The sequence below is a fragment of the Frankia sp. AgB1.9 genome, assembly GCF_016786355.1.
In the GTDB taxonomy this organism is placed as follows: Bacteria; Actinomycetota; Actinomycetes; order Frankiales; family Frankiaceae; genus Pseudofrankia.
Map to the genome: position 1 here is coordinate 1 of NZ_JADWYX010000030.1, position 57242 is coordinate 57242.

Below are 57242 nucleotides of genomic sequence, written 5' to 3' on the forward strand. Positions count from 1 at the left end.
CCCATTTTTCACCCCCCCCCCCCCCCCACCCCCCATTTCTGCCGGGCTCGGGGGCTCGGAGATGTGTATACGAGCCTGGGGGGCGGGGGGCGGCCCAAGCGTCCTTCCGGACGACCCACCCTCCAGGCCGGCCGGCTTGTGGCGTAGGCCCAGGGCGTTGAGGAACAGCCGGGTGAGCTGCTCGACGCCCTCCTCGAAGTCCGTGTCGAACAGGCCCTGGACGAGCCACATCTCGGCGAACCGGGTGACCATCGCGCCGAGCGCCGAGGCGGCGACCGTCGGGTTGAGGGTGGGGTCGACCCGGCCGCGCTGCTGGAGCTGGGCGATCGAGTTCGAGATCCGGTCCCGGTCGCGCTGCTGATGCTCGAACCGGATGGTGTTCAGCAGCGCGTCATAGCGGGAGACCTGCTCGATCACGCCGATGATCCGGGCTTCCTGCCGGTAGCTCTCCAGGAAACGGCGGTTGCCGGCGTGGATCCTGTCCTGTGGGGACGCGATCGAGGCAGGGTCGAAGATGATCGTGCTCAGCGGCGCGTGCAACAGGTCCGAGAGGGCCATGGCGACCTCGCGGAAGATCTGCTCCTTCGAGTCGAAGTAGTGGTAGAAGGAGCCGTGGGAGAGGCCCGCGCGCTCGGCGATGTCCGAGATCCGCGCCTCCAGGAAGCCGTCCTCCTCGAAGACAGCCTTCGCAGCCTCCAGCAGCCGGGCCCTGGTCGCCGCGCCCTTGCGTGAGCGGGGCCCGTTGGGCTTGTCCCGGTCGACCGGCACCACCGTCGCCAATGCCTGCTCCTGTTCACCGGAGATCGAGGTGACGTTGGGTGACGGCTCACCCGATGCCCCTCGCGCCACGAAATTCTTACGCTGCGTGACTGCACGGTGTGGCCCGTTGGATCGGTGTTCAGTGAGTAGGGTCACCCGCACCGAGTGTACTGGCAGTCATCGTCGGTGCTATGTGATTGGGCCGGGACGGTCGGTCTCCGTCGCCAGCGTATTTCGACGTCGACGTAGAAACCGTGGTACGACTCACTGGGCGACAAGGAGCCCGTTCCGTCGCAGGCAGCGGGCCCTGCCAGGTCCCAGCGCGGCGACGGACCAGGCCCTGGTCGCCCGGCGACCGACCGCGCGGTCACCCACGAAGCGACAAGGAGCTGCGATGCGGCCTCTCCCCGCGCTGACCCCGGCCAGCGAGTGGTTCTGGACGTCAGGTGCCGACGGGAAGCTGCGTATCCAGGGCTGTGACGACTGCGGCACGCTGGTGCACCCGCCGGTGCCGGTCTGCCCGAAGTGCCGTAGCTCCGCCTGGGCGCCGCGCGAGGTCTCCGGCCGGGCCACGGTCGTCGGCTTCACGGTCAACATCCAGCAGTGGCTGCCGGACATGGCCCCGCCGTACGTGATCGCCGTCGTGACGATCGACGAGAGCGACGACGTCCGGCTGACGACGAACATCGTGGGCGTCGAGCCGGCCGAGGTCCACATCGGCCAGCGGGTCCAGGTGAGCTTCGAGCACCACGAGGACGTCTGGCTGCCGGTGTTCAGCCCGACCGGCGAGCCGGACGAGACCCGCGACCTGGTCGGCGAGCCGAACCTGCCGGCCCCCCGGCCGCCGCTGTCGTCCCGCCGCTTCGAGCACGACGTGGTCCTGTCCGGGATCGGCCGCTCGAAGATCGGCCGTCGCCTGATGGTCGACCCGCTGTCGCTGACGACCGAGGCCTGCCTGAACGCGATCGCGGACGCGGGCCTGACGGTCGAGGACATCGACGGCCTCTCGACGTACCCGGGCATGGCCCCGATGGGCATGAGCGAGGGTGGCGTCGCCTCGGTCGAGGAGGCGCTGCGCATCCACCCGACCTGGATCAACGGCGGCGGCGACCTGCCGGGCCAGGCCGGCGCCATCGCACAGGCCATGCTCGCGGTCTCCGCCGGCCTGTGCCGCCACGTGCTGTGCTTCCGCACGGTCTGGGAGTCGACCTACCGCGAGCTGCGCCTCGGCGGGATGCCCAGCCGGGTCACCGGCCTCAACAGCGAGTGGCGCCACCCGTTCGGCGCCATGTCGGCGGCCAGCTGGATCGCCATGCAGGCCAGCCAGTACATGCACCGCTACGGCGCCGACCGGGAGATGCTCGCCGCGATCGCCCTCAACGGCCGGGCGAACGCCGGGCGCAACCCGGACGCGATCTACCGCGCGCCGATGACGCTGGACGACTACCTCTCGGCCCGGCTCGTCTCGACGCCGTTCGGCCTCTACGACTGCGACGTCCCCTGCGACGGCGCCGTCGCAGTGATCGTCTCGGCCGCCGACGTAGCGGACGACCTGCCGCACCCGGCGATCAAGGTCGAGGCCGTCGGAACCCAGATCCTCGAACGGGTCTCCTGGGACCAGGACACGATGACCCACGAGCCCCTGGTCATGGGCCCGGCCAAGCACCTGTGGACCAGGACCGACCTGACCCCGGCCGACGTCGACCTCGCCTGCCTCTACGACGGGTTCACGTTCAACGCGATCTCCTGGCTGGAGGCGCTCGGTTTCTGCGGCTTCGGCGAGGCACAGGACTGGCTCGACAAGGGCCGGCGGATCGCGCTCGACGGCGACCTGCCGCTCAACCCGCACGGTGGCCAGCTCTCCGAGGGCCGGCTGCACGGTTTCGGCTTCGTCCATGAAGCGATCAAGCAACTGCGCCACGAGGCCGGCGACCGCCAGGTCGCCCAGGCCCGTACCGCCGTCGTCTCCACCGGGGGCGGCGCGCCCGGCGGCGTGTTCCTGCTACGGAGGGCAGACTCATGACATCGGAGGCCACCTTGTCCGAATCCCGGCCGACCGGCGCCCCGTTACGGATCGTGCAGTGGGCGACCGGCAACATCGGTACCCGGTCACTCATGCACGTGATCAACCACCCGCGCCTTGAGCTGGTCGGCCTGTACGTCTATGACGACGCCAAGGCGGGCAAGGACGCCGGCGAGCTCGCCGGGCTCGACGTGACCACCGGGGTCGCGGCGACCAGGGACGTCACCGAGATCCTCGCGCTCGGCGCCGACTGCGTGCTCTACATGCCGCGGTACTTCGACGGCGACGAGGTCGCCAGGATCCTCGCCTCCGGCGCCAACATCGTCACCACCCGTGGCGAGTTCCACCGGCCGGACAGCATCGAGCCCGGGCTGCGGGCCCAGATCGAGAAGGCCTGTGCCGAGGGCGGCACCTCAGTCCACTCGACCGGCAGCAGCCCGGGGTTCATCTCCGAGGCCGTGCCGCTCGTGCTCTCGTCAATCCAGCGCCGGCTCGACCGGATCGTCATCAACGAGTACGCCGACATGTCGAAGCGGGACTCGCCTGGTCTGCTGTTCGACGTCATGGGCTACGGGAAGCCGATCGGCCCGTTCGACGCCGTCCGCGCCGAGTACCTGGCCGGGGCGTTCGGCCCGTCGCTGTCGCTGCTCGCGGACGCCCTCGGGATGCCGATCGACGAGTTCGTCAGCGGCGGCGAGCTGGCGGCAGCCGCGGACGACATCGAGATCGCCGCCGGTCTGCTGCCGAAGGGCTCGATCGCCGCGCAGCGCGTCAGCGTGGTCGGCATGCGAGGCGGGAAGTCGTTCCTCGAGTTCCACGCCAACTGGTACTGCACCAAGCAGATCGAGCCCGCCTGGGATGACCTCCAGGACAGTGGCTGGCGGATCATCGTGGAGGGCGACTCCCCGATGGACGTCTCGCTGACCTTCACGGTGCCGCTGGAGAAGATGGCGGAGACGTCCCCCAACTTCACCGCCAACCGTGCCGTCAACGCCGTCGCGGCCCTCGTCGCCGCGGCCCCCGGCATCCGCACCACCCTCGACCTGCCGTTCATCATCGGCACCGATCTCGTATAAGGGGGCGCAGCGGCCCGCGTCTCCCGCGGGCCGCTCAGCCATCTCGGCCGCCCGGCGCCCGGCGGCGCCTGTGGACCCAGTGACGGCACGCCGCGAACGTGACGCGACCAAGGGCCCGGCCCTGGACACACGCCCACCCCCGCACTTTCATCCCGCCCTCGACCCACGTTGGGGAGGGCGCTCAGCGCCCGAACCGGCGGAGAGGCCGCAGGGCGCTCCGCGCCCGGTTCCGGCCGAACGCCTCGTCTCTGGATCGGGAATGTGATTCCCTCGCTGCAGGGTGCGCGTTCTCTACGGGTGGAGCGAAGGCCGCGAGGCGCGAACGATCCCGCCGACTTCCCGCGCGACTCCGATGCGAGGACTGACATGAGCCAGCTGGCCGAGGCCGACCTGTACTGGGACCCGTTCGACAAGGTGATCGACACCGACCCGTACCCCATCTGGCAGCGGCTGCGGGACGAGTCGCCGGTCTACCGCAACGAGCGCCACGGCTTCTACGCCTACTCCCGGCACGCCGACATCGACGAGGCGCACCGCGACGCCGCGACCTACAGCTCCGCCTACGGCACCGTGCTGGAGATCATGACGGCGGAGCCGATGCCGCCCGCGTTCATGATCTTCACCGACCCGCCGCTGCACAACACGCTGCGCACCCTGGTCTCGCGCGCGTTCACCCCGCGCCGGGTCGCGCGCCTCGAAGGCGCCATCAGGGACCTGTGCGCCGAGATGCTCGACCCCCAGGTCGGCGGGTCCGGCTTCGACTACGTGCAGGACTTCGCCGCGCAGCTGCCGTCGAAGGTCATCTCCGAGCTGATCGGCGTCGACCCGGCCGACCGCGAGCACGTTCGCCAGCTGATCGACCTGACGTTCCACCATGACGAGAGCGCCGGCATGGTCAACGACGTCGCCCGGGAGGCCGTCGGCCGGCTGAACGGCTACTTCCGCGAGCAGATCGACGCCCGCCGCAAGACGCCCCGCGACGACATGATCACCGGCCTCGCCGAGGCCGAGGTCGCCACCGAGGACGGGCCGCGCCGGCTGTCCACCGAGCAGGCCGCGGCCGTGACGAACGAGATCGTCAGCGCCGGCACCGAGACCGTCGCCCGGCTGCTCGGCTGGTTCGGTGTGGTGCTCGCGGCCAACCCCGGCCAGCGCGCCGAGCTCGCCGCCGACGCGTCGCTGATCCCGAACGCGGTCGAGGAGCTGCTGCGCTACGAACCGCCGTCGCCGGTCCAGGGCCGCACCACCACCCGCGACGTCGTGATCCACGACGTCGAGATCCCGGCTCGGTCGAAGGTGCTGCTGCTCACCGGTTCCGCTGGCCGTGACGAGCGCAAGTACCCGAACGCCGACAAGTTCGACATCCACCGCAGGTTCGACAGCCACGTCACGTTCGGCCATGGCATCCACTTCTGCCTCGGCGCGGGCCTGGCCCGGCTGGAGGGGCGGATCGCCATCGAGGAGACGCTGCGCCGCTTCCCGACCTGGCAGGTCGATCACGACAATGCGGTGCGGCTGCACACCAGTACCGTCCGCGGCTACGCGGAGCTGCCCTTCCTTCTCTAGCCCAGCCCCTGGTGCAGGTGATCGTTTTCGGCCCGAACGGCGGTGGCCATTTCCGGGCATCGGCGGTATGAATCATTAATCCATTTTGCGGTGGAAGTGCCCGCCGGCTCGCTGGGCAGGCGCGGCTCGCGGTCGGAAGGAAACCCATGAAGATCGTGGTGGTCGGCGCCTCGAGCGGACTCGGCCGATGCATCGGAGTCGACCTGGGCCGCCGCGGCGACCAGGTCGCGCTGCTGGCCCGTCGGCGCGAGCGGTTAGTGGACGCGGCGAAGGAGGCCGGCCCCGGCACGCTCGCGATCGCCTGCGACGTCACCGACGAGGCGAGCTGCCAGGCGGCGGTCGAGGAGGCCGCGACGGGGCTGGGCGGCATCGACGCCGTCGTCTACAGCGCCGGCATCGGCCCGCTGTCCCCGATCGAGAAGATCGACGCGGCCACCTGGCGGCGCGCCTTCGACACCAACGTCACCGGGGCGGCGCTCCTCACCGCCGCAGCGCTCCCGTATCTGAAGGCCACCGGCGGCACGGCGGCCTACCTGTCCTCGATCAGCGCCTCGCTGACCCCGGTCTGGCCCGGGTTCGGCGCCTACGCGGTGAGCAAGGCCGCGCTCGACAAGCTGGTCGAGGCCTACCGCGCCGAGCACCCGGACGTCGGCTTCACCCGGGTCGTCGTCGGCGACTGCGCCGGCGGCGAGGGCGACGCGGTCAGCGGGTTCCCGACCGACTGGGACTGGGACTACCTGGCCGAGGTCAGGCCGGTGTGGGTCAGCCGGGGCTACCAGAGCGGCGCCCTGCTCGACGTAGAGGAGCTGCTGCGCGTTCTGGACAGCGTGCTGCGTTGCGGCGGGACGGTCCCGTCGGTGACTGTGATGCCGCGGGCCTGACCGTGAGCCCGTACGACGAGAGGAGACCGGGGCGCGGATGACCGTCGAGATCGCGCTGACTCCGGACTCCCGCTGGGACATCGACACTCCCGGGCTGGTGGCCGCCGCGGCCGGCGCCGGGTTCACCTCCGTCGGCATCGCCGCCGCGTACGCCGACGCCGACTGCGCACGGTCGCTCGCGACCGCCGGCCTTCGCTGCCACGAGCTGCTGGCGCTTCTTGTCGCCGAGGACGAGGAGACCACCCTCCGCCAGGCGGGCGAGCTGGCCCGGGCCGCCGCGACCATCGGCGCCCGCTGGGTGCTGGCCGCCTTCCGGGTGAAGCTGGACGCGCGGTCCGCGCCGCTGATCCGCCGCTGCGCCGAGATCCTCGCCGAGGCCGGTTCGGGGCTGGCGGTCGAGTTCAGCCCGCTCGGCTTCGTGCCGACGATCACGGCAGCCCGTGACGTCGTGGCGGCGGCCGGCCCCGGCCGGGCGGGGGTGCTGATAGACACCTGGCACTTCTGCCGCGGCGCCAGCACCTGGGCGGAGCTCGCGGCGATCCCACTGGACGAGATCGCCTACCTCCAGTTCGACGACGCACCACCACCGGTCGGCAGCCCCACCTCGGAGACGCTGCACCGTCGCGTCATGCCGGGCGACGGCGAGCTCGACCTGGACCGCTTCGCGACGACCCTGCTGGAGCGGGGCTTCGACGGCCTGGTGAGCGTGGAGGTCCTCAACGCCGAGTTGCGTCAGCTCCCGGTTCCCGAGTTCGCCCGCAGGGCCTACGACTCCACCGCCCGCTACTGGCGCTGACCAGAAGGGACGTTCTCGTGGGACCACCGGGGTGGCCACGGGGAGGATGGAAAGTGGCTGCGTGGCCCATATGCACGGAGTGTTCGGCGCGGGGATGATGTCGCCGTTGGCGCGCGGCCGGTCCCGTCCTGGCGAGGCCGGACGTGCCTCAGGTTCGCGTTGGGCGCGCTCCGGTGCTCGGAAACGAGAATTTGATCATGGTGCGAATCCTCGTCGACCGTGACGAGATGGTCCATCTCGCCGGAGAGGCCGGGCGGGACGCCGACGAGGTGCGGGCCCTCGCGATCTCGCTTGCCACGCAGCTCGCCGAGAACAGCCTGACCCTGTTGACGGGTTTCGGGATCAACATCGGTGAGCTCCTGGGCCGGCTCACCGACGTCGTCACCGGGGAGGGCGGGCTGCCACGGCTGGCCCACAGCCTGGAGTCCGACGCAGGGTTCGTCGCCCGGGTCTGGCGCGCGTTCGACGCGGCCGACGGGGTGCCCGGCACGACCTGGCCGCTGGAGCAGCTCCTGCGGGACCCGCTGGGCCGGGCGGGCGGCTGGAAGGGCTTCCTCCACGACGTCGGCGAGGCGTTCCTCCATGACGCGGGCCTCGGTTCCGGCGGCATCGCCCTGGGCGTCGGATCGCGGCTCGTCGAGGAGCTGCTGCACGGGCGGTCCGGCTCGGGGTCCGCCGCCGCGCCGTCGCCGACGCTTCCCGGGATGAAGTGGCAGGCCCCGGGCGGCGGCCCCGCCTTCACGATCGGCCCGGCGACCCGCCCGCCGATCGGGCCCTTCGACGACGACTTCCCGTACGACCCCAAGGCGAAGCCCTCCTTCGCCGACTACAAGAGCCGGGCCAAGTGGGAGGCGAAGCTGCGTGGGGCCCAGCTCCTGCGGCCCGACCTGGCCGATGCCACCAGGATGTACGACCACTACCTGCACGGCGACGGCTCTCCGATGACCGTCGACCTCGACAAGGGCTACCGCCAGGACGCCTCGATCCGGACTGCGGTCGACGACCAGATCGCGAACAGCCGGGCGGCGGCCGACCAGCTCATCCACGACAGCGGGCTGACGTCCTTCTCGATCACCGGCACGGCGGTGGAGGCCCAGCCCTACCCGGTGACCGAGAACTGGCAGAAGACCCTCGGTGGCTACACGGTGTGGGACAGTGCCGACGTCCGGGTCGACGGTGATCAGGTCACCATGACCGTGACCGTCCACGAGGAGGACCGCTGGAACTTCAACCACAACGCGCAGGACATCGCCACCGGGGCGCCCGATGACGAGAACGGGCGGTTCGAGCAGCTCGGCTGGGCGCACTCGTTCGACACGCACGGCACGCTGGTCCGGACGGTCACGTGGACCCTCGGGGACCCGGGGCATTCCGCGCCGCTGCCCGATGACCCGGACCGGCAGCGTCCTGGAAGCCCGGTCACCGCGCCGCGGGACACGTCGGCGACGGTGCCCAGGAGCACGTCCCCGTCCGACCTGGTGCGGTGAATGAGCCGCGCGCCGTGGCGGGTGATCCTCACCGGCGTCGTGCTGACCGGCGCCGTGGCCGCCGGCTGCCTGACGGCCTGCGCCGCGCCCTCGTCACCCTCGTCCACCCCGCTGGACAGCCGCCGGGAAGGAACCACGATGCTGCCCACCGCGCGACGCAACCCGGCCGACGGGCCGATCCGGTCGGACCTCGATCCGTTGCTGCGCCGGTTCCCGGCCCTGGGCAGGCCGACGGCCGCGCACTGGGAGTCGGGCACCTACGGCGACGACCGGGTCCCCGGCCCGAGCACGTACTGGATCGACGCGGTCGTCGCGCTGGACCCGGACACCGCGGCGACCCTGCGGAAGGCACCGGGCCTGGCTCCGGCCACCCTGCCCGCGCTGTCGCCTCAGCTGGTCGGCCAGGTGCCCACGGGCGCCTCGTGGCTGACAAGCCAGGGCCTGCGGCAGACGCTGGCGAAGGGGTCGTGGAGCTGCGAGGCGTTCCTCTCGGCCACGACGGACGTGCTGGTGCTGCGCTGCACCGGCGACCGCTGAGCCGGCGCGAACCGTGCGGCCCAGGAGCCTGACGGTCGGCTACGCGCACCTGCTCGCCCTGTGCGACCTGCTCGGCCTCGCGCCCGGCCGGCTCCCGCACGTCAACCCGCCCGTGGACGAGCCGGCCCAGGCTGACATGACGCCCGTCGGGCCGCCGGCGTGGGTGCTCGCCGGCCTGGTGGGGGGCGCGCTCGTCGCCGACCGTGTGGTGCGCCACGCCGCGCGCGGCGGTGGAGTGCCGCGCGGCGGCGGGCCCGTCCTACGGGTTCAGCGCGCTGGGACCGGACGAGCTCGTCGTTCGCCTCGCCGCGCGGGCCCGGCTGCACGAGGCGTCCGCGCCGCGACTACCTGGCGGTGCGGCCGTCGAGCCGCTGGCCGCGGCAATCGTCTCGGTGACCACGGCCGGGCGGGCCGAGGCGGCGCTCGAGACCGACGGTCACGCGGCCGCCTGTGCCGTCCTGGCCGAGGAGACCTCGGCCCTCGCCGCGGACGCCGTCGCCCACGCGCTCGCCGCCACCCGCGCGGCCTACACGGTCCGTTCCTTCTTCTGCCCCGACCCGGAGACCGTGGCCGGCGGCGAGACCAGCTGGCTCGACGCCGGCCCGGCGGGCCTGTGGCTGACGACCTGGGTGGACGACGAGCGTGTCCACTTCGAGCCGGTGGGCCCCGAAAGGGTCCTCGCGGACCTGCTCGCGGGGCTGCCCGTCGACCACCCGCCGCCCGCGGCGACCTGAGCCGGGCCCGCCTCAGGTCGCGATCGGCCCGACGTCAGCCAGCCCGCTCAGCGCGAGCGGGCGCCGCGGGGGACGTCGCGGAAGGCGACCCCGTGGTCGGGGGCGGCCTCGCGGGGCATGCCGAGGACCCGCTCGCTGATGACGTTGCGGGCGATCTCGGTGGTCCCGCCGCCCAGCTCGGAGACCTGCCGGATCAGGAAGTCCAGGCCCTTGCCGCCGGCGGCGCCGTCCTCGTCGGTCCACGCGGCGGCCGTGGCGCCGGCGATCTCGTAGGCGATGGTGTCGCGGCGGACGCCGGCGATGCCGGAGATCAGCCGGCCGATGGCCGACGACTGCGGGTGCATCCTGCCGCTCGCCATCCCGGCGCCGAGCCGCTGGCCAAGCCGTTCCATGGTGACGGCGAGCATCCGCATCTCGCCGATCAGCTCACGGACCCGCGGGTCGTCCAGCTTGCCGACCCCCTCGGCGATCGCGACGAGTGGCACGGCGAAGGTCTCGCCCGACCGCTGCGACCGGCGGGGGTGCGTCGCGAGCGGCGAGTTGCCGGCCATCCGCTCGTGCATCATCCAGCGGGTACCGACGGTCCAGCCGCCGTCGACCTCGCCGAGGCGCTCGCTGTCCGGCACCCGGACGTCGGTCAGGAACTCCTGGCAGAACTCCCTCGACCCGTTCAGCATCTCGATCCGGTTGATCTCCAGGCCGTCCTGGTGCACCGGCAGCATGAAGACCGAGAGGCCCCGGTGCTTGGGCACGTCCCAGTTGGTGCGGGCCAGGCACAGCGCCCAGTCCGACCACCAGGCACCGGTGCTCCAGACCTTGGAACCGTTCAGCAGCCACTCGTCGCCCTCGCGGACGGCGGACATCAGCGCGCCGGCCACGTCGGAGCCGCCGGACGGCTCGGACAGGAACTGGATCCAGATCTCGTCGCCGCGCAGGATCGCCGGCAGGTGGCGCAGCTTCTGCTCGTGGGTGCCGAACTCGAGGATCGTCGCGGCGCACGGCACCAGCGTCGGTACCTGGAGGACACGCGGGTACTCGAAGCCGGCGATCTCGATGTTCCAGGCCTCCTGGTGCGCGTCGGTGAGGCCCGCGCCGCCGTACTCCCTGGGGAACGTGATGCCGGCGAAGCCCGCGTCGAAGAACATCCTCTGCACCTCGCGGCTGCGGGCGACCTCGGCCAGCTCCTCCTCGTCGGTCTTCAGGATTCGCAGGGACCGGAACCGGTGGTCCGGCTTGAGGTTCGACCGGATCCAGGCCCTCGCGCGCTCGCGGAAGCTCTCGACGTCCTCCAGCTCGGCGCCGGCGGGGCGCTCGACGGCCACCGGGCCGGCCGGTGCCGACACCTCGGCCGGCTCCAGCTCCGCTGCCCGCAACTGCGCGGCCTGCGCGCTGGCCTGGGCGACGACGAAGTCGGTGATCCGGCGCTGGTGCTCCTCCGGCAGGCCGAACAGGGACCGGTTGACCGTGTGCCGGCGCAGGTAGAGGTGCAGGTCGTGCTCGAAGGTCACGCCGATGCCGCCGTGGATCTGGATGCAGTCCTGGATCAGCTCGGAGCCGTACTTGCCGGTCAGCGCCTTGGCGACGCTGACCAGCTCGTCGGCCTCCGGCAGGCCGGCGTCGACGGCCGCCGCGGCCGCGTCTGCGGCGGCGTGGGAGGCCTCCAGCCACAGCTTCATGTCGGCGAACCGGTGCTTGATCTCCTGGTAGCTCGCCAGCGGGCGGCCGAACGAGTAGCGGTCGAAGGCCCACGCGACGGTCATGTCGAAGGCCTTCTGCATCGTGCCCACGGACTCGGCGGCGAGGATGACGAGCGCCAGCTGGAGCTGGCGGCGGACGGCCTCGTCGGCCCCGCCCAGCTCGCCGACGACCGCCGCACGGGGCAGCCGGACGCCGGCGAAGGTGACCAGCGAGTACCGGCGGGTCAGCTCGACGGTCTGCATCGGCGCGATGGTCAGGCCGGCGGCGTCGGTCGGGACGAGCACCTGGGTGAGCCCGTCGCCGGTGCGCCCGGTGACCAGCAGGTAGCCGGCCAGCGCGGCACCCTCGACCGGACGCTTCACCCCGTCGAGCACCACGTCGTCGCCGTCGGCCCGGACGGTGAGCGTCACCGTGCCGTAGGCGTCGTGCGGGGGCGGCTCGGCGAGCGCCCAGGCACCCGTGGCCTCGCCGGCGAGCAGCGCATCGAGGGCCTCGGTGAGGCTGGGGTCCGCGCCGCCAGCGGTGATCGCCGTCGAAAGCGCGGCGGCGACGAGGTTCGTGCCGATCAGCGGGCCGGGGGCCGCGTGCAGGCCGAACTCGTAGGCGATCAGGCTGAGGTCGACCAGCGGCGCGCCACTGACGCTGCCGCCGCCGAGCTCGTCGTCGACGAGCAGCGCGGTCCAGCCGAGCTCCGCGCCGGCGCTCCAGTAGCCGGGGCGGTACCCGTCGGCGTCGTCGCGCAGCTGGCGCAGCACCTCCGGTGGCACCTCGCGGTCCAGGTAGCGCGCGGTGGTGTCCCGGAGGATCTCCTGGTCAGGGCTCAGCTCGATCAGCATGTGCGTGACGCTCCGACTCGGGGGCGCTTGCCCGTCAACTTTGATTCATAATTCACTTACCTCATCTAAGCATCCAGACCCAGGTCATGGGTGAGGTTGCTCCCCGGCCTCGGCCACGACCCCGTCAAGATCCTGCCCCGTACACTTGTTGCCCTCAGACCTCACACCACCTCGTCAGGCGCAACAGCGCAGTTCCACTGAGGGGTTGAAGACGAGACGTAACCAAGATCCGAACCCTGGACCAGCGCCCACCCGCATCTGCCGCCCCAGCCGAGAACCACACAGGAGAGGGCGCTCAGCGCCCGAACCAGGCGGAGTGGCCGAAGGCGCGCAAGCGCCGGTTCCGGCCGATCGCCCTAGGACCGCCGCCGTGTCGCCCAGTAGAACCGTCAAGCTCGCGAAGGCGAGCAACGCCGTCGTCGACTACCTGATGGAGGAGATCTTCGAGGGACGGCTGCGTTCCGGCCAGCGCGTCGACCTCGTCGAGGTCGGCGAGACCCTCGGCCTGTCCCGCAGCCCGGTCCGGGAGGGCCTGGTCATGCTGGAACGGGACGGGATCGTCTCGATCCGCCACCACCGAGGGGTGTTCGTCGAGCCGTTCGACGCCGAGTCGGTGATGGACGACTTCGAGGTCATGGGCCTGCTCAGCGGGGTCGCGGTGGCGCGGCTCGCGGCGCGGCGGGACCCTGCCGTGGTCGCGGAGCTGGAGCGGCTGGTGGAGGAGCTGAGGTCCGCCGGCTCGATCGACCGAATCGGCGAGATCGTTCCGGAGATCCTGCGTACGCAGCACCGGGCCGGCGGCTCCAGGCGGCTCCGGGCCGAGCTGCGCGCGTTCGCGGGCTTCCTGCCGTGGGTCTTCCGCGTCGAGAGCGGGCTGACCCGCGAAGAGATCATCGCCGAGCAGGAACGGGTGCTGGCCCTGATCATCGCGGGCGACGGCGATGGCGCCGCCCGCCAGCGGACCGCCGATTTCCGCGTCGCCGGCGAGCGCGTCATCTCCGAGCTCACCGCTCGCGGCGTCCTCTAGCGACACACCCGCTAACCGTGCACCCGCGCAGGACCGCAGCCAACGTTCTGTCAGGACTGTAGCCACTTGTCGAACGACGGCCGGTCGGTGACGCCCGGCGGTCCGCCGCGCTGGCGAGCCCGCAGGAGCTGGACATAGCTCCAGACAGTGTCCGCGTCGGCCCAGCCTGCCCTGACCGTGAGTCGGAGCAGCTGCCAGGTGCGGACCACCGGGATGCCGTGCCGGGTCGCCAGCCGTGCGGCTTCGTTGTCATCGGTGACGAAGAAGCCGTCGACGTCGCGTCGGGTCATGATGGCGACGGTCTCGGCCTCACCCAGGTGCTTGTGTGGGTGGTCACCCGGTTTCGCCAGCTGGGCCCGCAGGAGCTGGGCCTCCCGCAGCTCCGCGGGGGTGGGAGACAGCGGCGCGCCGAAGATTGCCCTCGCGTGGGCGAGCGCACCGAGGTCGGGCAGACGTCCGGAGGCCGCGCATTCGGCGGCGACGGTCGGACACCACCGGCCATTGTCGTTCGCCAGCCGGCCGAGCAGGTCCATACTGTCGATGACCGCGAAGTTGATCAGAACGGTGTTGTCCGGGAACAGGAGGACGGCCACCGGCTAGAGGCCCAGAGCCCTGGCGAGATCGTCGATGGGGACCTCGGGGACCGCGGGGGTGTCGACCTCCAGCGAGTCGGGGTCGATGCCGAGCATCCAGGCCAGCGTCCCCTTACCCAGCGCGCCGGCCGCGATCCGTTCGAGATGCTCCTCCTGGAGGGCGCGGGGGAACCGGCGCTGGGCCGCGGCGTCCATCCTGGCCGTGATCTCGTCGACGCAGCCGTCGCCCGGCCGGTGCCGGCGCAGCAGGCGTTGGGTGGGCTGCGCGGCCCACGTCCTGACCAGCTCGGGCAGGTATCCGGTCACGGCGGCAATCCTGCGGGCGAGCGCGTCCGTGGAGACTCCCCAGCGCCAGACGAGATCGGCCAGGCCGGCCACGTCGATCTGGTCCCAGTCGACGGCGGCCAGCGTGTCCTTGGGCAGGAGCAGGTCGGCGGCGAATCCGTTTGCGGCGGCCTCGCGCGGATCCCGTTCGGCCTCGGTGATCGGCTCGTCATGGTGGCCCAGCACGAGGTGGCCCAGCTCGTGGGCCAGCGACCAGTTCTCCCAGAACCAGTTGCCGGTCGCGGGCAGCGCGATCACCCGCCGCCCGCCGACGACGATCGAGTAGGCGGTGGACAGGTCGGCCACCCGCACGACGTCGACCCCGAGCCGGTGTTCCAGCCGGTCGGCGAACGGGCGCACGAAATCGTCACCCAGCGCGGCGCGGACGGCATCAGGACTGCCGGGAAGGGCACCCGCCGCTCGCGGGTTCGGATCGGTCTGCCGGTAGGCGAGGGCGATGTCGCGCAGGGCCTGGTCGTCGGTTTCGCGGCCGGGCACATCCCGCCGCTTCGTCGCGTGGTCGAACTCATGACGGGCCGCGACCACGATCCGGTAGGGGTCGGGCTCACCGGTGATCAGCCAGTGGATGTCGGCGCCCAGGAGGTCGGCCAGCCGGGCCAGCTCCAGCGAGGAGAAGGCGCGCTTGTCGTTCAGGGCACGGGAGAACGCGTCTGGTGTCATGTCGATGGCCACCGCGAGGTCCCGTTGCAGGGAACCCGGGTGGACCCGCTGGATCTGCTCCAGCGCCCGCGCGCCGATGCGTTGCATGCCCCGATGCTACTAGATCGGTTGGGAAAATCCCAACGAGGAGTCGGTCAGGCGACGGCGGGCATGATCTCCTCGGCCACCCACTGGGCGTAGTCGAAATACTCCTCGATGCTCGCCAGGCTGGGTAGGGGAACGGCGCTCATGGTGACGCCCAGCTCCTGGAACCAGCCCAGGCGGTCGATGAGCTCGTCCTTGGTCATGCCGGGGCGGGCGTGCGGGTCCTTCTGGACGGTGTGTCCCTCGCCGACGCGAGCGGTGCCGAGGCCGTAGAAGATGTCGGTCAGCGCCCCGTTGTAGTCCGGCTGGGACCTGATGTAGTCGATCTTCGAGGGGATGTCCTCGGGCCTGGTGAGGAACGGCCACCAGCCGCTGGCGTAGCGGGCGGCGCGGCGCAGGACGGCGGGCGCGTCGCCGCCGAACCAGACGGGTGGGTGCGGCTTCTGGACCGGTTTCGGCTCGAACGCGACGTCCTTGAAGGACACGAACCGGCCCGTGAACTCGGGGGAGTCCTTCGTCCACAGCTCGAGAATCGCCTGGATGTACTCCTCGCTGCGGGCGCCGCGCTCGTGGAAGGGCACGCCGAGCAGGTTGAACTCGTCCTCCAGCCAGCCGACGCCGAAGGTGACGGTGACCCGGCCGCCGGACAGCCAGTCGATCGAGGCCAGGGATTTCGCGGCCACGATCGGGTGCTGCACCGGCAGGATGGCGATGCAGGAGTTGACCCGGATCGTCTCGGTGGCCCCGGCGAAGTAGGCCATGCTCGGGTAGGCGCTCAGATAGTGCGCGCCGGAGAGCTCGACGTGCGCGCTCGGGATGATGTGGTGCTCCGGAACGCTGATCATCGCGTAGCCGAGCTTGTCGGCCCATTTCGCCAGGCGGGTCTGGTCCGCGCCCGTCACCGCGGCTTCCCACGGCTGGTGGTTGGCCTTGAGCCGGACCAGGTGCGGCATCGGGAATGACAGCTTCACGCTCTCCCCAGTCGGGTGTCTCAGAGTCCCGGTCAGGCCTCGGTCGGCGTCGCCGTGTCGAAGTAGAGCGTCTCCAGGCGGTCGACCTGGTCGCCGAGCTCGCTGGCCGGTCCGCGCAGCACGATGCGGCCGCGGGAGAGCACGACGACGTCGTCGGCGGCGGCGATCGCGAGTTTCGCGTACTGCTCGACGAGCACGACGGCGCAGCCGTGGTCGGCGGCGATCCGCCGGACGGCCTGGAAGAGGCTTTCGACGATGAGCGGGGCGAGGCCGAGGCTGAGCTCGTCGATGAGCAGCACCCGAGGCTGCTGGATGAGAGCCCGGGCCATCGCGAGCATCTGCTGCTCGCCGCCGGACAGGGCCCCGGCCGCGAGCCTCCACCGGTCGGCGAGCGCGGGGAAGATCTCCAGCATGTCCCGGGGCTTCGGTCCGCCGCGCCGGGCCGCGACCTTCAGGTTCTCCTCGACGGACAGGGTGGTGAACAGCGAGCGGTTGTCCGGGACGAGCACGATCCCGGCCCGGTTCGCCGTCGCCGGCCGGCCCGCCCGCAGCCTGGTGCCGTCGACGAGGATCGCGCCGGACCGCGGTGGCAGCAGGCCTGCGAGCGTGAGCAGCATCGTGGTCTTGCCGGCGCCGTTCGGGCCCAGCAGGGCGAGCACCCGGCCGGGCGCGAGGGCCAGGTCGACGTCGCGGAACGCCGTCGCCGTGCCGCGCCCGCCGGTGAGGGCGACGCATTCCAGCCGCGCGGTGGCGGTCTCGGTCGTGGTCGGGTCGAGGGCCGTTGTCATGCCGTCACCGCCGGAGTCTCGTGGGTCGGCTCGCCGGCCGGCTCTATGTCCGTCTGCGCGTCCGGCGGGTCCGTCGGCTGTGCCGCCGGGGGCTCGGCCGTGTGGGTGTTGCCGAGGTAGGCGTCGGCGACGGCGCGGTTGGCGCGGATCGCGGCGGGGTCGCCTTCGGCGATGAGCTTGCCGAACTCCAGGACGTAGATGTGGTCGCAGACGCCGAGGACGAGGGCGACGTCGTGGTCGACGAGCAGGACGCCGGTGCCGTTGGCGGCGATGCCGCGGATGCGTTCGCCGAGCCAGGCGGACTCGGTGTTGTCGAGGCCGGCGGCCGGTTCGTCGAGCAGGAGGACGCCCGGGTTGTTCGCGCAGGCGCGGGCGATGGAGACGAGCTGGCGTTCGCCCTGGCTGAGCTCGCCGGCGTTGCGGCCGGCCCGGTCGGTGATGCCGGTGAGCTCCAGCGCGGTGTGCAGCCGCCGGTGGCGTTCGGCCCCGCGCACGCCGGTGAGCGCGGCGGAGACGTTCTCCTCGACGGTCAGCTCGTCGTAGAGCTCCAGGGACTGGAAGGTCCGGGCCAGGCCGCGGTGCACGCGGGCGTGCGGCGGCAGGCCGTCGATCCGCTTTCCGCCGAGGGTGACCGTGCCGGTGGCGCGGGCGAAGCCGGTGATCGCGTCGAGGGCGCTGGTCTTGCCGGCGCCGTTCGGGCCGATCAGACCGACGATCTTGCCGGGCTCGACCCGCAGCCGGACGTCGTCGACGGCGACGACGCCGCCGTAGCGCACGGTGAGTCCCGCGACCTCCAGGACCTCGGACCGCGGTGTGCGCGGGGCACCGGCCTCCGCGCCCGGGGAGGACGCCGAGACTGCCTGTGCCGGCACGTCCACCGCGGACTCCCCCGACGACGGCACGGCGACCGCTGGGCCGCCCGACGGGGCGGCGCCGGCCAGTGCCGGCAGCCCCGCCGGGTGCGCCGAGGCGGGGTGCAGCTTCCCGAGCCAGCCGGTGAGGCGCGCGGCGAGCTTGTGGCCGTCGCTCGCGATGCCCTCGGGGTGCCCGACGATGGCCGCCAACAGGCCGATGCCGGTGATGACGGAGAACCAGGTGCCGAGGTGGACCCAGCGGTCCATGGCGATGAAGATGATGCCGCTGCTGGACAGGATGCCGGCGTTGACGCCGCCCCAGACCGAGGTGACGCCGGCGAGGTAGGCGACGGTCAGCAGGGACAGACCGCCGACGGCGGAGTACGAGTCGAAGGTGACGACCCCGAACCGGTAGGCCAGCAGCGCGCCGCCGAGGCCCGCGATGAACGACCCGATGGCGAAGCTGATCACCTTGATCCGCACGACGTTGATGCCGATGCCGGCGGCGGAGCGTTCGTTCGCGCGGACGGCGAGCATCGCGGAGCCGAGTGCGCTCATCCGCAGCCTGGCGACGCCGAACGCCACCGCGACCAGGACGACGAGCACGAGCAGCCCGAACGCGAGCCGGGGGAACGCGTGCCCGGAGCCGATCTGGAGGTCGAGGCCGAAGATCTTCGGCTGGGTGACCTTGCCGCCCTCGGTGGAGACGATCTGGGTGTTGCGGAACCAGACGGCCTCGATGGCGTAGGCGAGGGCGAGCGTGACGACGCCTAGCGTCAGGCCGCGCAGCCGTAGGGCGGGCAGGCCGATGACGACGCCGAGCACGGTGGCGCCGAGGGCGGCGAGCAGCGGCGCGAACGGGAACGGGACGTGCCAGCTCTGGGTGAGGCCCGAGAGCAGGAACGCGCCCGCCCCGGCGAGCGCGAGCTGGGCGAGCGAGACCTGGCCCGCGTAGCCGGTCACGACGACGAGCGACAGCCCGATGATCGCGGCGATGAACGTGCCGATCACGGCGGCCCGCCAGGAGCCGTGGGTGAGCAGCAGCGCCAGCACGCCGATCACGGTGCCGGTGATGGTCGGCAGGGTGAGTGCGCGTGGCCGGGGCGCGAGGCCGAGGGACTGGCGGACGAGGCCGCCGCGGACCGGCATCGCCCGCCCGGTCGCCAGCAGCGCGACCACGATGACGATCAGTGGCACCAACTCGGCGGAGCCGGTCCTGGGCATCCAGGAGTGCTGGGCGGCCAGCGAGAGCGCCTCGGCCTGGACCATGCCGATCACGAGTCCGGCGATGACGGCCGGGACGAGGTTCTGGAACCCGCCGACGACGGCCGCGGCGAGGGCGGGGACGACGAACAGGGTGTACGTCGTCGGCGCCAGGGGGCTGACCGGCGCGATCAGGATGCCGGCGGCGCCCGCCACCGCGCAGCTGATCATCCAGTTTGTCAGTGCGACGCGGTTCGCGGAGACGCCGGAGACGTAGGCGCCCGTCTGCGAGGAGGCCGTGGCCCTGGTGAGCAGGCCGAAGCGGGTGAAGCGGAAGACCGCGGTGAGTACCAGCGTCAGCACGATGACGGCGACGGCGAGGTAGAAGCGGTCGGACAGGACCAGCAGGGAGCCGAGCTTCCACCGGTCGGCGGGGAAGATCGCCTCGACGCTGACGGGGGCGACGCCGACGCGGATGACCATGACGGACTGGATGACCACCAGGACGCCGAGGGAGGCGACGGCTTTCGCCAGCGGTGGCGCGTCCAGGAGTTTGCGGAACACCACCGCGTAGAGCAGTGCGCCCAACAAGGCGCCGATGAGGAGCGCCCCCAGCGCCGCCGGGAAGAAACCGAGGGAGTCGGTTCCCAGCCCGACGGTGGTCGGTAACCCGGGAATCGGGACGAGTAACTGCCCGTCACGCAGGTCCGCGTAGGTGTAGGCGACGTACAGCGCGATCGCGCCGGTCGCGAAGTTGATCACTCCTGAGCTGCGGTAGGTCAGCACTAGGGCGAGCGCGAGAGCGGCGAAGACCGCGCCGTTCCCGAGCCCGAGCAGAAGCGAGGCGAGATGACTCATCCGGATCTCCCGACGTCGTCCAACGGCCACCTGGTGCCCGGATGACGGAGTGGGCGGGCGGGGGTGCCGCGCTTTCGGGCGTTTCGTGACACCATGTGTCGAGCGTCACAGCGGCGCGGCCCGTGGCTAGTGAATACACGCTCGGCCCTGGGAACGTCAACGCCGGTCAGGCGCCGCTGGTCGCCGCAGTAGCCATGACCTGCGCAAACGGGGGATAGGCGCAGGCCAGGAACGAGGCACAGCGCCGTTCTGGTCGTTAGTGTTGATAAGTAAGCGTTCACGCGCTCGCCGTGCAGGCCGAGCAGCCTGGAGCACCGCGCCGCCGGCTCTGGCCGAGGCGGCGGACATCCCGAGTGACGGCCGCCACCTGCCCGGCCCCCGAGCGCCGGCCCGCCAAGATGCATTATGAATTAACTGGAGCGGCAGCCAGAGCAGACAGCCGGCGGCCAGAGCAGCAGGAGGCGCGACGATGACCGCAACTGGCCCAGGTGACACCGCGATCCCGGTGTTCGACGCGGACAACCATCTCTACGAGACGACGGACGCGTTCACCAAGTACCTGCCGGAGCGGTACAAGAAGGCGATCGACTACGTCGACGTGCACGGCCGCACGAAGATCATGGTGCGCGGGACGATCAGCGAGTACATCCCGAACCCGACCTTCAACGTGGTCGCCCGCCCGGGCGCGCAGGAGGAGTACTACCGCAAGGGCAACCCGGACGGTAAGTCCCGCCGGGAGATCTTCGGCAAGCCGGTGCCCAGCATCCCGGCCTGGCGGGAGCCGGCGGCCCGGCTGAAGCTGATGGACGAGGAGCAGGGCCTCGGCCGCACGCTGCTGTTCCCGACGCTCGCCAGCCTGCTCGAGGAGCGGATGCGCGACGACCCGGAGCTGACCCACGCGGCCATCCACGCCCTCAACGAGTGGCTGTACGAGACCTGGCAGTTCAACTACAACGGTCTCGACCGGATCTTCACCACGCCCGTCATCACCCTGCCGATCGTCGACGAGGCGATCAAGGAGCTGGACTGGGTGCTGGAGCGCGGCGCGAAGGTGATCCTGGTCCGCCCGGCGCCGGTGCCCGGCTACAAGGGCCCGCGCTCCTTCGCCCTGCCGGAGTTCGACCCGTTCTGGGCTCGGGTCCAGGAGGCCGACATCCTCGTCGCCCTGCACTCGTCCGACTCGGGCTACTCCCGCTTCACCGGTGAGTGGTCGGGCTCCGCGACCGAGCACCTGCCGTTCCAGCCGAACGCGTTCCGGATGCTGCACTCGTGGCGGCCGATCGAGGACGCGGTGGCGTCGCTGGTCATCCACGGTGCCGTGACGCGCTTCCCGCGCCTCAAGATCGCCGTGGTCGAGAACGGCGCCTCGTGGCTCGCGCCGCTGATCAAGACCTTCAAGGACCTCTACAAGAAGATGCCGCAGGACTTCCTGGAGAACCCGCTGGAGGGGCTGCGGCGCAACATCTACATCAGCCCCTTCTGGGAGGAGAACTTCGCCGACCTGGCCGAGCTGCTCGGCGAGGAGCACATCCTGTTCGGGTCCGACTACCCACACCCGGAGGGTCTGGCCAACCCGATCAGCTACATCGACGACCTGAAGGGCCAGCCCGAGCCGTTCATCCGCAAGGTCATGGGCGAGAACCTCGCCAAGCTGATGAACGTGCCGGTAGCCCTGCCCGCGACGGTCTGACGCCCGCACGGCCCGACGCCCGCGGCCGGCCTCGTCGGCCGCGGGCGCCCGCCCTGCTCAAACCGGGCACCACCGCCGCGCGCGGGGTAGCGTCCAGCACAGTCCCACAGTTCCGAAACTTTGATTCCCGTCTGGGGAGAATGTAGCTTCCAGCACGGGAAGTACCTGGCGCGCCGCATGTCGGCGGCGCAGGTCCCGCACCCGCCAGCCGGCACAGGTGAACACATACGAGGGCGAGGGGTTCCCTTGAAGGGCTTACTGATCGACGGGCAGCTGGTCGAGGCGCCCCGGACCACGGTGTCCTACAACCCCACGACCGGCGAGGTGCTGGGCGAGGCGCCCGACGCCAGCGTCGAGCAGGCGAAGGCCGCCGTCGCGGCGGCCCGGCGCGCGTTCGACACCACCGACTGGTCCACGAACGTCGAGTTCCGGATCCGGTGTCTCCGGCAGTTCTACGACGGCCTGGTCAAGCACCGCGAGGAGCTGCGCGAGCTGACGATCGCCGAGGTCGGCCACCCGCGCCAGATGACGTACGGCGCGGCGCTCGACACCCCGATCGACATCGTGAAGTACTACACGGACCTGCTGGAGACCTTCTCGTTCACCGAGGAGCTCCCGGAGGTCGAGTCCTACGGGATCAAGAACCGGCGCTGGGTGGAGAAGGAGCCCGCGGGCGTCGTCTCCGCGATCATTCCTTACAACTACCCGACCCAGATCGCGATCGCGAAGGTCGCTCCCGCGCTCGCGGCCGGCTGCACCGTGATCCTCAAGGGCGCGCCGCAGACTCCGCTGATCACGCTGGCGCTCGGCGAGATCATCGCCAACGAGACCGACATCCCGGCCGGCGTGGTCAACGTGATCACCTCGCCGTCGGTCGAGGTCGCCGAGGTGCTCACCAGCGACCCCGACGTTGACATGATCACCTTCACCGGCTCGACGCCGGTCGGTCGGCGGATCATGGAAGTGGCCTCGAAGACCGTCAAGAAGGTCTTCCTGGAGCTCGGCGGCAAGTCGGCGCTGATCGCCGTCGACGACGCGGACTCCGACTTCCTGGCGCTCATCGCGACGATGACGATCTGCTCGCACGCGGGGCAGGGCTGCGCCGTCACCTCGCGCCTGCTCGTCCCGGCCGCGCGCAAGGACGAGTTCGTCGCGAAGGTCAAGGACGCGATCGGGAACATCAAGATCGGCGACCCGGCGCTGGAGGAGACCTACGTCGGCCCGCTGATCAGCGCGGACCAGCGCGAGAAGGTCGACGCGATGGTCCAGCGGGCCGTCGCGGCCGGCGCCACCCTCGTCGCCGGCGGCGAGAAGATCGACGGCCCCGGCTACTTCTACGCCCCGACGGTGCTGGCCGACGTCGACCCGGAAAGCGAGATCGCCCAGGACGAGGTCTTCGGCCCCGTGCTGGCCATCATCGCCTACGACGGCGACGACGAGGCCGTCGCGATCGCCAACAACTCGATCTTCGGTCTCTCCGGCTCCGTCTTCGGCGCCGACGACGACCGGGCGATCGCGATCGCGCGGCGGATCCGGACCGGCACCGTGAGCGTCAACGGTGGCAACTGGTTCGCTCCCGACTCGCCGTTCGGCGGCTACAAGCAGTCCGGTATCGGCCGTGAGATGGGCGTCGCCGGGCTGGAGGAGTTCCTCGAGCGCAAGACGTTGGCGGTGCCGGTCAAGTGAGTGCCCGGCCGCTGGAGGGCGTCCGCGTCCTCGAGGTCGCGATGTACGGCTTCGTGCCGTCGGGTGGCGCGGTCCTCGGGGAGTGGGGCGCTCAGGTCATCAAGATCGAGCACGCCGTGACGGGTGACCCACAGCGTGGGCTCACCCAGATCGGCAAGATGAAGGTCGACCCGGCCGGCCCGAACCCCAACATCTGGCACAGCAACCGGGGCAAGCGCAGCGTCGGCCTGGACATCGCCAACCCGCTGGGCCGGGAGATCCTGCTGGAGCTGGCGAAGCAGGCGGACGTCTACCTGACGAACCACCTGCCGAAGGTCCGCAAGAAGCTCCGCGTCGACGTCGAGGACATCCGCGCCGTCAACCCGAAGATCATCTACGCGCGCGGCAGCGCCCTGGGCCCGCGCGGGCTGGAGTCGGACCGGGGCGGGTTCGACATGACCGCCTTCTGGTCGCGCGGGTCGACGGCGCAGAGCCTGACCCCCGCCGGCCTGGAGGGCATCATCAACCCGCCCGGCCCGGCCTACGGCGACACGATCTCCGGCACGAACCTCGCCGGCGGCATCGCGGCGGCGCTGTTCAGCCGCGAGCGGACCGGCGAGCCGTCGATCGTCGACGTCTCGCTGCTGGGCAGCGGGGTGTGGTCGATGGGCCACGGCGTCGCGCTGTCGAAGTTCGTCGACATGCCGCTCGAGGCGGTCATGCCGGGGCAGCACGGCGCGCCGACGAACCCGCTGTCCGGGCTCTACCGGACCGCGGACGGCCGCTACATCTCGCTGGTCATGCTCCAGCCGGCCCGTTTCTGGGCCGACGTGTGCCGCCACGTGGAGCGCCCGGACCTGATCGACGACCCCCGGTTCGCGACCGCCGAGCTGATCGGCCAGCACACCGAGGAAGGTGTCGCGCTGCTGCGTGAGGCCTTCGGCAAGCGCACGCTGGCGGAGTGGACCGAGCGGCTCGCCACCCTGTCCGGGCCGTGGGCTCCGGTGCAGGACTCGCTGCAGGTCAGCTACGACCCGCAGGTCAGGGCGAACGAGTACATCCTCGACGCCGGCGAGATGGAGCTGGTCGCCAACCCGGTCCAGTTCGACGTCACCGCTCCCGCGGCGGCCCCGGCGCCGGACTTCGCGGCCCAGACCGAGGAAGTGCTCCTCGAGCTCGGCTACGACTGGGAGAAGATCATCGAACTGAAGGAAGCCGGCGCCATCACCTGATCTGACGCCGGCCGGACACGACAAAGGGGGCCGCCCCGCCGGGCGGCCCCCTTTGCTGTGATTCTGGAACGGCTGTGGTTCCGGAAAGGCTTACTTGTTCTTCATGCGGCTGAAGACCTTGTCGACCTCGGCCCAGTGCTCGTCCGCGACCCAGAGGCGGCCGAAGGCCTCGGCGGCCTCCTGGGCGGTGGTCGCGCCCGACATGATCCGCTTGATCTCGACGGCCGGCTGGTGCGCCAGCGATCGCGCGATCGCCCGCCACCCGGCGTCGAACTCGGCCCGGGGGAACACCTTGTCGACGAGCCCCAGCCGGGCGGCCTCAGGCGCGTCGACGACCAGGCCGCCGCCGGCGAGCATGAGAGCCTTGCCCTTGCCGACCATCGCGGCGAGCCGTTCCGAGCCGCCCCAGGCCGGCATGATCGCGAGCATCACCTGGGTGAAGCCGATCTGGGTGCCCTCCGCGGCGATCCGGATGTCGGCGGCCACCGCGACCTCGGCGCCGCCGCCCAGGGCGTGGCCGTTGACCGCCGCGATCGTCGGGCCGGGGAAGTTCGCGATCCGGTCGCACAGGCCGCGCATCCGCAGCGCCATGTCGACGGCGCCCTCGAACGTTCGGATCGCGGCCAGTTCCTTGAGGTCGCCACCCGAGATGAAGGCCCGCTCGCCGGCTCCGGTGATCGCCAGGGCGTGCGCTCCGGACGAGTCGACGGCGTCGAGCACCTTCTCCAGCTCGTCCATGGTGTCCCGCGAGATGGCGTTGCGTGCCTCGGGCCGGTTGATCGTGACAACCGCGAGGCCTGCCTCGAGTTCGAGATCGATCACTGTGCCTTCTCCGCCATTGGGACTAACGTTCTCGTCTGGCGAGAGTACCGTCTCACCGTCCTGAACGAATGGAGCGTGTCCCGGCATGCGGACGATCCCCGAGGAGCTGGCGAAGCGGTACGAGGCGGCCGGGTGGTGGAAGCCCGAGACCCTCGGTGACCTGCTCGCCACCGGCTTAGCGGCCGCGCCCGACGCCCAGTTCCGGGTGCACTCGGCGGTCCGCCCCTACGAGGGAACCTTCCGTGACGTGGAGCTGCTCGCCCGCCGGCTCGCCGCCGGGCTGCGCGCCCGCGGGATCGGCCCGGGGGACGTCGTCGCGCTCCAGCTGCCGAACTGGGTCGAGGCGGCGGCCGGGTTCTGGGCGTCGGCGCTGCTCGGCGCGGTCACGGTGCCGATCGTGCACTTCTACGGCCGCAAGGAGCTCGGCTACATCCTGCGGACGGCGAAGCCGAGGGCCTTCCTGACCGCGGAGCGGTTCGGCCGGCTGGAGTTCCAGCCGGACCTGTGCGCCGACATCCCGGTCGTCGGTGTCGTCGGCCGTGACTTCGAGGCGCTGCTGGCCGACGAGCCGCTGGCCGGCGTCGTGGCGGCCGACCCGGCCACGCCCGCGGTGATCGCGTTCACCTCCGGGACGACCAAGGACCCGAAGGGCGTGGTGCACAGCCACCAGACTCTCGGGTTCGAGACCCGCCAGCTCGCCGGCCTGATGCCGGGCCCGGCCGACCGGGGTGCGCAGGTCACCGGAGCGCCCGTCGGCCACTTCATCGGCATGCTCAACGCGCTGCTCATCCCGGTGCTCGACGGGATGCCGATCAACCTGCTCGACGTCTGGGACCCGGGCAAGGTGCTGGCCCTGCTCGCCGACGGCCTCACCATCGGCGGCGGCGCGACGTACTTCATCACGAGCCTGATCGACCACCCCGACTTCGAGGTGGCGAAGCACCTCGACGGGATGCGCTACGCGGGCCTGGGCGGCTCCTCGGTGCCGGCGGCGGTCACCACCCGGCTGTCCGACTTCGGCGTGACCGTCTTCCGGTCCTACGGCAGCACGGAGCACCCGTCGATCACCGGCTCCCGGTACGTCGCCCCGCGGGACAAGCGGCTGTTCACCGACGGCGACCCGATGGAGGGCGTCGAGATCAGGCTCGCCGAGGACGGCGAGATCCTCAGCCGCGGCCCGGACCTGTGCCTGGGCTACCTCGACGACGAGCTGACCGCGCGGGCCTTCGACGACGAGGGCTGGTACCACACCGGCGACGTCGGATCCCTTGACGCCGACGGCTATCTGACGATCGTGGACCGCAAGGCGGACTTCATCATCCGCGGTGGCGAGAACATCAGCGCCCTGGAGGTCGAGGAGGCACTGCTCACGCTCCCCGCGATCGCGGAGGTCGCCGTGGTCGCGGCGCCGGACCTGCGCCTGGGGGAGCACGCCGCCGCCATCCTGCGGCTGCTGCCGGGACACACGGTGCCGACGCTGGAGGAGCTGCGGGCTCACCTGCAGGGCGTGGGCCTGGCCAGGCAGAAGTGGCCGGAGGAGATCCACGCCGTCGAGGACTTCCCGCGCACGCCGAGTGGCAAGATCCAGAAGGCGCTGCTCCGGCGGGACATTGCGACTGGACAGGTCAGAGAATAGGATTCTCGCATTCAGCAAGGAGGGGTCTCATGTCGACGCGCTCGCCGTACCAGGTCTTCGACGCGGACAACCACATGTACGAGACCAAGGACGCCTTCACCAAGTACCTGCCGAAGGAGTTCGAGGGCGCGATCCGGTACGTGGAGGTCGAGGGCCGCACCAAGATCGCCATTCGGGGCCAGATCAGCGAGTACATCCCGAACCCGACGTTCGACGTCGTGGCGCGGCCGGGTGCCCAGGAGGACTACTTCCGTGTCGGCAACCCGGAGGGCAAGTCCTACCGCGAGATCGTCGGCAAGCCGATGCGCGCGATCCCCGCGTTCCGTGAGCCCGGCGCGCGCCTGGAGCTGATGGACGAGCAGGGCCTGGACCGGACCCTGATGTTCCCGACGCTCGCGAGCCTGCTCGAGGAGCGGATGCGCGACGACCCCGAGCTGACGCACGCCGTCGTCCACGCGCTGAACGAGTGGATGTACGAGACCTGGCAGTTCAACTACGCCGACCGGATCTACTCCACCCCGGTCATCACGCTGCCGATCGTCGAGAAGGCGATCGAGGAGCTGGAGTGGGTCGTCGCCCGCGGCGCCCGCGTCATCCTGGTCCGGCCCGCGCCGGTCCCCGGCCTCGGCGGCTCGCGCTCGTTCGGCCTGCCGGAGTTCGACCCGTTCTGGGCGAAGGTCGTCGAGCACGGCGTGCTGGTCGGCATGCACTCCTCGGACAGCGGCTACGTCCGATACCAGAGCGACTGGGACTCGAACAAGGGCGAGTACCTGCCGTTCAAGCCGGACGTGTTCAAGATGGTCAGCCAGTGGCGCCCGATCGAGGACTCCGTCGCGGCGATGGTCTGCCACGGTGCGCTGTCCCGGTTCCCCGAGCTGAAGATCGCCGTCATCGAGAACGGCGCCTCCTGGGTCGCCCCGCTGATGAAGTCGCTCAAGGACGCCTACAAGAAGTACCCGCAGGGCTTCGACGAGCACCCGTTCGACGTGATGCGCCGCAACGTCAACATCTCCCCCTTCTGGGAGGAGAGCTACGCGGACCTCGGCGAGCTGCTCGGCATCGACCGGATCCTGTTCGGTTCGGACTACCCGCACCCCGAAGGCCTCGGTGACCCGGTGTCCCATGTCTCGGAGCTGGGCGACCTCAGCGAGGAGGACAAGGTCAAGGTCATGGGTGGCAACCTCGCCAAGCTGATCGACGGCTGACCGGCCCGGTGACAGACAACGTCAGGGTCGAAGGCGACCTGCGGATCGCGGGGACCACGGACAGCCCGACCTTCCAGGGCCTGCCGTGGGACACGATCCCGGAGATGGTGCTCAGCACCGCCACCCGGTTCGGTGACGCGGAGGCGCTCGTCGACGGCGACCTGCGCCTCACCTACGTCCAGTTCACCGAGCGAGTACGCGCGGCCGCAGGCGCCTTCGCCGAGCTGGGCGTCGAGGCCGGCGACCGGGTGGCCCTCTGGGCGCCGAACTCGGCCGAATGGGCGATCGCCGCGTTCGGCCTGCTCACGGCCGGCGGGGTGCTGGTCCCGGTCAACACCCGGTACAAGGCGGCCGAGGCCGCGGACATCATCGTGCGCAGCGGCGCGAAGGCGGTGCTCACCCAGCCCGGCTTCCTCGGCATCGACTACGAGATCCCGGCCGGGGTCACCGGCGTCGACCTGAAGTCGGACTTCCTCACGTCCGGCTCGCCTTTCGAGCGCAAGGTGGACGGCGGCGACATCGCCGACATCATCTTCACCTCCGGCACGACCGGGCGCCCCAAGGGCGTGATGATGAACCACCGCCAGACGCTGCGGCTGTACAGCGAGTGGACGTACCAGGCCCAGCTCGGCGAGGGCGACCGGTACCTGATGATCAACCCGTACTTCCACACGTTCGGGCTCAAGGCCGGCCTCATCGCGTCCCTGATCAAGGGCGCGACGATGTTCCCGCTGGCCGTGTTCGACGTCGCCACGGTCGCCGAGATCGTGGAGCGCGAGAAGATCACGATGCTGCCCGGCGCGCCGACCGTCTACCAGTCGCTGCTGGAGGCGATCGGCTCGGGCCAGATCGCCGGCCGGGACCTGTCGTCGCTGCGCTGCGCGGTCACCGGCTCGGCGGACATCCCGGTGGAGCTGATCCGGCGGATGAAGCAGGAACTGCCGTTCCAGCACATCATGACCGGCTACGGCCTCACCGAGGCGGGCACCGCGACGGCCTCGCGGCCCGGCGACTCGTTCGAGGACATCGCCACCACGGTGGGCGCGCCCTGCGACGGCATCGAGGTCGCCATCGCGGGCGACAGCGAGGTGCTGATCCGCGGCTACAGCGTCATGCAGGGCTACTTCGAGAACCCGGCGGCCACCACCGACACGATCGACGCCGGCGGCTGGCTGCACACCGGCGACCTCGGCTCGATGGACGACCGCGGCTACGTGAAGATCATTGGCCGTAAGAAGGACATGTTCATCGTCGGCGGGTTCAACGCCTACCCGGCCGAGATCGAGGGCTACCTGCTGGAGCACCCGGCCATCGCCCAGGCCGCCGTCATCGGCGTGCCCGACGCGCGGATGGGCGAGGTCTGCAAGGCCTTCCTCGTGAAGCGGTCCGGCGCCGAGGTGACGGCCGACGAGATCATCGCCTGGTCCAAGGAACGGATGGCCGGCTTCAAGGCGCCCCGCTTCGTCGAGTTCCTCGACGCGCTTCCGCTGAACGCCACCGGCAAGGTCGTGAAGGACCAGCTGCGATGACCGACGAGATCACGACCAACTCCGGGATTCCGATCCGGCCGGTCTACGGGCCGGCGGACCGGACAACCGAGCCGCCGGACCCGGGCACGTACCCGTTCACCCGGGGCAACTTCGCCAAGGGCTACCGCGGCCGGCTGTGGACGTTCCGCCAGTACTCCGGCTTCGGCACGCCGGAGGAGTCCAACGAGCGCTACCGCTACCTGCTGGGCCAGGGCGGCACGGGCCTGTCGGTCGCGCTCGACCTGCCGACCCAGTGCGGCTACGACTCCGACGACCCGGAGTTCACCGAGGAGGTCGGCCGGGTCGGCGTCGCGATCGACACCCTGGCCGACGCGGAGATCCTGTTCGCGGACATCCCGCTCGACAAGATCTCGACCAGCTTCACCATCAACGGGACGGCCGCCATCCTGCTGGCGTTCTACGTCGCCGCCGCCGAGAAGGCGGGCGTTCCGCGCGCCAAGCTCACCGGGACGATCCAGAACGACATCCTGAAGGAGTACGCCTCCCGCGGGACCTGGATCTGGCCGGCCGAGCCGTCGCTGCGGCTGATCGCCGACACGATCGAGTTCTGCGCCGCCGAGGTGCCCCGGTTCAACGCCATCTCGGTCGCCGGGGCGCACTTCCGCGACGCGGGCGCGACGGCAGTCCAGGAGATGGCGTTCACCCTCGCCGACGGCGTCACCTACGTCGACACGGTGCTCGCCCGGGGCCGGATGACGATCGAGCAGTTCGCCCCGCAGGTGTCCTTCTTCTTCTACACGCACGGCGACTTCTTCGAGGAGATCGCCAAGTACCGGGCCGGCCGGCGCCGCTGGGCGACGCTGGTGCGGGAGCGGTGGGGCGCGACCAGCGACAAGGCGGCCATGTTCCGCTTCGGCTGCGTGTCGGGCGGGGCGTCGCTGTTCGCGCCGCAGGCGCAGAACAACATCGTGCGGGTGGCCTACGAGTCGCTGGCCTCGGTGCTCGGCGGCGTGCAGTCGATGTTCACCGCCGCCTGGGACGAGCCGTTCGCGCTGCCGAGCGAGGACTCCGCGACGATGGCGCTGCGCACCCAGCAGATCCTCGCCTACGAGACCGGCGTGACCCGGACCGCGGACCCGCTCGGAGGCTCCTACTTCGTCGAGGCGCTCACCGACGAGACCGAGGCCCGGATCAAGGAGCTCATGGACGACCTCGAACGGCGTGGCGGCATGGTCCGCGCCATCGAGGAGGGCCACCTGCAGCGCCTGATCGCCGACGAGTCCTACCGGCTGCAGCAGGAGATCGAGGACGGCACCCGCCCGATCGTCGGCGTGAACCGGTTCGTCTCCGAGGAGCCGGCCCCCGACCTCGCCACCTACGAGCTCGACGCCGACGGCCGCGACCGCCAGCTCAAGCGGCTCGCCCAGGTCAAGGCGGACCGGGACGGCGCCGCCGTGCAGGAGAAGCTCGCGGCCCTCACGACGGCCGCGGAGGGAGACGCCAACCTGATGCCCCACCTGATCGACTGCGCCGGTGCCTACTGCACGGTCGGCGAGATGGTCGCCGCCCTGAAGTCGGTCTGGGGCGAGTTCCAGCAGCCGGTGGTGTTCTGATGACCGACGCGCCGACCTCGGCCGAGGCCGTCGCAGTCGTGGCGCCGCCCGTGCGGGTGCTCGTCGCCAAGCCCGGTCTCGACGGCCACGACCGAGGCGCCAAGATCGTGTCCCGGGCGCTGCGGGACGCCGGCTTCGAAGTGATCTTCACGGGGATCCGGCAGAAGGTCGACGACATCGTCGCCGTCGCCGTCCAGGAGGACGTCGCCCTGGTCGGCCTCTCGATCCTGTCCGGCGCGCACATGGCGCTGACGACCCGGGTCATCGAGGGCCTGAAGGCCGCGTCCGCCGAGGACATCGCGGTCGTCGTCGGCGGCACGATCCCGCTGACGGACGTCCCGAAGCTGCGCGAGCTCGGCGCCGTGGCGGTCTTCCCGACGGGCACCCCGCTCGTTGACGTCGTCTCCGGCGTCCGCGCGGTCACCGGCGCGGCCAGCGCCGCGTGACTACCGCTCACCGGCCGGTGAGCTGAGACTGAGCCTCTCCTGCCGTCGTCGCCGGGCCGCCGCGCCTCGGACGGCGTCGGCGGGAGAAGGCACGCCAGGTTTGGCTGCTCGCAGAGTTAGGTGGAGACATGGTGCGGTTCGGCGTGATGATCGGCCCCGAGCGCGGCGACTCCGCGCGCAAGGCCGCGCGGATGCTCGACGACGTCCGCTGGGCCGAGGGCGCGGGCCTGGACACCGCGTGGATTCCGCAGGTCCCGACGGACTTCGACGCGCTGATCACGGTCGCCCTGATGGGGACGGTGACCGAGCGGATCGAGCTGGGCACCGCGGTGGTGCCGCTGCAGCCGCAGCACCCGATCGCGCTGGCCCGCTCGGCGATGTCGGCGCACGCCGCGACGAACGGCCGGCTCGCGCTCGGCGTCGGCCCGTCGCACCACTGGATCGTCAAGGACATGCTCGGCCTGCCCTACGACAAGCCGGCCGCCTTCACCCGCGACTACCTCGAGGTGCTCAACGCGGCCTTCGCGGGGACCGGTAGTGCCGACGTCGAGAACGCCACGTTCACGGTGCACAACCCGCTCGGCCTGACCCCGATTGGCCCGCTGCCCGTGCTGGTGGCCGCGCTCGGCCCGGTGATGCTGCGGATCGCGGGCGAGCAGGCCGACGGGACCGTCCTGTGGCTCGCCGACGAGCGAGCCGTCGGCGACCACATCGCGCCGAAGATCACCAAGGCGGCCGAGGGTGCCGGCAAGCCGGCGCCGCGGATCGTCGCGGGCCTCCCGGTCTGCCTGTGCCGGCCGGACGAGGTCGAGGAGGCCAAGGCCCGCGCGAACCGGATCCTCGGTGAGGCCGAGGTGTCCCCGAACTACCAGCGGCTGCTCGACGCCGGCGACGCCCAGGACGTCGGCGACCTCGCGGCCGTCGGCGACGAGGCGATGATCGCCGCCCGCATCCAGCGGTTCATCGACGCCGGTGTCACCGACGTCTCCGCCCGGCTGCTGCCGATCGGCGACAACCGCGACGAGCTGGTCGCCTCGAAGCGCCGCACCCGCGAGGTCTACGCCCAGATCGCCGCGGACCTCCGTAAGTGAGGCTGGCGCTGCGCGCCAGCCGTCGGGCGCTAGGCGCCCTCCTACGTGGTTCGAGGCCGAGGTCCATCAGCGTGGCCCGGCTGGTCGCGGGTCGATGGGGTGGCTGAGTTGACGCTGCGCCAGAGCGCTGTCGCCACACGGCGGTGCGTGCCGCGCGCGGAGGGGGTGCGCTGGTGGAGCGCAATCGGGACACCATGAGCAGTTCTGCCGGCAGCCAGGGGCCGCTCGCGGGGATCAGGATCCTCGAGGCGGGCCATATTCTGGCCGGTCCGTATGCGTCGATGATGCTGGCGGACCTCGGGGCGGAGGTCACCAAGGTCGAGCCGCCGACCGGTGACATGTCCCGGCAGGTCAGCGACGCCTACTTCGCCAGCCTCAACCGTGGGAAGCGCAGCGTCTGCCTCGACCTGACCGGGCCGGCGGGGCAGGAGAAGCTGCACGAGCTGGTCGCGGACGCGCACGCGCTGATCGTCAACCAGAAGCCGTCGGCGATCCGGAAGCTCGGGCTCACCTACGAGGCGCTGAAGCAGTACAACGAGAAGATCGTCTGTGTCGCCGTCACGGGCTACGGCCTCTATGGCGGCGACGACCCGGCGTTCGACTACGTGATCCAGGCGGCCACCGGCGTCGCGGCGATGACCGGCGAGCCGGACGGGCCGCCGACCCTGCCGGGCTACTCGGCGGCGGACAACTCCGCGGGCCTCACGGCGGCGCTCGGCCTGCTCGCCCAGATCATCGCCGGCCGGGGCGGCCAGATCGACGTGTCCCTGCGCGACGTGATGCTCTCGCAGCTGAACTACAAGGCGTCCGCCTACCTGAACGAGGGCACCCAACCCGTTCGCCACCCGTTCGGCGCGCACCCGTTCTACGTGCCGGCCCAGCTGTTCCCTACCGCCGACGGCTTCCTCGCGATGTTCCTGACCCACGACCGCTACTGGCGGACGTTCGTCACCGAGGCCGCCGTCCCCGAGGCGGAGATCGCCGCCTTCCCGACCATGGCCGACCGGTCAGCGAACCGCGACAAGGTCGTGGAAGCCGTCACCAGAGCACTGGCGGCCGACACGGCGCGCGGCTGGGAGGCCCGGCTGCGCCCCCTGGGCATCCCGATCGCCGCGGTCCGCACCCTGCCCGAAGCGCTCGCCGAGGCCCCCGACCGCGTCATCGAGACCGCCGGCTACCGCCTCGTCGCCAACCCCATCCGCATCGACGGCTACACGACGTCCTACGGCCCGCCCCCCACCCTCGGCGAGCACGGCACCGCCTGAGCCCCAACGAGACGAGCCCGGCCCTTCGAAGGGCCGGGCTCGTCTCGTTGGGCTATTCGTACCGGACGATGACCTTTTCGGACTGGGGGAGGCCCTGGCAGGTCAGGACGTAGCCGTCGGCGACCTCGTCCTCGGTGAGGGCGTCGTTCACCCGCATGGTGACCTCGCCCTCCTCGACGTGCGCCATGCAGGTCGCGCAGGTGCCGGACTCGCAGGAGAACGGCGGGGTGAGGCCGGCGCGGCGCGCGCTTTCGAGCAGGGTCTCGTTGGGCCGGCGCGGCACGGTGGCCTTCTTGCGGCCGAGGATGATCGTGACGGTGCCTTCGAGGACCTTGCTGGCCTCGGAGCCTGCGGTGGCCGCGGGCTCCTCCTCCTGGGGCGGCAGCGGCGCGGTGCTGCCGAACCGCTCGATGAACAGCTTCCCCGGGCCCGGCACGGCGGCCTCGACGAGGTCCATGAACGGCGTCGGCCCGCAGATGTAGATGTCCGCGTCGACGTCGTCACCGAGGAACTCCCGGATGGCGGCCGGGTCCAGGAAGCCCGCGGCGGCGTCCAGATGCCGGGTCACCGTGAGCCGGTCGGGGTACTGCTCGGCGAGCTCGGTCAGCGCCTGCCAGAAGATGGCCGCCGGCTGGTCGCGGTCGGCGCACAGCAGCCGGACCCGGCGGTTCGTCGTCGCGAGCGCGCTCTTGGCCAGCGAGATGACCGGGGTGATCCCGCTTCCGCCGCAGAAGCCGATCAGCGGGACGTCGGTCTCGCGCAGGCAGAAGACGCCGTGGGGCTTGGTGAGCTCGACCTCGTCGCCCTTGACCAGATTGTCGATCAGCCAGTTCGACACCGCGCCGGTGGGCACCCGCTTCACGGTCACCGCGAGCTCGCCGTCGGTCTCCGGCGCGCTGGACATGGAGTAGCTGCGCAGCAGCTCCTCGCCGCCGATGGTGACCTTGAACGTGCAGAACTGACCGGCGCGGTATTCCCATGGACCGTCGAGCGGTGCGAGGGCGAACGTGCGGGCGTCCGCGGTCTCCTCGATCACCCGGCTCACGGTCGCACGCTGGAAGAGCGGAGGTCTCGGCATGTGACGGCATCCTCTGGTATTAAGGTTCTATCCAGGCGAGAATACAGTTTCCGCGCGCCTGGCACGAGCTGAGACGGGAGCCTCGCCATGGCGGTCCTCGTCTTCGAGGAGCAGGAGTACAGCCTGGCCAGGCTGGACGCCCTGACCAGCGCCTTAGCCGCCAGGCTCGCGGACCGCGGTGTCCGCGCCGGTGACCGCGTCGCGCTGATGTCGTCGACCCGGCCCGAGTTCATCATCGCGGTTAGGGCCATCTGGCGCCTAGGGGCCGCCGTCGTCCTGCTCAGCCCCTCCTGGAAGCGCGCTGACGTCGCGCACGCTCTGGCGGTGAGCGAGCCGGCGCATGCCATCGGTGACCATCCGGTTCTCGCCGACCTGATGCCGATGGTGCACCTGGACGAGCCCCTGGAGGGCGTCGACGCAGGTGTTTCCCCGGTCGCGCCGGTTCCCGCGCCCGACCCGGCCGCCGACGCGGTGTTCGTGTTCAGCTCCGGCACCACCGGCCTGCCCAAGGCCGTCCGGCACACACACGCGTCGTTCGCCGCCGCCGTCGGTGACTGGCGCGCCGTGCTCGGCATGACGTCGGCCGACCGGATCCAGGTCGCCACCCCGCCGTCCCACATCCTCGGGATCCTTAACATCGTCACCGCGCTGGAGACGGGCGCGTGGATGCGGCTGCACCGCCGGTTCGACCTGGACGCGGTGCTCGGCTGCATCCAGGACGACCGGATCACCATCGAGATGGCCGTCGCGCCGATCGCGCTCGCGCTCGCGGCGCACCCGAAGCTGGAGTCGTTCGACCTGTCGTCGCTGCGCTACATCATGTGGGGCGCGACGCCCGTCACGGCCAGCGTCGCGCAGACCGTGACCCGCCGAGCCGGGGTCGCGTGGCTTCCCGCCTACGGGGCGAGCGAACTGCCGGTCATCGCCTGCAACCCGCTGGCCGGCGCCCGGCTCGACAGCGTCGGCCTGGCTGCGCCCGGGGTCGAGCTGCGGGTCGTGGACCTGGAGACCGGCGTGCCCGTCGCGCCGGGGGAGACCGGGGAGATCCAGGCCCGCTCGCCGTCGCTGATGCTCGGCTACCTGCCGGCGGAGGCCAACGCGGACGCGTTCCAGGACGGCTGGTACCGCACCGGGGACGTCGGGAACATCGACGCCGACGGCTGGGTGCGGCTCACCGACCGGCGCAAGGAGATGATCAAGGTGCGCGGCTTCCAGGTCGCGCCGGCCGAGGTCGAGACGGTGCTGCACGGTCATCCGGCGGTCGCCGACTGCGCGGTGTTCGGGGTTCCCGACCCCGCGGACGGCGAGGCGATCGTCGCCGCGGTCACCGTCGCGGGCGGCGTCGAGCCGGCCGGCCTGGCCGCGGAGCTCGTCACGCTGGTCGGTGACCGGCTCGCGTCCTACAAGCGGCCGAGGCGGATCGTGTTCGTTCCCGAGATTCCGCGGCTGCCCTCCGGGAAGGTGCTGCGCCGCCTCCTGCGTGACGAGGCGTTGGCCGTGGCGGTCGACCCACCGGCCCCCGGGTGACGGCCGGGCCGCGGTCGGTACCCCTGCCACTTTCTGCTCACATCACGCGGCGCGGCCGCGACGGGTGCGGTAGACCGGTACCAGACTTGACGTCAATATAGACATACGGGCGGGCGGGGGCGGCCCGGACGCGATCGCCGCGCTGGTGCCGCGGCGAGGCTGGCGGCGATCTGGCCGCCAGGGCGAAACGACGTCGTGATCGTCGAGTGGTTCGGGCGCTGCCAGACGCCCGCGGCTGGCAGCAGAGAACGCTGGAAACCTCAAGGAGCGGCATGGACGTTCGTCTGACGACTGAGCAGCGCGAGCTACGGGACGCGGCCGCCCGGCTCGCGGACGACCTCGGGCCGGGCTCCGTGCTCGACCTCGCCGACGACGACCGCGCCGCCCGCCTGGAGAAGGCGATCGCCGCGACCGGCTGGCGGACGCTGCGGTCCGACGGCGCCTCCGGTGTCGAGGTCGCGCTGGTCGTCGAGGAGTTCGCCCGCGGGCTCGTCGACGTGCCGTTCTCGGGCCCGGTGCTGGCCGACGACCTGCACACCCGGCTGACCACGGACGGCGAGGTGGCCGACGCCGCCGCACTCGACGCGGCCGTGTCCAGCGTGGCCACCATCGTCGTCGACGGGATCGCGCCCGACGCCAAGGGCATGCACGGCCTGCTCGGCCTCGACGGCACGTCGGTGCTGGCCGGCACCCTCGGCGCGACCGAGCTCGGCGTCGACCTGACCAGGCTGGTGGGCGGCCCCGCCGCCGCGCTGGCGGCGGTCGGCACGGTCGACGGCGAGGCGGCGGCGAAGGCCCGCGCGCTCGCCCTGGTCGTCACGGCCGCCGACATGCTGGGGGCGGCCCGCGGCGCGCAGGCCCTCGCTGTCGACTACTCGAAGGTGCGCTCGCAGTACGGCCACGCGATCGGCTCCTACCAGGCCGTCGCGCACCTGCTCGCCGAGGCGCTGGCGCTGGTCGAGGGCTCGGTCAGCGTGCTGCGGCACGCGGCCTGGGCCGTCGACGAGCTGTCCGCCGCCGAGGCGGTCCAGGCGGCGCTGATCGCCAAGGTCTACGTCGAGCGGGCCGCCCGGACCATCTGCGAGACCTCGATCCAGGTGCACGGCGGCATCGGCAACACCTGGGAGTGCCTCGCCCACGTCTTCTTGCGGCGGGTGCTGACGTCCGCCGAGCTGTTCCCCGCGAAGCTGGAGGAGATCGACCTTGGACTTTCGTGACTCCGCGGAAGAAGCCGCGTTCCGCGCGCGGCTGCGGGAATGGCTGGCCGGCAACGTCGCGGACTTCAAGGCGACCGGCGACGACTACTGGCACCAGGCGGGCCGCTGGCACACCGCCCTGTACGAGGGCGGCTTCTTCGGCCTGAGCTGGCCGAAGCGGTTCGGCGGGCAGGACCTGGCGCCGGTCTATGACGTCATCCTCGACGAGGAGCTGGCCATCGCCGGCGCGCCGCCGCGGCCGAGCCTGGGCTACCTGGCACACGGCCTCGGCGCGCATGCCAGCGACGAGGTGCAGCTGCGGTTCCTCCCCGGCATGATCAACGGCTCCGAGCGCTGGTGCCAGGGCTTCTCCGAGCCCGGCGCCGGCTCCGACCTGGCGTCCCTGACCACCAGGGCCGAGCTCGACGGCGACGAGTACGTCATCCACGGCCACAAGATCTGGACGAGCTACTCGGACGTCGCCGACTGGTGCCTGCTGCTGGCCCGCACCGACCCCGATGCCCCGCGGCACAAGGGCATCTCCGGCTTCATCATCTCGATGCACCAGCCCGGCATCGAGCAGCGCCCACTGAAGATGATCAACGGGGTGTCGGCCGAGTTCGGCCAGGTGCTGTTCGACGGAGCCCGGGTGCCGGCGGCGAACATGGTCGGCAAGCCCGGCGACGGCTGGAAGCTCGCGATGACGGTGGTCGGCCATGAGCGGGAGCCGTCCACGCTGGGCTTCTCGGCTCGCTACGGCAAGACGGTCCGCTCGCTCGCGAAGACCGCGGCCGCGGCTGGCGAGACGGTGCCCGACGACCTGCGCTGGGGGGCCGTGCAGGCCGAGATGCTGCGCCTGCACGTCCGCCGCCGCCTGTCCGAGCAGCTCGACGGGGTCACCCACACCTCGGACGGCTCGCTGGACAAGCTGCTGATGACGTGGGTCGAGCAGTCCGTCGGCCACGCGGCCCTCGCGGTCACCGGAACCCGTGACGCCGAGCTCCTGGCGACCTACCTTTACAGCCGGTCCCAGAGCGTCATGGGTGGCACGTCGCAGATCCAGAAGAACATCGTCGCGGGCCGCATCCTCGGCCTGCCGGCCAGCTGAGCGGCCCGGAGGGACATAGATGTCCGACAACCTTTACGACCTGCCGGACGAGGTCCAGGTCCGGGCCGACGGCCCGATCCGGATCATCACACTGAACCGGCCGGACAACCTGAACGCGGTCAACCACGACCTGCACGTCGGGCTCGCCCGGCTGTGGACGCAGCTCAACGAGGACCTCGGCGCCCGGGCCGCGGTCATCACCGGCGCGGGCCGGGCCTTCTCGGCGGGCGGCGACTTCGCCTACCTGAACGTGCTGCGCCAGGACCCGGAGCTGCAGAAGCTGACCATCATGCACGGCCGGGACATCATCCTCGGCATGCTGCGCTGCCGGCTCCCGGTGGTCGCCGCCGTCAACGGCCCGGCGGCCGGCCTCGGCTGTAGCCTCGTCGGGCTCTCGGACATCGTCTACATGGCCGAGAAGGCGTACCTGCTCGACCCACACGTGCAGGTCGGCCTGGTCGCTGCCGACGGTGGCCCGCTCGTCTGGCCGATGAACACCAGCATGCACTGGGTGAAGGAATACGCGATCACCGGCAAGCGAATCTCGGCCGAGAAGGCGCTGGAGATGGGCCTGGCGAACCACATCGTCGCCGACCCGGTGGCCGAGGCCCTGGAATGCGCGCGGAGCATTGCCGCGCTGCCCCAGCAGGCCGTGGAGGCGACCAAGCGGCTGCTCAACCTGCAGCTCGAGAAGAATGTCCTCGCCTCACTCGACTACGCGAACTACGCCGAGCAGGTGTCGTTTACCACCGACGACTTCGCCGCCATCATGGCGAAGCTCACCGCCAACAAGTCCTGAGCCGGCGGCACAAGCCGGTCGCAGCAACGGCGAGTTCCCGGTGCCGCGACCGGCCTGCCGGCCCGCTGGCCCGTCGGCCGGCAGGGATGATCGCCGTTTCCGCCCTCTGATGGTCGTATCGCGATGGCAGTTACGACCACGAGAGGGCCGAAACGGCGATCATGGCAGCCGCCGACGCAGTTGCCGGCCGTACGATTTTCGTTTTCCTGATTGGTTCTGAGGGGTGACGACCGGATGCGACGCACGGTCTACGGTCCGGAGCACGACGCGTTCCGGGCGACGGTCCGGACCTTCCTGGAGAAGGAGGTCGTCGCGCACTACGACGAGTGGGAGGAGCGCGGCATGCCGCCGCGCGACTTCTACACCAAGTGCGGCGACCTCGGCATCATGGGCCTCGGAATTCCCGAGGAGTACGGCGGCGGCGGTGCCTCGTACCTGTTCAACGCGGTCGTCGCGGAGGAGGCCGGCCGCCTCGGCCTCGGTCTCGGCCCGCTGCGCATCCACTGCGACATCTCCGTGCCGTATTTCGTCGACCACGCCAACGACGAGCAGAAGGCCCGCTGGTTGCCGGGGCTTGCAGACGGGTCGCTGGTCTGCGCGCTGGCGCTGACCGAGCCGGGCGCGGGCTCCGACCTCGCCGGCCTCTCGGCGAGTGCCCGCCTCGACGGCGACGAGTACGTCGTGAACGGCTCGAAGACCTTCATCACCGGCGGCCTCAACGCGGACATCTTCCTCACCGCGGTCAAGACAGACCCGACCCAGCGCCACGCCGGGCTCTCGCTCCTGGTCATCGACGCGACGGCTCCCGGCGTTTCCCGGGGTGCCCCGATGAAGAAGATCGGCCTGCACATCCAGGAGGCGTGCGAGATCTTCTTCGACGACGTACGAGTGCCGGCGGCCAACCTGCTCGGCGAGCTGGGCCAGGGCTTCACCTACCTGACCTCGCACCTGCCCCAGGAGCGGATGTCGATCTCGGTCAACGCCCAGTCGTCGGCCGCGTCGGTCGTCACCCAGACGGTCGAGTACGTGAACGGCCGCAAGGCGTTCGGCAAGACGCTCAGCCATTTCCAGAACACCAAGTTCGTGCTGGCCGACTGCGCCACCCAGGTCGAGGCCGGCTGGGCGATGCTCGACCGGGCACTGGTCGCACTCGACGCCGGCGAGCTCACCCCGACCGACGCGGCGAAGGTCAAGCTGTTCGTCACCGAGATGCAGGGCCGGGTCGTCGACGCCTGCCTGCAGCTGTTCGGCGGCTACGGCTACATGACCGAGTACCCGGTTGCCCGCGCCTGGGCCGACGCCCGCGTTGGCCGCATCTACGGCGGCTCCTCCGAGATCATGAAAACCATCATCGCCAAGGACCTCGGCCTGTAGCTCGGTTCGTGGCACCGCCCAGAAGCCGCCCGGCCAGCCCGCCGGGCGGCTTCGGCGTTCCTAGATCCCCCGGCCGCTAGGGTAGGTACGTCCTGGCCGTCAGTGCCTGGTGAGCAAATGGAAAGGGGCTGATGTGACCGACGTCGGGTGGCTTCCCCCGGGCAGCCCGCGGGTCAGGCAGCCCCTGACCGAGCTGGGTGTCCAGGGGTTCAAGTCGATCCATCGGCGATCGAGTATCAGGATCGGCGGCCTGACGATCCTTGCGGGTGCGAACAGCTCCGGTAAGTCGAGCCATATCCAGCCATTGCTGCTGATGAAGCAAACGTTGGAAGCGCAGTTTGACCCCGGTGCATTGCTGCTGGAAGGGCCGAATCTGTCCGTTACATCGGCCGACCAAGTACTCGCCCGGCCGTCGTCGACGAGCGCTGTGTCCAACTTCTCGCTGACCGCCGGATTTTCCGATGACACAGCGGTCACGCTTTCCTATGAGCGGGAACAGCGCAGCGGCTTCCGTATACGGGAGATGGTGGTCAACCGTGGTGGTACCACCGCCCAGTACCGCGAGGGTATGCGACTGGTGGCCGACTCCCTTCCCCCCGACGCGCGGCTTCTCGGAGAGGCGCTTCGGAGGGCCTCGAAGTCGCCGGAGAACCTTGCGCTGAGCTGGACCGCAGTGCGGAACCGCTGTTTTCTCGTTCCAGTCGCTGTGGTCGACGGCGCGTTCGCCCCCACAGCCCTCCCGAACGACGTACCCGAGCACCTGAGCGCCCAGATCCAAAGCCTGATTCACCTTCCAGGCCTTCGCGGGAATCCGGAGCGCACCTATCGGACGACGGCGATCCGGGCGACCTTCCCGGGGACCTTCGAACCATACGTGGCGAGCCTGATCATGGCCTGGCAGCGACAGCGTGACGACCGCATAGGCCTAGTCGCGCAGGATCTGCGGATGCTCGGCCTTACTGGGACGATTGAGGCCAAGGCGGTGGATGACACCCGCGTCGAGCTTCGGGTGGGTCGCACACCGACTGCGGGGCCGGGCGCCGAGAACGATCTCGTCAGTATCGCCGACGTCGGCTTCGGTGTATCGCAGACCTTGCCGGTTATTGTGGCGTTGCACGCGGCCGTGCCCGGCCAGCTCGTCTACATCGAGCAACCGGAGATCCACCTGCACCCCCGGGCGCAGACACGCCTGGCCGGCCTCCTGGTGAACGCGGTAAATCAGGGCGTCGTGGTCGTGGTCGAGACACACAGCTCGCTGCTCCTGCGCGGGATCCAGACCGCGATCGCCCGAGCGGAGCTGGATCCGACCGACGTAGCCCTCCACTGGTTCTCCCGACATCGGGACGGGACCACAGAGGTGACGACGGCCGACCTTGCGGAGGATGGCTCCTTCGGTGACTGGCCGACCGACTTCGACGACATCGCGCTGGAGTCCGACCGGGATTACCTGGATGCGGCCGAAAGGCGGCTCGCCGGTGAGTAGATCGGATGCGCGCAAGGCGCACGTCCTGGTCGTGGACGCCTCGGTGGGCTCCAGCGCCGGGCACAAGGAGCACCCGCAGTCGAGTCGGTCGCGGCATGCCCTGATGACGATTCAGGCCTCGACCTGCCTGGTCGGACTCTCCAGGTCGTTGCTCGCTGAATGGAAGGACCATGAGTCGGCGTACGGAGTACGGTGGCGCGCCGCGATGGTAGCCGCTCGCCGGTTACGCGTTCACGATGTCCCCGAGAATCCGCGGCTGCGAGCCAGGCTCGCGGACGCTCTGCCGAAGGAATCCGAGCGCAAGGCGCTGCTGAAAGACACACATCTGATCGAGGCCGCATTGAGCCTCGACCGGCGGCTCGTGTCGTCCGACCATATATCCCGTCGCCTGGCCGAGAACGCCGCTGCAACGATCTCCGAGGTCTCCGCCGTTCAGTGGGCAGACGCCGTGGAATCTCCGGATGAGACCTGTGGGTGGATCGCGGCAGGTGCGCGGGATCCCTATGCCTTCCGACTTGGCGACACGTCCGCCAGTGAGTCCGCCCGATAGTGGTGTGGCAGGGCAGGCGCCGAATCGGATCAAATAGGCCCGCGAGTTGGCCACCGAATCCGGCCTGACCGGCAGGCACCGGGCACGACCGGGTCTTGGGGCCGGTTCGGTTCGGTCAGAGGGAAGGCGGGCCCTGTTCGACGCGGCGCAGGACGGAGGCGAGCGCGTAGAGGTCGGGGCTCTGGATGTGCTGGCGCTCGTCCCACCAGGTGGCGCCGGCGTCGGCCAGCGGGCCGATGACGTCGGCGGCGGTGTCCGGTGCGGTCTGGCCGCCGACGACGACCTCGAAGGGGCCGGCGGCCTCGGGCCGATGCTCGGCGACGCGGGTCACGACCCCGCGCACGTCGTTGGGAGCCGGCGGGACGCCGTGGGTGGCGTCGGCGAAGAGCGGGACGACCCCGTCCCAGCGTGCGGCGCGCTCCAGCGGGCGCCGGTTCGGCCAGCGGCCCGCGATCCAGACCGGTGGGCGGGGCTGTTGGACGGTGGCGGGCAGCAGCGTGACGTCGTCGACCTGGAAATGGCGGCCTCGGTGGTTGACGGGTGCGCCGGTCCAGTAGCGGGCGAGCAGGTCGAGGCCCTCGTCGAGCCGCTCGGCCAGGACGACGGGGTCGGTGGTGTCGCCGAAGCTGCCGAACTCGTCGTCGAGCGGCGCGCCGAGGCCGGCGGCGAAGATGGCGCGACCGCGGCTGGCGGTGTCCAGGGTGGCGACCTGGCGGGCGAGCTGCTCGGGGCGCCGGCGAGCGACGGGCGTGACCAGGGTGCCGAGCCGGATCCGGCTGGTCGTGAGCGCGGCGGCGGTTAGCAGCATCCACGGGTCGCCGAAAGCATGGCCACGGTCCTTGTGCCAGAGGACGTGATCCCAGACGAACAAGCCGTCCCAGCCGGCGCTCTCCGCGGCGGCGGCGACCTGGGCGACGACGTGGGGATCGGCGAAGTCCCCGAAGTTCGGCACGTTCACCGAGAAACGCATGCTCAGTCCTCTCGACGTGGTCGAGCCGGCTCTCCGCGATCCCTGCCGACGTCCCCCGGCGGACCGCCGGGCGATCTACCTCGCCCCGGCGGCGGCTCCCTGGCCATAGATCGCTGTTTCCGCCCTCTGGCGGTCGTAAACGAGCCCCGCAGACAACCACCAGAGGGCCGAAACGGCGATCATGGCCGCTGCCGCTGCCGCTGCCGCTGCCGCTGCCGCTGCCGCTGCCGCTGCTCCTGACCGTGGCGCTGCCGCTGGCCCTGACCGTGGCGCCGGCCTTTGCGCTAGCACGACCGCAGGCAACGTTGGCCGAGCCGAGCCCGAGCCGGGCCGAACGGTCGCGCGAGCGCTCAGCCGGAGCCCTCCACGAAGGGGTAGATGCGGGTGAAGTCGACGTTCGGCTCAGAATCGGCGAAGCGCTGCCAGATGTCGACGGTGACGTCGCCGACGGTGTGCGGGGTGGCGGCGTCGCGGACCTCGGCCAGGTAGAGGCGGACGTCCTTGGCCATCAGCGTGTTGGCGAAGCCGGAGCCGTAGCGGCCGGTGAGGACGTCGTTGGGGAACTTGTCGTCGGTGGCCGCGCTGCGGCCGGACGACGTGTTCAGGACCTCGATCATCGTGGCCATGTCCAGCCCGGCGGCGACGCCGAACGCCACCGCCTCGCTGGTCGCGGCGAGTGCGGTGGCCGAGAGGAAGTTGTTGGCCAGCTTGAGCGCCTGGCCCAGACCCGGCTGGCCACCGACGCGACGGAGCTTGTCGGACAGCCCCTGCAGCACGGGGAGGACGGCCTCGACCGTGTCGTCGGTGCCGGCGTACATGACCGCGAGCCGGCGGGCCTTCGCGCCGGCGACGCCGCCGGAGACCGGAGCGTCGACGTAGCCGATGCCGGCGTCGGCGAGCAGTCCGGTGATCTTCTTGGCCGCGGTGACGCCGATGGTCGACGTGTCGATGAGGTGCGCGACCCGGCGCTCGGCGGTGCCGGCGATCTCCGTGGCGACCGACTCGGACACGGCGCCGTTGGGCAGGCTGAACACGACGACGTCGGCCGCGCGGGCGAGCTGGGCGACGTCGGCGGCGAAGGTCGAGCCCTCGGGCGCCCGGTCCGGCCCGGCGACGTCGAAGGCGACGACGTCGAAGCCGGCCACGACGAGGTTGTTCGCCAGCGCCGCCCCCATGTTGCCCAGCCCGACGAAGCCGACGATCGGCGCTCCGACCGTCATCTCAGGCCTCCGTCGACGCGGCGGCCGGCACGGAGGTGTCCGCGGGCACGGTGGTATCCGCGGGCACGGAGGTGTCCGCCGCCGCGGCGTCGGCGGCACGGGTGGCCCGCACCTCGCGCAGCGCCCGCTTGGCCGAGATGGCCGCGGGGGCGCCGCAGTAGGCGGCGACCTGGAAGAGCAGCTCGTCGAGCTCGGCGTCGCTGACCCCGGTGCGTGCCTGGGCGCTCGCGTGCAGCTTGAACTCCTCCATCCGACCGAGGGCCGCGGTCATCGCGAGTACCAGCAGGCTGCGGTCCCGGGTGGAGAGCGGTCCGCCGCGGGTCCACACCCCCCAGGCCTGGCGGGTGATGTGGTCCTGGAAGTCCTGCGCGACCGGGTCGGTCTCGGCCTTCTGGGCATCGACGTAGGCGTCGCCCAGCATGGCCCGGCGCAGCTCGTAGGCAGCGCTCAGTGCCTCGTCCACGGTCGTTCCTCCGATCCTCGGCGCCGCCGAAGGAGGCGGCGCGAAAAAGAGCCGACGCCGGTCACCGGGCGGCTCGGCCGCCTGTCCGGCGTAGGCGCTGGCCGTCAGCCCAAGGACAGGCTGACGGTCTTGGTCTGGGCGTAGTCGTGCAGGGCCTCGAGGCCCTTCTCCCGGCCGAAGCCGCTGTTCTTGTAGCCGCCGAACGGCGTCTCGTTGGTCAGTGGCCCGCCGTTGACGGCCACCTGGCCTGCGTCGATCCGCTCGGCCACCCGCAGCCCGCGCGCGACGTCGCCGCTCCACACGCTGGCGACCAGCCCGAAGTCGGTGTCGTTGGCCGCGGCGACCGCGTCCCGCTCGTCGCTGAAGCGCCGGGTCACCAGCACCGGGCCGAAGACCTCCTCGCGGGCGAGCGGGTGGGTGAGCGGAACGTCCGCGTAGACGGTCGGGCGCACGTACTGGCCGGCGGCGCCGGGCCCGTCGGCGTAGGCGGCACCCCCGGTCAGCGGGGTGAGGCCGTCCCGAGACGCGTCGGCGAACGCGGCGAGCACCTTGCCGAACTGCGCCTCGGTGATGATCGGGCCGAAGTCGACGCCGGGCTCCAGGCGCTCCAGCCGCTCGACGATCCTGGCGACCACCTCGTCGTGCACCGAGCCCTCGACCAGCAGGCGGGTCGTCGCCGAGCAGACCTGGCCGGAGTTCGTCTGGATCGCGGCAGCCGCGGCTGCCGCGGCTCGGTCGAGGTCCGCGTCGGCGAAGACGACGACCGGGGACTTGCCGCCGAGCTCGAGGGTCAGCGGGATCAGCCGGTCACCGGCGACCTGGGCCAGGTGCCGGCCGGTCGCCACCGAGCCGGTGAACGCCACCTTGCGCACGAGCGGGTGCGCCGCGAGGGGGGAGCCGACCTCGGGTCCGGTGCCGGTGACGACGTTGAGCAGGCCGTCGGGCAGCCCGGCCTGGGTCGCGAGCCTCGCCAGCAGCACGGTGGACGTGGCGGTGAACTCGCTGGGCTTGGCGACGATCGCGTTGCCCACGGCCAGCGCCGGGGCGAGCGCGCGGGACGCCTGGTTGAGCGGCAGGTTCCACGGGGTGATCGCGCCGATGACGCCGTACGGCTCCAGGCGGGTGTACGCGTGCGCCCCGGCACCGAGGTCGATGGTGCGCCCGTTGAGCGCGCGGACCACCCCGGCGTAGTAGCGGAAGTAGTCGACCGACAGGCCGATCTCGAAGGCGACCTGGCCGGGAACCTTGCCGGTGGAGGTCCATTCGAGCTCCGCGAGCTCGTCGGTGGCGGCGGCCATCGCGTCGGCGACGGCGTGCAGCACGTCGGACCGCTCGCGCGCGGGCCGCGCGGCCCAGCCCGGCCAGGCGGCCGCCGCGGTGGTGACCGCGAGCTCGACGTCGGCGGCGGTGCCCGCGGCGATCGTGTCGCCCGGCTCTCGGTTCGCCGGGTTGTGGGTGGCGAAGTAGGCGCCCTCGGCTGGAGCGACGGCCCGGCCGTTGATCCAGTGCTCGTGCCGCCGAGGCCCGGCTGTAACGGCCGGCCGCCTGACCGCGTCCTGGGTAGCCGCAACCTGAGTTTCGGTGACGCTCACCGGAACCACCTTCCCTTCCACACCGGGCGGTCGGTGCTCGGCGCAGGCGCGGGCACACTCCTGGGCGTCCGCGCTCCCGAACACCGTGTCGATCTTCGCCGGGTCGGCCCGGCGTCGCTCACGCCTCATCTTGCTTCGCGATCGCGAGGCCGGGTGGGCCGTTGGCCTTCCTGGCTGGAAACTAGCTTCTCGCCCTGCGAGAATCAAACATGCGATTTCCGGCGCGGGTGGCCGACGGCCGCGTCCGCGCAGGTGGTGGGCCGGGGTCCGGGTCAGGCCGTTTGACTCGACTCCCGACCGCGTGAGAATCTGAGACTCAACTCTGAGAACATGGTTCTCCGCCTGGCTTGCGAAGGCTGGCTTGCGGCGCCTGGCTTGGGACGCCTGGTGTGCGGGCGCGAGACCACTAGCGCGAGACCACGATGCGGTCCGAGGCCGCGGTCCAGACACGTCAACGCCGACGGGGCCCGGTTTTGGCCCTGATGTCACGGGGCCCGATTTTGGCCCTGAGGTTCAAGGAGGACGCGGGATGCTGACGCTCAAGGCCGCTGGCCTGCTCGATGTCGACACCGGTGAGATCATCCGGCCCGGCATCCTGAAGATCGAGGGCGAGTACATCGTCGGCGTGGGCGGACAGCCCGAGGGCGAGGTCATCGACCTCGGCGACCTGGTCCTCCTGCCGGGTCTGATGGACATGGAGCTCAACCTCCTGATGGGCGGCCCGGGGGAGAACCAGTTCACCAGCCAGATGCGCGACGACCCGCCGCTGCGGATGATGCGCGCCACCCAGAACGCCCGACGCACCCTGCGCGCCGGCTTCACGACCGTCCGCAACCTGGGCCTGTTCTGCAAGACCGGCGGCTACCTGCTCGACGTGGCCCTGATGAAGGCGATCGACAACGGCTGGGTCGACGGCCCGCGGATCGTCCCCGCCGGCCACGCGGTCACCCCGACCGGCGGGCACCTCGACCCGACGATGTTCGGCCAGTTCGCACCGCACGTCCTGCAGCTCACGGTCGAGGAAGGCCTGGCCAACGGCGTCGACGAGGTCACCAAGGCCGTCCGACACCAGATCAAGCACGGCGCGCAGGTCATCAAGATGTGCGGCTCCGGCGGCACCATGACCCTCACCGGTCCGGCGGGAGCGAAGCACTACTCCGACGCGGAGGTGCTCGCGATCACCGACGAGGCGCACCGGCGCGGCCTGCGGGTCGCCGCACACACCCACGGCTCCGAGGCCGTGACCCAGATGATCGAGTGCGGCGTCGACTGCATCGAGCACGCCTTCATGATCGACGACGACACCATCAACCTGATGGTCAAGCGGGGCACCTACCTCGTCGCCACCCAGGCACTGATCGACGGCATGCAGGTGCTCAGCACCTCCGACCCGCGCGTCCAGGCGAAGGCTGCGCGGGACTGGCCGAGGGCGAAGGCGTCCATCCGCAACGCGATCGAGGCCGGCGTGAAGATCGCCGTCGGTTCGGACGCGCCGGCGATCCCGCACGGCAAGAACGGCAACGAGCTGGTCACCCTCGTCGAGCGCGGCATGACTCCGCTGCAGGCGATCCAGGCCGCGACTATCGTCGGGGCCGACCTGATCGACGTGACTGACCGCGGCCGACTCGGCGAGGGCCTGCTCGCCGACGTCATCGCCGTGCGCGACAACCCGCTCGAGGACATCCGGGTGGTGACCCGCGTTCCCTTCGTCATGAAGGGTGGTAAGCAGTTCATCTACTGATCTCGACGGTCGCGATGACCTCGTCAGTGCAGAGACCCCAGCTTCCGCGCTCCCAAGTTCGGAGTAGACCGTGACCAAGCCGAACCGCATCGAGGATCTGGTCGAGATCCAGCAGACCCTCGCCCGTTACGCGGTGACCATCACCCAGGGCGACATCGAGGGTCTGGTCAAGGTCTTCACCCCTGACGGCACATACAGCGCATTCGGGGACACGTTCGCGCTCAAGGACTTCCCGGCGCTGGTCGCGGCCGCGCCCAAGGGCCTGTTCCTCACCGGCACGCCGGCCATCGACTTCGCCGACGACGGCCTCAACGCGACCGGCACCCAGCCGCTGTGCTTCATCGAGCACTCCGCGCACGACATGCGCATCGGCTACTACCGGGACACCTACCTGCGCACGGACGACGGCTGGCGGCTGCGCACCCGGGCGATGACGTTCATCCGCCGCAGCGGCGACCACGACCACGGGATTCCGCATGTCATTGAGCGGATCAACCTGTGAGCGTAGGAGCGAACCCGCGGAGTGGTCGTCCGACGGAGGAGGACGGCCGCGAGCAGGGGTCCCCGGTCGGCGCGGATGCGCTGACCGGGGGGGCGATGGGTTCGCGACGGAGCGAACCAGAGACGCAGCGCGCTTCCAGCCTCGTGCCGGCCGGGTTCGTGCCGCCGGTCGACGGTGAGACGGTCACCGTCGAGGAGTTCCGCGCCGCGGTGCGGGCCTGGCTTGACGAGCACGCGGCCGAGCTGGCCAAGCCGGTGGACGACCACTCGCTCGACGCGGAGGTCGGCCAGCTCGGCAAGGTCCGCCGCGCGCTCTACGACGCGGGCTGGATGCGCTACGGCTGGCCGGTCGAGGCCGGCGGTCTGGGCGGCCCGGACGTGCTGCGGGCCGTGCTCGGCGAGGAGGTGGCGAACCGTGACCTGACCGACGCCACCAACTACTCGCTGATCGAGGTCTTCGCGCCGACGATGATCTCGTACGCCCGGCCCGAGCTCGCGGCCGAGATGCTGCCGCGGCTGCTGTCCGGCCGTGAGCACTGGTGCCAGGGCTTCTCCGAGCCCGGCTCCGGCTCGGACCTCGCCTCGCTGACGACCCGCGCCGCGCAGCGCGAGGACGGCAGCTGGGTCGTCAACGGCCAGAAGGTCTGGACGTCGCTCGCGCAGTACGCCCAGCGCTGCGTCCTGCTCACCAGGACCGGCCCGGGCCACGCCGGCATCACCGCGTTCTTCCTCGACATGGACACCCCCGGCATCACCGTCCGGCCGCTGCGCACGATGCACGGCGTCGACGAGTTCGCCGAGGTGTTCTTCGACGACGTCGTGATTCCGGCCGAGCGGCTGCTCGGCAAGATCGGCGACGGCTGGAGCCTCGCGATGGACCTGCTGCCGTATGAGCGGTCCACCTGCTTCTGGCACCGGATCACCTACCTGTTCACCCGGCTCGACCTGCTGCTGGCCGACGTCGAGGCGCAGGAGACCGAGCCCGCTGCGACGACCGACGCAGCGCTCGGCGCCGCTTACCTGGCTTTGCACACCATCCGCAGCCGGTCGCGCAACACCCAGCGGCAGCTGGCCGCGGGCGTGCACCTGGGCCCGGAGACGTCCGTCGACAAGATCCTGCTGGCGACCGCGGACCAGAAGCTCTTCGACACGGCCCGCGAGGTGCTGCCCGGCGCGATCGAGCTGACGGACGCGCACTGGCGTACCGAATACCTGTACTCGCGGGCGGCGACCATCTACGGCGGCACGGCGGAGATCCAGCGCAACATCGTCGCCCGCCGGCTGCTGAACCTGGGCAAGGAGTAGGCGTGGACGCGCAGGAACGGGACCTTCTCGCCGAGGCACTGCGCGGGACGATGGCCGACACCCCGGCGGGCGCGGCGCTCGACGTGGCGCTGGCCGAGCTCGGCTGGGCGGACCTGCTCGCCGAGGAGTCCGCCGACGCGATCCCGCTGGTGTTCGCCCTGCTGGGGCAGACCGGGGCGCACGCTCCGCTCGTCAACGACGTCCTGCTCGCCGCCATCGGCTCGCCGATCGGCGGTGTCGTCGCGCTGCCCTACGCGGGTGGGCGCACCGTCGTCTGGGAACGGGCCGACGTCGTGGGCGAGGGGACGATCCTCGACGGGCCCGTGCCGCTGCGGGTCGTGGCGGCGGACGCGGCCGACGGTGGCAAGGTCGCCGCGGACCCGGTGGCGCTCGCCGCAGGCCGCCGCGCACTCGCCTGGTGGCTGGTCGGGACCGGGCGCGCGATGCTCGACCTGGCCCGCACGCACGCGTTGGACCGCCACCAGTTCGGCCGCCCGGTCGCGGGGTTCCAGGCCGTCCGGCACCGGCTCGCCGAGACGTACGTCGCGCTCGAAGGCGCCGAGGCCACGCTGACGGCGGCCGACGACGAGCTCGGCGCGCTGCTGGCGAAGGCGGCCGCCGGCCAGGCGGCGCTGGACGCGGCCCGGCACTGCCAGCAGGTGCTCGGCGGCATCGGGTTCACCGCCGAGCACGACCTGCACCACCACATCCGCCGCGTGCTCACCCTCGACGGCCTGCTCGGCAACAGCCGGGAGCTCACCCGCGAGGCCGGCGCCCTCATCCGCGCCCGCCGCACGGCCCCCCGCATCGCCCAGCTGTAGGAACCGGCACCAGAGCCTCCCGCGATCTTGCCTGGCTGGCCGGCCGCCTTCGGGCCGTGATCGTTGTTTCCGCCCTCGGGTGGTCGTGCAAACGCCCTGGCTACGACCACCCGAGGGCCAAAACGGCGATCACCAGCCGCGCTGGCCGGCGAGGCGCGGCCAGTCTCGATAGGCCTTGGCGCGGTGGACCCAGGCGGACGGCTGGGCCGCGTGTCGACGCGAGCCCAGCCGCGGTCCTGCCGTGGACGAGTTCGACTGTGCTGACCGGCCTGCCGTCGGGTCGCCGTCGCGAGGATCTGCTGACCGAGGTCCAGGTCGCCGTCGGCGCCGGCATCCGGCGGCCATTTCCCACCTCCGGCGCAGGCCAGCGCACGCCGACGGAGGAGCGACATCCGCTCCTTTCCGGGTTTACGTGGTGCGGCCTGGTCAGTGCAAAGGCCAGGAACTACCGATGCCGCCCCCTGTCCCAATTGGTCATAAAAGGGTGGGCGCCACAGCGTCCGAGGATCTAGAGTCATTGCTGCTTGTGCGGTCGCTGACAACAATCGGAGACAAGCGGTGACGGTTTCATCGGCGTTTCGAGGCACGGCGGTCGCGGCGGCGGGCATCGCGCTCGTGCTGTCCGGGTGTTCGTCGAGTTCGCCGCCCAGGCCTGCGGGCGGTGGGGGAGTGTCGACGTCACCGGCCACCCCCACGCCGCAGCGAGCGCTACAAGCGACCGACTACGTCCTGCCAGCGTCGGCCGCGCCGCCCGGCTTCACGGCGTCACCCGCTACTGGCTCCGGCGGTGGCACCGACCCCGCGGGTGCTACCGCTCTCAACGCCTGCGTCGGCGCGCATTTCTTCCGGATCGTCGCCAACCAGGCCGACAGCGCTGACTTCGCCAACGATGCGAGCGGTACCTTCTTTGCCTCTGGCGCTCAGGTCATCCCTGCTGTGGACGTCGCCGAGGACGCGATGGCCCTTGCCGACCCGACCATTGTGGGCCGGCTTCCGGGGTGCCTCCAGAAGATTTCCAATGAAGACCCGACCGGATCCACTGGCGGATTGGGCGCGAATATTGATTCCGTCGTCAAGATCAATATTCCGGGAACTCTCTATGCGGTGCGGATGAAAACTTCCACGGACGGCACCACCACCTATCTCGACGTCGCATTTTTTGCTCGCGGACGGATAGAGGAAAGTCTTACCGTCGGCCAGACCTCCGCCCCACCGGACGGCGCTCTCGACGCAGAGCTGGCCACGCAGATCAACCAGCTCTTGGCCAACCAGTAGCGGGCCGCACTTCAAGATGGGATCGGCGATATCCGGCGCGGCCCTCGTCAGGAGGAGCGGGCCACCACCTCCGTGCATTGATCGCCGTCTCGGCACTCTGGTTCTCGCAAAGCGGCCCCGATCACAACCGCGCGAGGGCCGAAACGGCGATCAATGAAACGAAGTTCCAGGACGAGGACAATCCGGTCGAGGTGACCGGCGGTGACTGGTCGATCCCGCAAAGCGAAAGGCGGCCGACCCCGTGGGGCCGGCCGCCTTCGAAGGGGGACCAGGAGGACCGGCTAGTTGACGGACTTGATGGTGTCCTTCATCTGGCTGAGGTTCACCAGGACCGGGAATCCGGACACGGAGAGCGCATTGCCGTGGCCGGTCTCGTGGATGTCGAAGACCGACTGGATCGCCGCGTAGAACCCCTGGACGTCGAGCGTCTGGTTGACGGCGCGCTTGGCCTGGCGCAGGCCGAACGACGGCATCACCGCGATCTGCGCGGCCAGCGCCCGGGTCTCGGCGTCGAGGTCGGCCCGTGGGACGACCTTGTTCACCATGCCGACCTTCTCCGCCTCCTCGGCGGTGACCGCGCGGCCGGTGAAGAGGATCTCCTTGGCCTTACGGGCCCCGAGCTCCCAGGTGTGGCCGTGGTACTCGACGCCGCCGATGCCCATCGCGACCACCGGGTCGGAGAACTTGGCGTCGTCGGCCGCGATGATCAGGTCGCACGGCCAGCACAGCAGCAGCGCGCCCGCGATGCACCGGCCCTGTACCGCCGCGATCGACGGCTTCGGGATGTTGCGCCAGCGCAGCGAGAACTCCAGGTACCGCCGCGCCTCGATGTTGTAGATGTCCTCGAGGGTGATCTTCGCCGGGGTCGGCGTCGACGGGTCCGGCTTCAGGTCGTGCCCGGCCGAGAAGTGCTTGCCCTCGGCGCGCAGAATGATGACCTTGACCTCGGGGTCCTCCGCCGCCTTCACCCAGGCGTCGTTGAGCTCCTCCAGCAGCGCGCCGTTCTGTGCGTTCGCGGCTTCCGGACGGTTCAACGTGATCGTCGCGATGCTGTCCGCGACATCGTAGAGAATGTACAAGTCGGTAACTCCCATGACCGTTTCGCTGACCGGTTAGCTCCGGGGCAGGCCGAGCACTCGCTCGGCGACAATCGTGCGCTGAATCTCCGACGTGCCGCCAGCGATGGTGCCGGAGAAGCTGTGGGCGTACCGCTTGAACCAGCTGGCGAAGAACCAGTCGAGGTTCATGTGCTCGAAGGGCCGCGAGTTCGCGGCGCCGTCGAGCCCGGCCGAGCCCTGGGCGAGCAGGGCGTGGCGGGCGGTGGTCCGGACCGCCTCGGAGCCGAGGAGCTTCAGCACCGAGATCGAGGCGACGTCCTCCTGGCCACGGGCCGCCTTGGCCAGCGCGGCCGAGCCGAGCAGCCGCAGGGCGGTCGCGTCCATCGCCAGCGTCGCGTAACGGTCCCGGTCGAGCGTGGTCGTCGGCCGGAAGTCCTCGACGAACTCGTCCAGGCGGTCGGCGAAGTTCAGCCACAGCATCGTGCGCTCGTGCCCGAGCGAGCCGTTCGCGACGTGCCAGCCCTTGTTGAGCTCGCCGATGAGGTTCTCGGCCGGTACGCGGACGTCGTCGAAGAAGACCTCGTTGAAGTCCTGGTCGTCGGTCCCCAGGATCGAGCCGAACGGCCGGCGGGTGAGGCCCGGCAGGTCGGTCGGGATCACCAGGACGCTGATGCCCTTGTGCTTGGGCGCGTCCGGGTCGGTGCGCACGAAGGTCAGCAGGATGTCGGCGTCGTGCGCACCGGACGTCCAGATCTTCTGCCCGTTGACGACGAAGTGGTCGCCGTCGAGCGTCGCCCGGGTACGCAGGCCGGCGAGGTCCGAGCCCGCGCCCGGCTCGCTCATCCCGAGCGCCGCGGTGATCTCGGCCTTGAGGATCGGCACGGCCCAGCGGTGCTTCTGCTCGTCCGTGCCGAAGGTCAGCAGCGACGCGGCGATGATGCCCAGGCCCTGCGGGTTGAAGCTGTGGTAAATCCGCCGCTTGCCCAGCTCCTCCAGGTGGACGAACTGCTGGAGCAGGCTGGCGTTGCGGCCGCCGAACTCCGGCGTGTTCCCGGGCAGCAGCCAGCCGTTGTCGAACAGCAGCCGCTGCCAGCGCCGTGACCAGGCCGGCATGTGCGCGGTCGAGGTCGGCCGCTCGGTGGCCTCCTCGACGGCCGGCAGGTTCGCGTCCAGGAACGCCGTGAACTCGGCGCGGAACGCCTCGACGTCGTCGTCAAACCGCAGCTGCATGACGCTCCTTCGCGGGCTGGTCGCCGGCCGTCGCCGGGCCGTCGAGCAGGGCGGCGGCGATCCTGGCCCGGTGCACGTCGGCCCCGCCGAGCAGCAGCTCACCGGCCAGCGCCCGCTTCAGCGCGAACTGCAGGTCGTTCTCCCAGGTGAAGCCCATACCGCCGAACAGCTGGAAGCCGCTCTCGAACACCAGCTGGGTGCACTCGCCGGCCGCGGCCTTCGCCATCGCCGCCGCGGTGGACCGGCGCGGGTCCTCCTCGGCCAGGGTGAGTGCCGCGAAGTACGCCAGGGCGGTGGCCCGCTCGATCGCGACGTGCATGTCGACGGCCTTGTGCTTGACCGCCTGGAACGAGCCGATCCGGACGCCGAACTGCTCGCGGGTGCGGACGTGGTCGAGCGTCAGCTCCAGCACCCGCCGGCAGGCGCCGACCATGGTCAGGGCGAGACCGGTGAGCGCGATGTCGCGGGCCAGCTCGACGTCGGCCTCGACCCGGTGTGACGCCGGGACCCTGACCTGCCAGAAGCTGACGTCGGCGACGTGTAGCAGCGGGTCGAAGGCCTCGGTGCGGTGGACCGTCGCGTCGGCGGCGGGCACGGTGAACACCCCGGCGTCGGTGACCACGGCGAACCAGTCGGCCCGGTCGCCGTCTAGCACGTGGTGCGCAGTGCCGTCCAGGATCCAGGCGCCGTCACCGTGCGGGTCGAGATGCGCGCTGACCCCGTCGAACACGGCCGTGCCGGTCTCCCCGTCGCCGGCGGCCGACCCGTCCGCGGCCCCGGCCACCAACGGCGCGTACCAGGTCAGTGTGGCCAGGTAGGGCGTCGGGTCGGTCGCCCGGCCGAGCTCCTCCAGCACGATCGCGAGCTCGACCGCCTCGCTCGTCCCGGTCAGCTCGGTCCAGCCGAGCTCGGCGTAGGTCCGCCAGAGTGGCATCGGGTCGACGCCCTGGTCGGCGACGGAACGGACCATCGCCGGCGGGCACTCCTTCGACAACACGTCGCGGACGGTGGCGCGCAGCAGCTGCTGGTCCTCGTCGAACTCAAAGAGCATGTCGGCTCCCACTGACGGTTAGTGACTTTTCAGCCACGAAGGCCCTCCTACCGACATTTCGCTCGGACTCGTGCGAGAATACCATTCTCTAAAGATGGAAGCATCCTCTCGCGAGTTGCGCGGGCGGAGGGAGCCAAGAGCACACGTGGTTGCACGCATAGTGGGGAGTACGTTCTTCCCATGGCGCAGGATCAGGAGCTTGCCGTGAGCACGCTGAGTGAAGAGCCGGCCTGGAAGCAGCGTGCGGTCGAGCGCTCCACCAAGGCCGCGCGGCTGCGTGCCGAGCGCAAGGTCCAGCAGTTCCTCGAGGCCGCCCAGGAGATCATCGTCGCGAAGGGGTCGACCGACTTCACCGTACAGGAGGTCGTCGACCGCTCGCGCCAGTCGCTGCGCAGCTTCTATCAGCACTTCGGCGGCAAGCACGAGCTGCTGCTGGCCCTGTTCGAGAACGCCCTGCGCCGTTCCGCCGACGAGATCCGTGCCGCCGCCACCATCGAGGTCGACCCGCTCGCCGGGCTGGAGCTCGCCGTCCGGATGCTGTTCGCGAGCTCGCTCCCGGGCCCGGAGAGCCGTCATCCGCTGTTCACGGACTTCGCCACCCAGCTTCTGATGAGCTACCCGGCGGAGGTGCGGTCCGCGCACGAGCCGATGCTCACCCTGTTCGCCGAGCTGATGGGCCGCGTCGACGCGACCGGTCAGCTGCGCACCGAGCTGCGGCCGCGCCGCGCCGCCGCGATGGTGATGCAGTCGGTCATGTTCCTGGCCCAGTCGACGGCGGTCGTGGCGGACAGCGAGGGCTCCCACCCGCTCACCGGCGACGAGGTGTGGAACTTCTGCGCCGGGGGGTTCGTCCGTCCCCTCGCCGGGTGACGGACGAACCTCGCTTGGCCCGGCCGCTCGGGTCGGCGGGCTGAGCCCGCCGGGTCAGCGGGCCGGGCCCGTGCGGGTCAGGACGAGCCCGGGTCCAGC

Annotated in this window: 48 protein-coding genes and 1 pseudogene (1 of these 49 running past the window's edge); 32 read left to right on the top strand and 17 right to left on the bottom strand. The window is 70.9% G+C overall.

Annotated features, from left to right (window positions below; genetic code table 11):
* Positions 1 to 126 precede the first annotated feature (126 nt).
* Positions 127 to 780 (bottom strand): annotated as a pseudogene (locus I6A60_RS13955) (TetR/AcrR family transcriptional regulator); the annotation flags it as partial.
* 373 nt (positions 781 to 1153) lie between these two features.
* Here I6A60_RS13955 and I6A60_RS13960 point away from each other — a divergent pair.
* The 8 genes from I6A60_RS13960 to I6A60_RS13995 all read left to right on the top strand — a co-directional run bounded on the left by I6A60_RS13960 (position 1154) and on the right by I6A60_RS13995 (position 9859).
* Positions 1154 to 2782, top strand: coding sequence for an OB-fold domain-containing protein (locus tag I6A60_RS13960; RefSeq protein WP_203022787.1), 1629 nt, complete (start codon positions 1154 to 1156; stop codon positions 2780 to 2782).
* Positions 2779 to 3858, top strand: coding sequence for a dihydrodipicolinate reductase (locus tag I6A60_RS13965; RefSeq protein ID WP_203022786.1), 1080 nt, complete (start codon positions 2779 to 2781; stop codon positions 3856 to 3858). Before I6A60_RS13960 ends, I6A60_RS13965 begins: the two co-directional genes overlap by 4 nt.
* Positions 3859 to 4224: 366 nt before the next feature.
* A complete protein-coding gene (locus I6A60_RS13970) occupies positions 4225 to 5424 on the top strand; it encodes a cytochrome P450 (protein ID WP_203022785.1) in 1200 nt (399 codons plus the stop codon).
* A 146-nt stretch (positions 5425 to 5570) separates the two neighbouring features.
* A complete protein-coding gene (locus I6A60_RS13975; protein ID WP_203022784.1) occupies positions 5571 to 6305 on the top strand; it encodes an SDR family oxidoreductase in 735 nt (244 codons plus the stop codon).
* A 37-nt stretch (positions 6306 to 6342) separates the two neighbouring features.
* The gene (locus tag I6A60_RS13980) at positions 6343 to 7101 is read left to right on the top strand and encodes a sugar phosphate isomerase/epimerase (RefSeq protein ID WP_203022783.1); all 759 of its coding nucleotides are present in this window, start codon (positions 6343 to 6345) and stop codon (positions 7099 to 7101) included.
* Positions 7102 to 7298: 197 nt separating this feature from the next.
* Positions 7299 to 8588, top strand: coding sequence for a hypothetical protein (locus I6A60_RS13985; RefSeq protein ID WP_203022782.1), 1290 nt, complete (start codon positions 7299 to 7301; stop codon positions 8586 to 8588).
* The gene (locus tag I6A60_RS13990) at positions 8589 to 9125 is read left to right on the top strand and encodes a hypothetical protein (protein ID WP_203022781.1); all 537 of its coding nucleotides are present in this window, start codon (positions 8589 to 8591) and stop codon (positions 9123 to 9125) included.
* A gap of 230 nt (positions 9126 to 9355) precedes the next feature.
* Entirely contained in the window at positions 9356 to 9859 is a 504-nt protein-coding gene (locus I6A60_RS13995; RefSeq protein WP_203022780.1) for a hypothetical protein, read from the top strand.
* Between the two features lie 47 nt (positions 9860 to 9906).
* Here I6A60_RS13995 and I6A60_RS43995 read toward each other — a convergent pair whose 3' ends face one another.
* Positions 9907 to 12393 (bottom strand): acyl-CoA dehydrogenase, encoded by a 2487-nt coding sequence (locus tag I6A60_RS43995; protein WP_203022779.1) that lies wholly within the window; start codon positions 12391 to 12393, stop codon positions 9907 to 9909.
* A 370-nt stretch (positions 12394 to 12763) separates the two neighbouring features.
* Between I6A60_RS43995 and I6A60_RS14005 the strand changes: the two genes are divergently transcribed.
* Entirely contained in the window at positions 12764 to 13420 is a 657-nt protein-coding gene (locus I6A60_RS14005) for a GntR family transcriptional regulator (RefSeq protein WP_013426530.1), read from the top strand.
* A gap of 50 nt (positions 13421 to 13470) precedes the next feature.
* Here I6A60_RS14005 and I6A60_RS14010 read toward each other — a convergent pair whose 3' ends face one another.
* The 5 genes from I6A60_RS14010 to I6A60_RS14030 are packed head-to-tail and all read right to left on the bottom strand — an operon-like array spanning position 13471 to position 19776.
* Positions 13471 to 14013 (bottom strand): hypothetical protein, encoded by a 543-nt coding sequence (locus I6A60_RS14010; RefSeq protein ID WP_203022778.1) that lies wholly within the window; start codon positions 14011 to 14013, stop codon positions 13471 to 13473.
* Between the two features lie 3 nt (positions 14014 to 14016).
* The gene (locus tag I6A60_RS14015; protein ID WP_203022777.1) at positions 14017 to 15105 is read right to left on the bottom strand and encodes an ImmA/IrrE family metallo-endopeptidase; all 1089 of its coding nucleotides are present in this window, start codon (positions 15103 to 15105) and stop codon (positions 14017 to 14019) included.
* A gap of 47 nt (positions 15106 to 15152) precedes the next feature.
* Positions 15153 to 16073: a TIGR03619 family F420-dependent LLM class oxidoreductase gene (locus I6A60_RS14020; RefSeq protein ID WP_203022776.1), complete on the bottom strand. Its 921-nt coding sequence runs from the start codon at positions 16071 to 16073 to the stop codon at positions 15153 to 15155.
* 32 nt (positions 16074 to 16105) lie between these two features.
* Entirely contained in the window at positions 16106 to 16861 is a 756-nt protein-coding gene (locus I6A60_RS14025; protein WP_203022775.1) for an ABC transporter ATP-binding protein, read from the bottom strand.
* Positions 16858 to 19776, bottom strand: a complete 2919-nt coding sequence (locus tag I6A60_RS14030; protein ID WP_203022774.1) for a branched-chain amino acid ABC transporter permease/ATP-binding protein — start codon at positions 19774 to 19776, stop codon at positions 16858 to 16860. The genes I6A60_RS14025 and I6A60_RS14030 overlap by 4 nt, the downstream gene beginning before the upstream one ends.
* Positions 19777 to 20245: 469 nt before the next feature.
* Between I6A60_RS14030 and I6A60_RS14035 the strand changes: the two genes are divergently transcribed.
* The 3 genes from I6A60_RS14035 (at position 20246) to I6A60_RS14045 (ending at position 24363) form a co-directional block, all read left to right on the top strand.
* Positions 20246 to 21466, top strand: coding sequence for an amidohydrolase family protein (locus tag I6A60_RS14035; protein ID WP_203022773.1), 1221 nt, complete (start codon positions 20246 to 20248; stop codon positions 21464 to 21466).
* Positions 21467 to 21712: 246 nt separating this feature from the next.
* Entirely contained in the window at positions 21713 to 23152 is a 1440-nt protein-coding gene (locus I6A60_RS14040) for an aldehyde dehydrogenase family protein (protein ID WP_203022772.1), read from the top strand.
* Positions 23149 to 24363, top strand: coding sequence for a CaiB/BaiF CoA-transferase family protein (locus I6A60_RS14045; RefSeq protein ID WP_203022771.1), 1215 nt, complete (start codon positions 23149 to 23151; stop codon positions 24361 to 24363). The genes I6A60_RS14040 and I6A60_RS14045 overlap by 4 nt, the downstream gene beginning before the upstream one ends.
* A 90-nt stretch (positions 24364 to 24453) precedes the next feature.
* Here the strand turns inward: I6A60_RS14045 and I6A60_RS14050 are convergent, their stop codons facing one another.
* On the bottom strand, positions 24454 to 25185 hold the full coding sequence (locus I6A60_RS14050; protein WP_203022770.1) for an enoyl-CoA hydratase/isomerase family protein: 732 nt from the start codon (positions 25183 to 25185) through the stop codon (positions 24454 to 24456).
* Between the two features lie 85 nt (positions 25186 to 25270).
* Here I6A60_RS14050 and I6A60_RS14055 point away from each other — a divergent pair, with 85 nt between their 5' ends.
* From I6A60_RS14055 to I6A60_RS14085, 7 genes are all read left to right on the top strand, one after another.
* On the top strand, positions 25271 to 26821 hold the full coding sequence (locus I6A60_RS14055) for an AMP-binding protein (protein ID WP_203022769.1): 1551 nt from the start codon (positions 25271 to 25273) through the stop codon (positions 26819 to 26821).
* 29 nt (positions 26822 to 26850) lie between these two features.
* Entirely contained in the window at positions 26851 to 28026 is a 1176-nt protein-coding gene (locus tag I6A60_RS14060; protein WP_203022768.1) for an amidohydrolase family protein, read from the top strand.
* Between the two features lie 104 nt (positions 28027 to 28130).
* Positions 28131 to 29555, top strand: a complete 1425-nt coding sequence (locus I6A60_RS14065) for a FadD3 family acyl-CoA ligase (RefSeq protein ID WP_374113434.1) — start codon at positions 28131 to 28133, stop codon at positions 29553 to 29555.
* Positions 29552 to 31129: a methylmalonyl-CoA mutase family protein gene (locus I6A60_RS14070; protein WP_203042529.1), complete on the top strand. Its 1578-nt coding sequence runs from the start codon at positions 29552 to 29554 to the stop codon at positions 31127 to 31129. The genes I6A60_RS14065 and I6A60_RS14070 overlap by 4 nt, the downstream gene beginning before the upstream one ends.
* Positions 31129 to 31575 (top strand): cobalamin B12-binding domain-containing protein, encoded by a 447-nt coding sequence (locus I6A60_RS14075; protein WP_203022766.1) that lies wholly within the window; start codon positions 31129 to 31131, stop codon positions 31573 to 31575. The genes I6A60_RS14070 and I6A60_RS14075 overlap by 1 nt, the downstream gene beginning before the upstream one ends.
* A gap of 131 nt (positions 31576 to 31706) precedes the next feature.
* Positions 31707 to 32666, top strand: a complete 960-nt coding sequence (locus tag I6A60_RS14080) for an LLM class F420-dependent oxidoreductase (protein ID WP_203022789.1) — start codon at positions 31707 to 31709, stop codon at positions 32664 to 32666.
* A 194-nt stretch (positions 32667 to 32860) separates the two neighbouring features.
* Positions 32861 to 33931 (top strand): CaiB/BaiF CoA-transferase family protein, encoded by a 1071-nt coding sequence (locus tag I6A60_RS14085; protein WP_203042528.1) that lies wholly within the window; start codon positions 32861 to 32863, stop codon positions 33929 to 33931.
* Between the two features lie 52 nt (positions 33932 to 33983).
* Here the strand turns inward: I6A60_RS14085 and I6A60_RS14090 are convergent, their stop codons facing one another.
* Entirely contained in the window at positions 33984 to 35009 is a 1026-nt protein-coding gene (locus tag I6A60_RS14090; RefSeq protein ID WP_203023327.1) for a ferredoxin--NADP reductase, read from the bottom strand.
* Between the two features lie 87 nt (positions 35010 to 35096).
* Between I6A60_RS14090 and I6A60_RS14095 the strand changes: the two genes are divergently transcribed.
* The 7 genes from I6A60_RS14095 to I6A60_RS14125 all read left to right on the top strand — a co-directional run bounded on the left by I6A60_RS14095 (position 35097) and on the right by I6A60_RS14125 (position 43046).
* Positions 35097 to 36536: a class I adenylate-forming enzyme family protein gene (locus I6A60_RS14095; protein WP_203023326.1), complete on the top strand. Its 1440-nt coding sequence runs from the start codon at positions 35097 to 35099 to the stop codon at positions 36534 to 36536.
* Between the two features lie 272 nt (positions 36537 to 36808).
* Positions 36809 to 37753, top strand: a complete 945-nt coding sequence (locus I6A60_RS14100) for an acyl-CoA dehydrogenase family protein (RefSeq protein ID WP_203023325.1) — start codon at positions 36809 to 36811, stop codon at positions 37751 to 37753.
* Positions 37740 to 38840, top strand: coding sequence for an acyl-CoA dehydrogenase family protein (locus I6A60_RS14105; protein ID WP_203023324.1), 1101 nt, complete (start codon positions 37740 to 37742; stop codon positions 38838 to 38840). The genes I6A60_RS14100 and I6A60_RS14105 overlap by 14 nt, the downstream gene beginning before the upstream one ends.
* A gap of 19 nt (positions 38841 to 38859) precedes the next feature.
* Positions 38860 to 39639, top strand: coding sequence for an enoyl-CoA hydratase/isomerase family protein (locus I6A60_RS14110; protein ID WP_203023323.1), 780 nt, complete (start codon positions 38860 to 38862; stop codon positions 39637 to 39639).
* Between the two features lie 234 nt (positions 39640 to 39873).
* Entirely contained in the window at positions 39874 to 41013 is a 1140-nt protein-coding gene (locus I6A60_RS14115) for an acyl-CoA dehydrogenase family protein (protein WP_203023322.1), read from the top strand.
* 133 nt (positions 41014 to 41146) lie between these two features.
* A complete protein-coding gene (locus tag I6A60_RS43515; RefSeq protein ID WP_203023321.1) occupies positions 41147 to 42496 on the top strand; it encodes an AAA family ATPase in 1350 nt (449 codons plus the stop codon).
* Positions 42465 to 43046, top strand: coding sequence for a hypothetical protein (locus I6A60_RS14125; protein WP_203023320.1), 582 nt, complete (start codon positions 42465 to 42467; stop codon positions 43044 to 43046). The genes I6A60_RS43515 and I6A60_RS14125 overlap by 32 nt, the downstream gene beginning before the upstream one ends.
* Positions 43047 to 43161: 115 nt before the next feature.
* Here I6A60_RS14125 and I6A60_RS14130 read toward each other — a convergent pair whose 3' ends face one another.
* The 4 genes from I6A60_RS14130 to I6A60_RS14145 all read right to left on the bottom strand — a co-directional run bounded on the left by I6A60_RS14130 (position 43162) and on the right by I6A60_RS14145 (position 47420).
* Complete coding sequence (locus I6A60_RS14130; RefSeq protein ID WP_203023319.1) at positions 43162 to 44016, bottom strand: LLM class flavin-dependent oxidoreductase; 855 nt, start codon at positions 44014 to 44016, stop codon at positions 43162 to 43164.
* Between the two features lie 350 nt (positions 44017 to 44366).
* Positions 44367 to 45236: an NAD(P)-dependent oxidoreductase gene (locus I6A60_RS14135; RefSeq protein ID WP_203023318.1), complete on the bottom strand. Its 870-nt coding sequence runs from the start codon at positions 45234 to 45236 to the stop codon at positions 44367 to 44369.
* Position 45237: 1 nt separating this feature from the next.
* Entirely contained in the window at positions 45238 to 45699 is a 462-nt protein-coding gene (locus I6A60_RS14140; RefSeq protein ID WP_203055629.1) for a carboxymuconolactone decarboxylase family protein, read from the bottom strand.
* A gap of 104 nt (positions 45700 to 45803) precedes the next feature.
* Positions 45804 to 47420: an aldehyde dehydrogenase family protein gene (locus tag I6A60_RS14145; RefSeq protein ID WP_238435408.1), complete on the bottom strand. Its 1617-nt coding sequence runs from the start codon at positions 47418 to 47420 to the stop codon at positions 45804 to 45806.
* A gap of 400 nt (positions 47421 to 47820) precedes the next feature.
* Between I6A60_RS14145 and I6A60_RS14150 the strand changes: the two genes are divergently transcribed.
* The 5 genes from I6A60_RS14150 to I6A60_RS14170 all read left to right on the top strand — a co-directional run bounded on the left by I6A60_RS14150 (position 47821) and on the right by I6A60_RS14170 (position 52934).
* Entirely contained in the window at positions 47821 to 49032 is a 1212-nt protein-coding gene (locus tag I6A60_RS14150) for an amidohydrolase family protein (protein ID WP_203023316.1), read from the top strand.
* Between the two features lie 70 nt (positions 49033 to 49102).
* A complete protein-coding gene (locus tag I6A60_RS14155) occupies positions 49103 to 49534 on the top strand; it encodes a nuclear transport factor 2 family protein (RefSeq protein WP_203023315.1) in 432 nt (143 codons plus the stop codon).
* Positions 49535 to 49629: 95 nt separating this feature from the next.
* On the top strand, positions 49630 to 50838 hold the full coding sequence (locus I6A60_RS14160; RefSeq protein WP_203042000.1) for an acyl-CoA dehydrogenase family protein: 1209 nt from the start codon (positions 49630 to 49632) through the stop codon (positions 50836 to 50838).
* A gap of 2 nt (positions 50839 to 50840) precedes the next feature.
* A complete protein-coding gene (locus I6A60_RS14165; protein WP_203023314.1) occupies positions 50841 to 51659 on the top strand; it encodes an acyl-CoA dehydrogenase family protein in 819 nt (272 codons plus the stop codon).
* A 558-nt stretch (positions 51660 to 52217) separates the two neighbouring features.
* Positions 52218 to 52934 (top strand): hypothetical protein, encoded by a 717-nt coding sequence (locus I6A60_RS14170; RefSeq protein WP_203023313.1) that lies wholly within the window; start codon positions 52218 to 52220, stop codon positions 52932 to 52934.
* Between the two features lie 281 nt (positions 52935 to 53215).
* Here the strand turns inward: I6A60_RS14170 and I6A60_RS14175 are convergent, their stop codons facing one another.
* From I6A60_RS14175 to I6A60_RS14185, 3 genes are read right to left on the bottom strand one after another with little or no spacing between them, the layout of a single operon-like run.
* On the bottom strand, positions 53216 to 54013 hold the full coding sequence (locus I6A60_RS14175; protein WP_238435409.1) for an enoyl-CoA hydratase: 798 nt from the start codon (positions 54011 to 54013) through the stop codon (positions 53216 to 53218).
* Positions 54014 to 54046: 33 nt separating this feature from the next.
* On the bottom strand, positions 54047 to 55222 hold the full coding sequence (locus tag I6A60_RS14180; protein WP_203023311.1) for an acyl-CoA dehydrogenase family protein: 1176 nt from the start codon (positions 55220 to 55222) through the stop codon (positions 54047 to 54049).
* Positions 55206 to 56273, bottom strand: coding sequence for an acyl-CoA dehydrogenase family protein (locus I6A60_RS14185; RefSeq protein ID WP_203023310.1), 1068 nt, complete (start codon positions 56271 to 56273; stop codon positions 55206 to 55208). Before I6A60_RS14185 ends, I6A60_RS14180 begins: the two co-directional genes overlap by 17 nt.
* Positions 56274 to 56477: 204 nt before the next feature.
* Between I6A60_RS14185 and I6A60_RS14190 the strand changes: the two genes are divergently transcribed.
* Positions 56478 to 57143, top strand: a complete 666-nt coding sequence (locus I6A60_RS14190; protein ID WP_203023309.1) for a TetR/AcrR family transcriptional regulator — start codon at positions 56478 to 56480, stop codon at positions 57141 to 57143.
* 77 nt (positions 57144 to 57220) lie between these two features.
* Here the strand turns inward: I6A60_RS14190 and I6A60_RS14195 are convergent, their stop codons facing one another.
* Positions 57221 to 57242, bottom strand: partial view of an ABC transporter substrate-binding protein gene (locus tag I6A60_RS14195; RefSeq protein ID WP_203023308.1) — the 3' end only. It continues 1259 nt past the right edge of the window; 22 of the gene's 1281 nt are visible here — the last part of the coding sequence; the start codon falls outside the window, past its right edge — the gene reads right to left on this strand; it ends in the stop codon at positions 57221 to 57223.

What these genes read in the sequence shown, in the direction of transcription:
- I6A60_RS13960 (WP_203022787.1), top strand. Translation starts at nt 1,154, where the DNA reads ATGCGGCCTCTCCCCGCGCTGACCCCGGCCAGCGAGTGGTTCTGGACG.
- I6A60_RS13965 (WP_203022786.1), top strand. Translation starts at nt 2,779, where the DNA reads ATGACATCGGAGGCCACCTTGTCCGAATCCCGGCCGACCGGCGCCCCG.
- I6A60_RS13970 (WP_203022785.1), top strand. Translation starts at nt 4,225, where the DNA reads ATGAGCCAGCTGGCCGAGGCCGACCTGTACTGGGACCCGTTCGACAAG.
- I6A60_RS13975 (WP_203022784.1), top strand. Translation starts at nt 5,571, where the DNA reads ATGAAGATCGTGGTGGTCGGCGCCTCGAGCGGACTCGGCCGATGCATC.
- I6A60_RS13980 (WP_203022783.1), top strand. Translation starts at nt 6,343, where the DNA reads ATGACCGTCGAGATCGCGCTGACTCCGGACTCCCGCTGGGACATCGAC.
- I6A60_RS13985 (WP_203022782.1), top strand. Translation starts at nt 7,299, where the DNA reads ATGGTGCGAATCCTCGTCGACCGTGACGAGATGGTCCATCTCGCCGGA.
- I6A60_RS13990 (WP_203022781.1), top strand. Translation starts at nt 8,589, where the DNA reads ATGAGCCGCGCGCCGTGGCGGGTGATCCTCACCGGCGTCGTGCTGACC.
- I6A60_RS43995 (WP_203022779.1), bottom strand. Translation starts at nt 12,393, where the DNA reads ATGCTGATCGAGCTGAGCCCTGACCAGGAGATCCTCCGGGACACCACC.
- I6A60_RS14015 (WP_203022777.1), bottom strand. Translation starts at nt 15,105, where the DNA reads ATGCAACGCATCGGCGCGCGGGCGCTGGAGCAGATCCAGCGGGTCCAC.
- I6A60_RS14025 (WP_203022775.1), bottom strand. Translation starts at nt 16,861, where the DNA reads ATGACAACGGCCCTCGACCCGACCACGACCGAGACCGCCACCGCGCGG.
- I6A60_RS14030 (WP_203022774.1), bottom strand. Translation starts at nt 19,776, where the DNA reads ATGAGTCATCTCGCCTCGCTTCTGCTCGGGCTCGGGAACGGCGCGGTC.
- I6A60_RS14035 (WP_203022773.1), top strand. Translation starts at nt 20,246, where the DNA reads ATGACCGCAACTGGCCCAGGTGACACCGCGATCCCGGTGTTCGACGCG.
- I6A60_RS14055 (WP_203022769.1), top strand. Translation starts at nt 25,271, where the DNA reads ATGCGGACGATCCCCGAGGAGCTGGCGAAGCGGTACGAGGCGGCCGGG.
- I6A60_RS14060 (WP_203022768.1), top strand. Translation starts at nt 26,851, where the DNA reads ATGTCGACGCGCTCGCCGTACCAGGTCTTCGACGCGGACAACCACATG.
- I6A60_RS14065 (WP_374113434.1), top strand. Translation starts at nt 28,131, where the DNA reads ATGGTGCTCAGCACCGCCACCCGGTTCGGTGACGCGGAGGCGCTCGTC.
- I6A60_RS14070 (WP_203042529.1), top strand. Translation starts at nt 29,552, where the DNA reads ATGACCGACGAGATCACGACCAACTCCGGGATTCCGATCCGGCCGGTC.
- I6A60_RS14075 (WP_203022766.1), top strand. Translation starts at nt 31,129, where the DNA reads ATGACCGACGCGCCGACCTCGGCCGAGGCCGTCGCAGTCGTGGCGCCG.
- I6A60_RS14085 (WP_203042528.1), top strand. Translation starts at nt 32,861, where the DNA reads ATGAGCAGTTCTGCCGGCAGCCAGGGGCCGCTCGCGGGGATCAGGATC.
- I6A60_RS14090 (WP_203023327.1), bottom strand. Translation starts at nt 35,009, where the DNA reads ATGCCGAGACCTCCGCTCTTCCAGCGTGCGACCGTGAGCCGGGTGATC.
- I6A60_RS14095 (WP_203023326.1), top strand. Translation starts at nt 35,097, where the DNA reads ATGGCGGTCCTCGTCTTCGAGGAGCAGGAGTACAGCCTGGCCAGGCTG.
- I6A60_RS14100 (WP_203023325.1), top strand. Translation starts at nt 36,809, where the DNA reads ATGGACGTTCGTCTGACGACTGAGCAGCGCGAGCTACGGGACGCGGCC.
- I6A60_RS14110 (WP_203023323.1), top strand. Translation starts at nt 38,860, where the DNA reads ATGTCCGACAACCTTTACGACCTGCCGGACGAGGTCCAGGTCCGGGCC.
- I6A60_RS14115 (WP_203023322.1), top strand. Translation starts at nt 39,874, where the DNA reads ATGCGACGCACGGTCTACGGTCCGGAGCACGACGCGTTCCGGGCGACG.
- I6A60_RS14125 (WP_203023320.1), top strand. Translation starts at nt 42,465, where the DNA reads ATGCGGCCGAAAGGCGGCTCGCCGGTGAGTAGATCGGATGCGCGCAAG.
- I6A60_RS14130 (WP_203023319.1), bottom strand. Translation starts at nt 44,016, where the DNA reads ATGCGTTTCTCGGTGAACGTGCCGAACTTCGGGGACTTCGCCGATCCC.
- I6A60_RS14135 (WP_203023318.1), bottom strand. Translation starts at nt 45,236, where the DNA reads ATGACGGTCGGAGCGCCGATCGTCGGCTTCGTCGGGCTGGGCAACATG.
- I6A60_RS14145 (WP_238435408.1), bottom strand. Translation starts at nt 47,420, where the DNA reads ATGAGGCGTGAGCGACGCCGGGCCGACCCGGCGAAGATCGACACGGTG.
- I6A60_RS14150 (WP_203023316.1), top strand. Translation starts at nt 47,821, where the DNA reads ATGCTGACGCTCAAGGCCGCTGGCCTGCTCGATGTCGACACCGGTGAG.
- I6A60_RS14160 (WP_203042000.1), top strand. Translation starts at nt 49,630, where the DNA reads ATGGGTTCGCGACGGAGCGAACCAGAGACGCAGCGCGCTTCCAGCCTC.
- I6A60_RS14180 (WP_203023311.1), bottom strand. Translation starts at nt 55,222, where the DNA reads ATGCAGCTGCGGTTTGACGACGACGTCGAGGCGTTCCGCGCCGAGTTC.
- I6A60_RS14185 (WP_203023310.1), bottom strand. Translation starts at nt 56,273, where the DNA reads ATGCTCTTTGAGTTCGACGAGGACCAGCAGCTGCTGCGCGCCACCGTC.